Annotated in this window: 56 protein-coding genes (2 of these 56 cut by a window edge); 37 read left to right on the forward strand and 19 right to left on the reverse strand. The window is 59.2% G+C overall.

Annotated elements, in window-relative coordinates; translation table 11 throughout:
• On the forward strand, window positions 1-834 hold the final stretch of the coding sequence (gene selB, locus H4684_RS00270) for a selenocysteine-specific translation elongation factor (protein WP_192622472.1). It extends 1071 nt beyond the left edge of the window; the window shows 834 of its 1905 coding nt (coding positions 1072-1905); its start codon lies off the left edge, out of view; the stop codon is at window positions 832-834.
• A 469-nt stretch (window positions 835-1303) separates the two neighbouring features.
• Here the strand turns inward: selB and hrpB are convergent, their stop codons facing one another.
• Genes hrpB through H4684_RS00290 form a run of 4 tightly spaced genes read right to left on the reverse strand, consistent with a single transcriptional unit; the run spans window position 1304 to window position 6254 of the window.
• On the reverse strand, window positions 1304-3769 hold the full coding sequence (gene hrpB / locus H4684_RS00275) for an ATP-dependent helicase HrpB (protein ID WP_192622473.1): 2466 nt from the start codon (window positions 3767-3769) through the stop codon (window positions 1304-1306).
• Between the two features lie 34 nt (window positions 3770-3803).
• Window positions 3804-4292, reverse strand: coding sequence for a phosphatidylglycerophosphatase A family protein (locus H4684_RS00280; RefSeq protein WP_192622474.1), 489 nt, complete (start codon window positions 4290-4292; stop codon window positions 3804-3806).
• A complete protein-coding gene (locus H4684_RS00285; RefSeq protein ID WP_192622475.1) occupies window positions 4285-4896 on the reverse strand; it encodes a Maf family protein in 612 nt (203 codons plus the stop codon). The genes H4684_RS00280 and H4684_RS00285 overlap by 8 nt, the downstream gene beginning before the upstream one ends.
• Window positions 4893-6254 (reverse strand): dihydrolipoyl dehydrogenase family protein, encoded by a 1362-nt coding sequence (locus H4684_RS00290; RefSeq protein ID WP_192622476.1) that lies wholly within the window; start codon window positions 6252-6254, stop codon window positions 4893-4895. Before H4684_RS00290 ends, H4684_RS00285 begins: the two co-directional genes overlap by 4 nt.
• Before the next feature lie 236 nt (window positions 6255-6490).
• Here H4684_RS00290 and H4684_RS00295 point away from each other — a divergent pair, with 236 nt between their 5' ends.
• From H4684_RS00295 to H4684_RS00365, 15 genes are all read left to right on the forward strand, one after another.
• Window positions 6491-7267 (forward strand): hypothetical protein, encoded by a 777-nt coding sequence (locus tag H4684_RS00295; protein WP_192622477.1) that lies wholly within the window; start codon window positions 6491-6493, stop codon window positions 7265-7267.
• A 446-nt stretch (window positions 7268-7713) separates the two neighbouring features.
• Window positions 7714-8976, forward strand: a complete 1263-nt coding sequence (gene tmcD, locus H4684_RS00300) for an electron transfer complex subunit TmcD (RefSeq protein ID WP_092188366.1) — start codon at window positions 7714-7716, stop codon at window positions 8974-8976.
• Between the two features lie 11 nt (window positions 8977-8987).
• A complete protein-coding gene (tmcC, locus tag H4684_RS00305) occupies window positions 8988-9647 on the forward strand; it encodes a TmcC family electron transfer complex membrane anchor subunit (RefSeq protein WP_092188364.1) in 660 nt (219 codons plus the stop codon).
• 15 nt (window positions 9648-9662) lie between these two features.
• The gene (gene tmcB, locus H4684_RS00310) at window positions 9663-10979 is read left to right on the forward strand and encodes an electron transfer complex ferredoxin TmcB (RefSeq protein ID WP_092188362.1); all 1317 of its coding nucleotides are present in this window, start codon (window positions 9663-9665) and stop codon (window positions 10977-10979) included.
• Window positions 10980-10988: 9 nt separating this feature from the next.
• Window positions 10989-11378, forward strand: a complete 390-nt coding sequence (tmcA, locus tag H4684_RS00315) for an acidic tetraheme cytochrome c3 TmcA (protein WP_092188360.1) — start codon at window positions 10989-10991, stop codon at window positions 11376-11378.
• 457 nt (window positions 11379-11835) lie between these two features.
• Complete coding sequence (hmcA, locus tag H4684_RS00320; RefSeq protein ID WP_407644761.1) at window positions 11836-13380, forward strand: sulfate respiration complex hexadecaheme cytochrome HmcA; 1545 nt, start codon at window positions 11836-11838, stop codon at window positions 13378-13380.
• 34 nt (window positions 13381-13414) lie between these two features.
• Window positions 13415-14473, forward strand: coding sequence for a sulfate respiration complex iron-sulfur protein HmcB (gene hmcB, locus H4684_RS00325; protein ID WP_092188356.1), 1059 nt, complete (start codon window positions 13415-13417; stop codon window positions 14471-14473).
• A 12-nt stretch (window positions 14474-14485) separates the two neighbouring features.
• The gene (hmcC, locus tag H4684_RS00330) at window positions 14486-15655 is read left to right on the forward strand and encodes a sulfate respiration complex protein HmcC (RefSeq protein WP_092188354.1); all 1170 of its coding nucleotides are present in this window, start codon (window positions 14486-14488) and stop codon (window positions 15653-15655) included.
• A gap of 13 nt (window positions 15656-15668) precedes the next feature.
• Window positions 15669-15818 (forward strand): sulfate respiration complex protein HmcD, encoded by a 150-nt coding sequence (gene hmcD, locus H4684_RS00335; RefSeq protein WP_092188352.1) that lies wholly within the window; start codon window positions 15669-15671, stop codon window positions 15816-15818.
• A 35-nt stretch (window positions 15819-15853) separates the two neighbouring features.
• A complete protein-coding gene (gene hmcE, locus H4684_RS00340; protein ID WP_192622479.1) occupies window positions 15854-16528 on the forward strand; it encodes a sulfate respiration complex protein HmcE in 675 nt (224 codons plus the stop codon).
• A gap of 17 nt (window positions 16529-16545) precedes the next feature.
• Window positions 16546-17928: a sulfate respiration complex iron-sulfur protein HmcF gene (hmcF, locus tag H4684_RS00345; RefSeq protein ID WP_092188348.1), complete on the forward strand. Its 1383-nt coding sequence runs from the start codon at window positions 16546-16548 to the stop codon at window positions 17926-17928.
• 66 nt (window positions 17929-17994) lie between these two features.
• The gene (locus H4684_RS00350) at window positions 17995-18915 is read left to right on the forward strand and encodes a universal stress protein (RefSeq protein WP_092188346.1); all 921 of its coding nucleotides are present in this window, start codon (window positions 17995-17997) and stop codon (window positions 18913-18915) included.
• A 26-nt stretch (window positions 18916-18941) separates the two neighbouring features.
• A complete protein-coding gene (gene divK, locus H4684_RS00355) occupies window positions 18942-19295 on the forward strand; it encodes a DVU0259 family response regulator domain-containing protein (protein WP_092189498.1) in 354 nt (117 codons plus the stop codon).
• A 74-nt stretch (window positions 19296-19369) separates the two neighbouring features.
• Window positions 19370-20893, forward strand: a complete 1524-nt coding sequence (locus H4684_RS00360; RefSeq protein ID WP_092188344.1) for a hybrid sensor histidine kinase/response regulator — start codon at window positions 19370-19372, stop codon at window positions 20891-20893.
• A gap of 23 nt (window positions 20894-20916) precedes the next feature.
• Window positions 20917-21333, forward strand: a complete 417-nt coding sequence (locus tag H4684_RS00365) for an RrF2 family transcriptional regulator (protein WP_092188342.1) — start codon at window positions 20917-20919, stop codon at window positions 21331-21333.
• Between the two features lie 68 nt (window positions 21334-21401).
• Here H4684_RS00365 and H4684_RS00370 read toward each other — a convergent pair whose 3' ends face one another.
• The 3 genes from H4684_RS00370 to nth form a co-directional block, all read right to left on the reverse strand.
• Window positions 21402-21983: a nitroreductase family protein gene (locus H4684_RS00370; RefSeq protein WP_192622480.1), complete on the reverse strand. Its 582-nt coding sequence runs from the start codon at window positions 21981-21983 to the stop codon at window positions 21402-21404.
• A gap of 704 nt (window positions 21984-22687) precedes the next feature.
• Window positions 22688-23800 carry a tRNA guanosine(34) transglycosylase Tgt gene (gene tgt, locus H4684_RS00375; protein WP_092188339.1) on the reverse strand — a complete coding sequence of 371 codons (1113 nt, stop codon included), beginning with the start codon at window positions 23798-23800 and terminating at the stop codon, window positions 22688-22690.
• A 2-nt stretch (window positions 23801-23802) separates the two neighbouring features.
• On the reverse strand, window positions 23803-24483 hold the full coding sequence (nth, locus tag H4684_RS00380; RefSeq protein ID WP_092188338.1) for an endonuclease III: 681 nt from the start codon (window positions 24481-24483) through the stop codon (window positions 23803-23805).
• 92 nt (window positions 24484-24575) lie between these two features.
• Here nth and cutA point away from each other — a divergent pair, with 92 nt between their 5' ends.
• The 9 genes from cutA to pal all read left to right on the forward strand — a co-directional run bounded on the left by cutA (window position 24576) and on the right by pal (window position 31626).
• The gene (cutA, locus tag H4684_RS00385; protein WP_092188336.1) at window positions 24576-24905 is read left to right on the forward strand and encodes a divalent-cation tolerance protein CutA; all 330 of its coding nucleotides are present in this window, start codon (window positions 24576-24578) and stop codon (window positions 24903-24905) included.
• Between the two features lie 77 nt (window positions 24906-24982).
• On the forward strand, window positions 24983-26317 hold the full coding sequence (gene miaB, locus H4684_RS00390; protein ID WP_092188335.1) for a tRNA (N6-isopentenyl adenosine(37)-C2)-methylthiotransferase MiaB: 1335 nt from the start codon (window positions 24983-24985) through the stop codon (window positions 26315-26317).
• Entirely contained in the window at window positions 26311-26805 is a 495-nt protein-coding gene (locus H4684_RS00395) for a bifunctional nuclease family protein (protein ID WP_092188333.1), read from the forward strand. Before miaB ends, H4684_RS00395 begins: the two co-directional genes overlap by 7 nt.
• 7 nt (window positions 26806-26812) lie before the next feature.
• Window positions 26813-27466 carry a histidinol phosphate phosphatase domain-containing protein gene (locus tag H4684_RS00400; RefSeq protein ID WP_092188331.1) on the forward strand — a complete coding sequence of 218 codons (654 nt, stop codon included), beginning with the start codon at window positions 26813-26815 and terminating at the stop codon, window positions 27464-27466.
• 55 nt (window positions 27467-27521) lie between these two features.
• Window positions 27522-28313: a MotA/TolQ/ExbB proton channel family protein gene (locus tag H4684_RS00405; protein WP_092188330.1), complete on the forward strand. Its 792-nt coding sequence runs from the start codon at window positions 27522-27524 to the stop codon at window positions 28311-28313.
• Window positions 28314-28316: 3 nt separating this feature from the next.
• A complete protein-coding gene (locus tag H4684_RS00410; RefSeq protein WP_015772810.1) occupies window positions 28317-28727 on the forward strand; it encodes an ExbD/TolR family protein in 411 nt (136 codons plus the stop codon).
• A 14-nt stretch (window positions 28728-28741) separates the two neighbouring features.
• Window positions 28742-29713: a cell envelope integrity protein TolA gene (locus tag H4684_RS00415; protein WP_092188328.1), complete on the forward strand. Its 972-nt coding sequence runs from the start codon at window positions 28742-28744 to the stop codon at window positions 29711-29713.
• A 13-nt stretch (window positions 29714-29726) separates the two neighbouring features.
• Complete coding sequence (locus tag H4684_RS00420) at window positions 29727-31046, forward strand: PD40 domain-containing protein (protein WP_192622481.1); 1320 nt, start codon at window positions 29727-29729, stop codon at window positions 31044-31046.
• 40 nt (window positions 31047-31086) lie between these two features.
• Complete coding sequence (pal, locus tag H4684_RS00425; RefSeq protein ID WP_092188324.1) at window positions 31087-31626, forward strand: peptidoglycan-associated lipoprotein Pal; 540 nt, start codon at window positions 31087-31089, stop codon at window positions 31624-31626.
• 324 nt (window positions 31627-31950) lie between these two features.
• Here the strand turns inward: pal and mdoH are convergent, their stop codons facing one another.
• The 6 genes from mdoH to hcp all read right to left on the reverse strand — a co-directional run bounded on the left by mdoH (window position 31951) and on the right by hcp (window position 41469).
• Window positions 31951-34047: a glucans biosynthesis glucosyltransferase MdoH gene (mdoH, locus tag H4684_RS00430; RefSeq protein ID WP_192622482.1), complete on the reverse strand. Its 2097-nt coding sequence runs from the start codon at window positions 34045-34047 to the stop codon at window positions 31951-31953.
• Window positions 34048-34159: 112 nt separating this feature from the next.
• Entirely contained in the window at window positions 34160-34627 is a 468-nt protein-coding gene (locus H4684_RS00435) for a hypothetical protein (RefSeq protein WP_192622483.1), read from the reverse strand.
• Window positions 34628-34653: 26 nt separating this feature from the next.
• Window positions 34654-36216: a glucan biosynthesis protein gene (locus tag H4684_RS00440; RefSeq protein ID WP_092188318.1), complete on the reverse strand. Its 1563-nt coding sequence runs from the start codon at window positions 36214-36216 to the stop codon at window positions 34654-34656.
• A 253-nt stretch (window positions 36217-36469) separates the two neighbouring features.
• Entirely contained in the window at window positions 36470-38059 is a 1590-nt protein-coding gene (locus H4684_RS00445) for a sigma 54-interacting transcriptional regulator (protein WP_092188316.1), read from the reverse strand.
• A gap of 259 nt (window positions 38060-38318) precedes the next feature.
• Entirely contained in the window at window positions 38319-39692 is a 1374-nt protein-coding gene (locus tag H4684_RS00450; protein ID WP_092188314.1) for a YihY/virulence factor BrkB family protein, read from the reverse strand.
• A gap of 169 nt (window positions 39693-39861) precedes the next feature.
• Complete coding sequence (gene hcp / locus H4684_RS00455) at window positions 39862-41469, reverse strand: hydroxylamine reductase (RefSeq protein WP_192622484.1); 1608 nt, start codon at window positions 41467-41469, stop codon at window positions 39862-39864.
• A gap of 213 nt (window positions 41470-41682) precedes the next feature.
• On the opposite strand from hcp, the gene H4684_RS00460 reads away from it, so the two are divergent.
• The 3 genes from H4684_RS00460 to H4684_RS00470 all read left to right on the forward strand — a co-directional run bounded on the left by H4684_RS00460 (window position 41683) and on the right by H4684_RS00470 (window position 44575).
• Window positions 41683-42759 (forward strand): FAD-dependent oxidoreductase, encoded by a 1077-nt coding sequence (locus tag H4684_RS00460; protein ID WP_092188310.1) that lies wholly within the window; start codon window positions 41683-41685, stop codon window positions 42757-42759.
• A 1-nt stretch (window position 42760) separates the two neighbouring features.
• Entirely contained in the window at window positions 42761-43261 is a 501-nt protein-coding gene (locus H4684_RS00465) for a 4Fe-4S dicluster domain-containing protein (RefSeq protein WP_092188308.1), read from the forward strand.
• 444 nt (window positions 43262-43705) lie between these two features.
• Window positions 43706-44575 carry a 4Fe-4S binding protein gene (locus H4684_RS00470; RefSeq protein WP_225940169.1) on the forward strand — a complete coding sequence of 290 codons (870 nt, stop codon included), beginning with the start codon at window positions 43706-43708 and terminating at the stop codon, window positions 44573-44575.
• An 11-nt stretch (window positions 44576-44586) separates the two neighbouring features.
• Here H4684_RS00470 and rsgA read toward each other — a convergent pair whose 3' ends face one another.
• The 3 genes from rsgA to H4684_RS00485 form a co-directional block, all read right to left on the reverse strand.
• Window positions 44587-45636, reverse strand: coding sequence for a ribosome small subunit-dependent GTPase A (gene rsgA, locus H4684_RS00475; protein WP_192622486.1), 1050 nt, complete (start codon window positions 45634-45636; stop codon window positions 44587-44589).
• Window positions 45637-45644: 8 nt separating this feature from the next.
• Entirely contained in the window at window positions 45645-46355 is a 711-nt protein-coding gene (locus tag H4684_RS00480) for an SAM-dependent methyltransferase (protein ID WP_192622487.1), read from the reverse strand.
• A gap of 114 nt (window positions 46356-46469) precedes the next feature.
• Window positions 46470-46745 carry a CD3324 family protein gene (locus H4684_RS00485; RefSeq protein WP_092188306.1) on the reverse strand — a complete coding sequence of 92 codons (276 nt, stop codon included), beginning with the start codon at window positions 46743-46745 and terminating at the stop codon, window positions 46470-46472.
• A gap of 295 nt (window positions 46746-47040) precedes the next feature.
• Here H4684_RS00485 and H4684_RS00490 point away from each other — a divergent pair, with 295 nt between their 5' ends.
• Window positions 47041-47343 carry a helix-turn-helix transcriptional regulator gene (locus tag H4684_RS00490; protein ID WP_092188305.1) on the forward strand — a complete coding sequence of 101 codons (303 nt, stop codon included), beginning with the start codon at window positions 47041-47043 and terminating at the stop codon, window positions 47341-47343.
• Window positions 47340-48563, forward strand: a complete 1224-nt coding sequence (locus H4684_RS00495; RefSeq protein ID WP_192622488.1) for a type II toxin-antitoxin system HipA family toxin — start codon at window positions 47340-47342, stop codon at window positions 48561-48563. Before H4684_RS00490 ends, H4684_RS00495 begins: the two co-directional genes overlap by 4 nt.
• Window positions 48564-48699: 136 nt before the next feature.
• Here the strand turns inward: H4684_RS00495 and H4684_RS00500 are convergent, their stop codons facing one another.
• The 3 genes from H4684_RS00500 to H4684_RS00510 all read right to left on the reverse strand — a co-directional run bounded on the left by H4684_RS00500 (window position 48700) and on the right by H4684_RS00510 (window position 50816).
• Window positions 48700-49320, reverse strand: a complete 621-nt coding sequence (locus H4684_RS00500) for a DUF1294 domain-containing protein (RefSeq protein ID WP_092188301.1) — start codon at window positions 49318-49320, stop codon at window positions 48700-48702.
• A gap of 161 nt (window positions 49321-49481) precedes the next feature.
• Window positions 49482-50342: an SPFH domain-containing protein gene (locus tag H4684_RS00505; RefSeq protein WP_192622489.1), complete on the reverse strand. Its 861-nt coding sequence runs from the start codon at window positions 50340-50342 to the stop codon at window positions 49482-49484.
• Window positions 50343-50351: 9 nt separating this feature from the next.
• Window positions 50352-50816, reverse strand: coding sequence for an NfeD family protein (locus H4684_RS00510; RefSeq protein WP_192622490.1), 465 nt, complete (start codon window positions 50814-50816; stop codon window positions 50352-50354).
• A gap of 342 nt (window positions 50817-51158) precedes the next feature.
• Here H4684_RS00510 and H4684_RS00515 point away from each other — a divergent pair, with 342 nt between their 5' ends.
• From H4684_RS00515 to H4684_RS00545, 7 genes are all read left to right on the forward strand, one after another.
• The gene (locus H4684_RS00515; RefSeq protein WP_092188297.1) at window positions 51159-51941 is read left to right on the forward strand and encodes a C1 family peptidase; all 783 of its coding nucleotides are present in this window, start codon (window positions 51159-51161) and stop codon (window positions 51939-51941) included.
• Between the two features lie 28 nt (window positions 51942-51969).
• The gene (locus H4684_RS00520) at window positions 51970-52467 is read left to right on the forward strand and encodes a hypothetical protein (protein ID WP_092188295.1); all 498 of its coding nucleotides are present in this window, start codon (window positions 51970-51972) and stop codon (window positions 52465-52467) included.
• Window positions 52468-52798: 331 nt separating this feature from the next.
• Entirely contained in the window at window positions 52799-53566 is a 768-nt protein-coding gene (locus tag H4684_RS00525; protein WP_092188293.1) for an IclR family transcriptional regulator, read from the forward strand.
• Window positions 53567-53763: 197 nt separating this feature from the next.
• Window positions 53764-54903, forward strand: a complete 1140-nt coding sequence (locus H4684_RS00530; RefSeq protein WP_092188291.1) for an ABC transporter substrate-binding protein — start codon at window positions 53764-53766, stop codon at window positions 54901-54903.
• A gap of 75 nt (window positions 54904-54978) precedes the next feature.
• On the forward strand, window positions 54979-55872 hold the full coding sequence (locus H4684_RS00535) for a branched-chain amino acid ABC transporter permease (protein WP_092188289.1): 894 nt from the start codon (window positions 54979-54981) through the stop codon (window positions 55870-55872).
• A complete protein-coding gene (locus H4684_RS00540; RefSeq protein WP_092188287.1) occupies window positions 55872-56909 on the forward strand; it encodes a branched-chain amino acid ABC transporter permease in 1038 nt (345 codons plus the stop codon). The genes H4684_RS00535 and H4684_RS00540 overlap by 1 nt, the downstream gene beginning before the upstream one ends.
• On the forward strand, window positions 56906-56968 hold the 5' end (the start) of the coding sequence (locus tag H4684_RS00545) for an ABC transporter ATP-binding protein (protein WP_092188285.1). It continues 717 nt past the right edge of the window; only the first 63 of its 780 coding nucleotides appear in the window; it begins with the start codon at window positions 56906-56908; the stop codon falls past the right edge of the window. The genes H4684_RS00540 and H4684_RS00545 overlap by 4 nt, the downstream gene beginning before the upstream one ends.

Consider the following 56968-nt stretch of genomic DNA (forward strand, 5'->3'; position numbering starts at 1 on the left):
CGCAAGGTCCGCCGTCATTCCAAGGATATGGAAACCCTGTCCACCCTGGGTGCCGCCACGGGCGAGGAGCTTCTTCTGGCCCAGCTGCGGCTGGCCGGGCGCGGTGGGCTGACCGTGGCCGAGCTGCGCATCATGACCGACATGGAGTCCAAGCTCCTGGACAAGACCCTGCAGATTCTGGGCGGCAAACAGCTGGCCTTTCAGTTCGACCGCGACGACAAACGCTTCGTGGGTGCGGACGTGCTCGACGGTCTGGCCGGGGCCTGTCTCGAATACCTGGGCGAATACCATCGCCGCGAGCCCATGCGTCAGGGCTTGTCACGGGCCGAGCTGATTTCCGGATTCGGCCGGGGCATGCACCCGAAACTGGTGCATTTTCTGGTCGAGCGGCTGGTCAAATCAGGCCAGGTGCTGCTCGAAGCCGACATCCTGCGCCTGCCCGGACATGTGGTCTCCCTGGCCTCGGATCAGTCGGGCCTGCGTACGCTCATGGAGACGACCTATGTACAGGCGGGGCTCATGCCGCCGACCACCAAGGCTTTTCTGGAGGAGAACGGGCTGACCGCCAAGGATGTGGCGCAGATGTACCGGCTGCTCATGGAAGAGGGCGTGCTCATCAAGGTCAGCGAGGAGTTCTATTACGCCAAGACGGCCATGGACGATCTGATCGGCCGGGTCCGGGAGTTCTTTGCCTCGAATCAGGAAATGGGGCCCCAGGATTTCCGCGACATCACCGCCCTGACCCGCAAGTTTGCCATTCCGGTGCTCGAATACCTGGACAAGGAAAAGATCACCATGCGCATTGGGGACAAGAGGCAGATCAGGAAGAGGTAAGGGGCTTGATTACGGTTCGTTTTGTTTTGTCATTGAAAAAATCCTCGCTTCGGTGGGGATTTTTTTGTTGGTGGTGGCGGAGGGGACTTCTGGCTGGAGGGGCGTTCCAGCGTGGGCCGGGACGCTTGAGGTTAAGCGTAAGGAAAATTTGGAATTGCAAGGGGTGCCGGGGGCATGGCTTTTGTCCGCCGGAGGCATGGCTTTTGCGGGAGGCGCGTTCCGTCGCAGGCCGGGCAAGGTCTGCCGGGACTCCCTCGCGGGCTTCGTAATGCTTCCCGGCCTTGAGCTTCGGGCAGGGAACAGCGCGTTGTGCGTATCACGGCCGGGAAGCAAACGATGCCTGCGCTCGGTCAGACAGCCGACAGCCCTTGCCCGGCCCACGCCGGAACGCTTGAGCTGGTGCGGGAAAGTTGAAGCAGGATTGCAAGGGGTGCAGGGGGCGTGTCCCCTGCCCGCCGGAGGCATGGCTTTATCTTGGGGTCATGGCCTTCTTGGTTTTGGCGGTGGGCATGGCTGTGGCCGGGTCTTCGGGCCAGGGGTGTTTGGGGTAGCGGCCGCGCATCTCGGCGCGGACGAGGGGGTAGGCGCTTTTCCAGAACGAGGGCAAGTCGCGGGTGACTTGCAGGGGGCGGCCGGCGGGGGAGAGCAGGTGCAGGACCAGGGGGTGGCGTCCGTCTGCCAGGGTGGGTGTGGTGGCGCAGCCGAACATTTCCTGCAATTTGACAGGAAGGACGGGCCCGGACTCGGGGCTGTAGTCGATCTTGCGTTTCGCCCCTGTGGGCACGATCACGAATTCGGGCGCAAGCCGGTCCAGTTCCCTCAATTTTTCCCAGCCCAGCAGCGCTTTAAGCGCCTGCAGCAAATCGATTTTGCCGAGATCCATGCCGGATCGTGCCCCGGTTGCGAAGGGCCCGAGCCATTGATCGATGCTTTCAAGGAGCGTTTGGTCGGACATGTCGGGCCAGGACCCCTGATCCAGGCTGCACAGGAAACGAACCCGATCTCGCAGGTTTTGGCATTCGCCGGTCCAGGTCAGCCGCGAAAGATCCCGTTGTCCTTGGAGCAAGGCGCGGGTCATGGTTTCCGGGTCGGTGGCCAGATTTTCTTCTTTTACGCAGAGCGCATCGAGCATGATTTTGCGCAGGCAGACGATGCGGTCTCTGACCTGGTCCAGGTGGACTTCCTCAACGGCCCGCAACTGACCCCCAAAGTGTTTTTCCAATTCGCGCAGCGAAACCGGGGCAGACTGCCAGATTTTTGCTCCGGCCGCGTCTCCGTCCAGATCGGCGATGGCCAGAAATTCGTGTCCTGTCAGGGCGCTTGGTCCTGGCCACATTGCCTTGCGGCCGCTGGCCAGACGATAGGTTCCGTCCTGCTGGCGTCGGGCGATGCGGTCCGGGTAGGCCAGGGCGATGAGAATTCCGGCGGCCTCGGGGTCGGGTTGTTCCAGATTGACCGAGGCCAGTCGCGCGATCTGTTCCATGCTGGCGCGCAGGGTGTCTTTGCGTGAAAGGGGATTGGGATGAGTGCGCAGCGTATCGCGCAGATCCGAGGAACCGCGCATGCTCCGACCAGGTTCACCCAGGATTGCGGCCAGATAGGCGGCGGTTGGGGCGAGGCCGTGCTTTTTGGCCGTGAGCACCATATGGCCGAGGCGCGGATGCAGGGGCAGGAGCGCCATTTCACGGCCGTGGGGGGTGATGCGTCCCTTGTCGTCCACGGCCTCCAGGCTTTGCAGCAAATGCATGGCGCTCTTGTAATGCCCGGCCGGGGGCGGCGTCAGCCAGGACAGGGCGCCGGGGTCGGTGGCGCCCCATAGGGCCAGGTCGAGCGCCAGTGGGGCCAGATCGGCTTCCAGCATCTCCGGCGCGGGGAAGGGCTTGCGGCTGACCTCGTCGGCCTGGTCCCAGATGCGGAAACAGATGCCGGGTTCCGTGCGCCCGGCGCGGCCCCGGCGCTGGGTCAGGGTGGCCAGGGAGGCGGGTTCCGTGACCAGAACCGTCATGGAACTCTTGGGGTCGAAGCGCGGCAATCGGGCCAGCCCGCTGTCGACGACGATGCGCACTCCTTCGATGGTCAGCGATGTCTCGGCGATGGCCGTGGCCAGGACGATCTTGCGCGTACCGGGCATTGGGGGGGCGATGGCCTTGTCCTGCTCTATGGCGGTCAGGGCGCCAAGCAGGGGGTGGATTTCGACTCCGGCTCCGGGATTTTCGAGCAGTTCCGCGGTGCGCCTGATTTCGCGGGCTCCGGGCAGAAAGGCCAGGATGCTGCCCTGCTCCGTGGCCAGGGCATGGCGGATGGCTCGGGCCATGCGTTCTTCGAGAAAGCGCCCGGACAGGCGCAGGTAGCGGGTTTCCACTTCATGCGGCTGTCCCGGGCAGCTCAGGATTCTGCATGGCTCAAGGAGCTCGGCCACGGCAGCTGCGTCCAGGGTGGCGGACATGATCACCAGACGCAGGTCCGGGCGCAGGGCGTCTCGAATCTCAAGACACAGGGCCAGGCCCAGGTCGGCCTGCAGGCTGCGCTCGTGGTATTCGTCGAAAATTACGCAGCCGTAGCCGGAAAGCCCGGGATCGTGTTGCAGCATTCGGGTCAGGATGCCTTCGGTCACGACTTCGATCCGCGTGGCGCTTGAGACCCTGATATCGAGCCGGGTGCGGTAGCCCACGCGCTCACCGGCTTTTTCACCAAGGAGCCCGGCCATGTGGCGGGCAGCGGCGCGTGCAGCCAGGCGTCTGGGTTCGAGCATGAGGATTTTGTTTTTGCCCAGCCAGGCCGCATCGAGCAGGGCCAGGGGAATGCGCGTGGTTTTGCCGCTGCCTGGGGGTGCGTGGACCAGGCAGGCGGTTTTTGAGCTCAGGGTGCGCGTAAGCTCGGGCAGGAGCGCGTCAATCGGAAGACTGGGGGATAGAGTTGGAGGAAGAGTGGGCATGGGCGACGGATCGCGTTGGGAAGCGGACATGGCTTTAGAAGACGGCGCGGCATGCGAGCAGCGCCATCATCGCGTAGATTCCCGCCAGCCCGTCGTCGATCATGATGCCCCAGCCGCCGGGCAGCCAGCGCTCCGAGGCCCGCACCGGCCAAGGCTTGGTGATGTCAAAAAGGCGGAAGAACACAAAGGCCGGGATGATCCAGAGCGTGTCGGAGGCGAGCAGCGGCAGCAGCGTGACCCATTGCCCCCAGAGTTCGTCGATGACCACGCAGGATGGGTCCTTGCGGCACATGCTTTTTTCGGCCCGGCCGGCACACCAGCTGCCCAGAGGGAAGAGCAGAATAAGGACTGCGACGCGTCCCCACATCGGCAATGGCAGAAAGAGAAATGGCGCGAGGATCGCCGCGACCAGGGAGCCCCATGTGCCGGGAGCCTTGGGCATGCGCCCGGCCGCGCCGAGGGTGGCCAGGTTCAGCGGCAGCGTTTCGAGCCAGCTTGTCTTGCAGTTTGACGGGTCAGGCATTGGCCACTCCGATGGCTCCGATTTCGAGCAGACAATTGAGCACCGAACGCAGGGGCAGGCCGACGACATTGGTGTAGGACCCCTGTACCTCGTCGACCAGAAAAGCGCCGATGCCCTGGATTCCGTAAGCTCCGGCCTTGTCCATGGGTTCGCCCGTGTCGATGTAGGCCTGGAGCATGGCCCGCGAATTTTCCGCCATGTGGACCCGCGTGGTCACTGTTTGGCAAAGAGAGATTCCGTCGCCGTGGTGAAGCACGCAGAAGCCGGTCATGACCTGGTGCCAGCGCCCCGAGAGGGATGAAAGCATGGCCAGGGCATCGTCTATGTTTCGTGGCTTGCCAAGGATGCTTTCGCCCTCGACCACGATGGTGTCGGCGCTGATAATCACCTTGTCCGGGTGTCTGGCCGCGAGGTCCTGACCCTTGATGCGAGCCATGCGCGCCGCGTAGTCCGCCGGGGCCTCTCCCGGTTCGGGAGCCGGTTCCTTCAGGGTGCTGGGTACGACCTCGAATCCAAGGCCCTGTCCGGCCAGGAGCGCCTGCCGCCGGGGCGAGGCCGAGGCCAGGAGCAGGGGCCTGCGCGCGCGGAACGGGCCCTGGTTCATTTGTCCTCCGGGGGGGCGATGAGCGCGTCGCGCAGGGCCTCGTCCAGGGTGGGATGGGCGAAGATGTGTTCGTGCGCGGTGTGGGCTGTCCAGCGGTCGCGGACCATGATTTCCGCCAGGGTGACCAGGTGGGATGCGCCATGGCCGACGGCGGTCACGCCATGCACGACGCCGTCCACCCAGGCGACCTTGACCAGCCCCTGGGCCTGGCCGTGGGCCTGGGAAATCGGGTTGGCGCCGAGATTGGCGCGGGAAACGGTCACGGTCTTGCCCTGAGCCGTCAGTTCGGCTGCGGTGTGCCCGGCGCGCATGACCTCGATCGATCCATAGATGCAGCCGGGGATCGGGCCGGGCGCGTAGGGCGCGGCCGTTTCGCCCAGGGCGTGCAGGATAGCGTGGCGTCCCTGGTGCTCGGCGGCGTGGGCCAGCAGCGTGCGGCCGTTGACGTCTCCGATGGCGTAGATGTTTGGCGCGGCCCGGAGGAAGTCATCCGTGATGATCCAGCCAGCGCCGGTCAGGGCGACGCCTGCGTTTTCAAGGCCAAGGCCGGGAGTGTTCGGTTTGCGTCCGACGGCGACCAGCGCCTTTTCGACACGGATTTCAGCGCCGTCTTCCAGTCGCACCAGAACCGATTCGTCCTCGCTGGCCAGTCCGGCCACGCGCTTGCCCGTGACGATGTTCCATTTTTTGCGCTTGAGCATGCCGTGGAGGGTCTGGGCGATTTCCTCGTCTTCGGCGGGGGCGATGCGGGGCGCGGCTTCGATGACATGAATTGTCGCCCCCAGGCGGTGCCAGAAATCGGCCATTTCAAGGCCGATGGCCCCGGCTCCGATGATCGCGAGGCTTTCGGGCGCTTCGTCGAGATCAAGAAGGTCGGTGGAGTCGAGGATCCGTTTGTGATCCGGCTCAAGCCCTGCAAACCAGTTCGTGGAGGATCCGGTAGCGATGACCAGAGTCTCGAAAGTCAGGGTTTGTCCGGCCTCGTCGTCGATGCGCACCGTGTTTTTATCCAAAAGGGCAGCTTGACCCTGGACCAGGGCGATTCCATGTTTATCAAGACAGCAGGCCATGGCCTTGTGGGTGGCCGCGACAAATGCGTTCTTTCGTTTCTTGAGCGCGCCCATGTCCATCTGCACGGAGCCGCTGCACAGGCGCAAGCGCGACTGGGAGTGCAGCCCTTCCAGATGAGCGGTGGCTCCAAGGTAGAGCTTGGTGGGGATGCACCCCCAGTTGAGGCACGTCCCGCCGAGGTTTTGTTTCTCGATGAGAGCGACCGTTTTTCCTCTTTGACTGGCGAGCAGAGCTGCGGCATAACCGCCCGGACCTGCTCCTATGACAATGATGTCAAAATGGCTCATGTGGGTTCCCGTGTGGCTTAATTGATGGGCGTTCAAGCTGAAACGCGAAATCCTAATCGGAAGCAGGGCGGAACTCAACCCTTGGCGTAGCCTGTGCGCTCAGGCCAAATCGGAGCTGGACAGGTGTCCGGCCTTTTTGTTTGGCGGGGCGGCTTGGCGGGGATTCCAATACCAAAATACTCGGATTTACAAGTCGATTGCCTCTACGCCATGGCGCAGGGGGATATGGAGATACGATGCAGGAGAATTTGAAGAGTCGGAGCGGGGGAAAACGAAAGGGAGTCGCCTCGCTTTTTGACGATTACGAGATCAAGGACCTTTTTCGCAGATACATCCAGCTCTTGATAGTGGTCGAGGTGCTTATCTTTCTGGTCTGCTGGGTTTACCAGCTGGGCATTGACGAGGTCGCGGTGACAGGCAAGCCCGTGGATGTCCCTTTCCCCTGGAAGGCCTATTTCCTGGTCTCCTTTTCGGCCCCGGTTGCAGTGACGTTTCTGGTCGGCATAGTGGTCGTAGCCTTCAATTCTTTTCTTTACGGGCAGAAAAAAGGCCCTGTTTTCAAGGAAACTTCCACCGAAGGAGCCGCAAGCAAACTGGTCAAGGCGGCAAATTTCTGTTTTCAGCTCCCGTTTTTGCTGACGCTTCTGCTGCTCGGCGTATTCATGGGGATCGTCTACAATCTGGGGGCGATCATGGAATATCTTGGCCGGTTCGGCGAGGCCGCGGCCAAAGTCATTCTGATCGGGCTGGGCTGTGTTCTGGTGGCCGGGACCATATTCGGGATCGTGCGCATGGTTCTCAACTACAAATTGCGCAAAAAGAACATGGAGTACGATTACAAACGGGAGGTCATGGATCGGCTGGGCATCGCGATTCTTGACGAGCGCACCATGATCGACAGGCAGGGCCAGGTGGTCGGGCCCCGAAATATCGAGATATCCGCCACTGAACAGGATGTGTTGCCGCCCGCGACGACGGAACCCGCGGTGTCCGAAAAACCGGATTGTCGCTGAAAAGCCTTTGACCGCCGCCCAAGAGGAAGTATTTCCTTGCATAACAACCCGGTATATCCGGGTTTTTTTTGCGCCCAGAGGATTGGGTGCCGGATTGTTTGCGATGGACGGCGAAATCGTTTCGGTCGCAATGATCATCTTTTGAGGATCGACTTGCGGAGGCGTAGAGCACGCCTGGATGTAAAGTAATGAATGTTTACCAACTCTTGCAATATTGTGTATGAAAACAGTCCGAAATATTTTGTCGACTTATTGGGTCTGAAATCAAAATGATATTTACACAGTGTCATTTCTAGGCTAGCCGGTTTGCAAGAAAATTTAGCTAGTAAAGTGAGTCTTTGGCATGAGTTAGCAGGGTCAGAAATTTGGACTGCTCGCCTGAATTCATACCGGCATCATGTTCAAGATTGGCTTTTGGCGTAACCTAGTTGGTAAGGAGGGCGTGTATGAGTGAGTATTCTGCCTGGGATTGGGGCATAGGCTCCAGAACCGTGGCCGACCTATCCGAGTGTGATTGCGACGTTGAATGGCGCGAGGAAAATCAGGTCAGTCCCGATGGCGAAAAGGTGGCGGCCGTGGTCAAGACCGGTGAGATGGAATTCAGCGTCTGTGTCAACGGCACATGCTGGGAGCCCAGATATGAGCGCATCTGGTATTTGCGCTATTCTCCCGACGGGCGCCTGGCCGGATTGGCCTGCGACGGCGACTGGACCATGTGCGTGGACGGCGAGCCTTGGGAAGATACCTACAGTTTTCTGTTCAACACGCTTTTTTCGAAGGATGGCTCGGTCATCGCCTGTAGCGTAGCCGATTCCATGACCTACGGAATGGTGGTCGAAGGCGTGGTCTGGGAAACGCTCTTTCCAAACGCCAACAATTTCATTCTCAGCTCCGACGGCAAGCGCAGCGCTGCCGTGGTTCAGACCGTGCCTTTGGGGCAGGCCGAAGTGTTCAAGTTCAAGGAAGGCGCATACTCCGTCGCGGTAGACGGTACGCCTTGGGACGTGAACTTCGTGAACGTCTGGACTCCACGATTCAATGCCGACAACTCCTCGGTCGCGGCCCAGATTCGACACACGCTCTTCGATTACACCATTGCCATTGACGGCAAGCCCTGGACTGAGAATTTCAACCAGGTCTGGGAGCCGCTCTTCCATCCGACCAAGAACTCGGTGGTCGCGCCGGTGCGTCTGTCCGGCAAGTGGGGCATGGCCCTGGACGGCAAGATCATCTGGCAGCCTACCTTCTTCCAGGTATGGCAGCAGCAGTTCAGTCCTTCCGGAGACAAGCTCGCCGCCATAGTCTGCCCCAACTACGGGCGCTGGACTCTGGCAGTGGACGGCAATCCCTGGAACACGACTTTTGGCGACATGGTCATGGACATGACCTTCAGCCCCGACGGCAAGCGTCTGGCCGCTCTTGGCAAGCAGGATGGCAAGTGGACCGTATTCTCTGACGACAGGGCTTGGAACAGCCATTACGACATGTGCTATGCTCCGGTCTTCTCTCCGGACAGCAAGCATGTTGCCGCAAGAGTGGAAAAGAACGGCCGTTTCACCATTGCGGTGGATGGCAAGGAATATGGCCAGGGTTTCGATCAATGCTTTGACCCGACGTTCAGTCCTGATGGAAGCCGAATTCTCATTCGCGCCATCGTGGACGGAAAGTACCAAAGAATTGTCGAGTCCGTAGCAAAAATCATCGGATAAGGAGGCTAGACATGCAGGATGTCTATTTATTGGTATCTGGCCCCCTGGCTTGGGCTGCCTGGACTATTTTTGTTCTTGGATCAATATACAAAATATGGTCGACACTGAATACCGCTAAAAAGAAAGATCAGGTTTTGCTTAATTATGTTTCATTCAAATATGGAATGAGATCCATCATCAACTGGTCGATTCCGTTCAATACGGTCAACATGAGGTTGAACCCCATTTTTACCGGTGTCGCGTTTTTCTTCCACATCGCTTTTTTTGTGCTGCTCATTTTTGTTTCCGCACATCAAATCATGATCGAGGAAGGATTCGGTATCGGCTGGTTCACCATTCCTGATTTCGTGGCCGACATTATGGCCTTTGCGGTCATTGGCGCGTGCATCTTCTTTGCCGTGCGTCGGGTCATTCGTCCTGAAGTGAGCTATGTCACCGACTGGACGGATTTCGGCCTGCTCGCCCTTGTGGCGGCGCCCTTTGTGACGGGAGTTCTGGCCTACCATCAGCTTGGCGATTACATGCTCATGGTCGTGCTGCATATGGTCTCGGCAGAGCTTTTGCTCGTGGCCATTCCCTTCACGCGTCTCAGTCATATGCTGCTGGCTCCCTTGACCAGGGCATATATCGGGTCTGAATTCGGCATGGTGCGCCACGTCAAGGATTGGTAAAAAGAGGAGAACGCTATGAAAGAACGCGTCTGGATAAAAGACGAAGGTGTTGAACGGGGAGCGGAAAAGCTGACCCCGGAAAGGATCGAGAAGACGATCAATGCAGTTTTCGACAATGAGGCCGGTGCCCGTCTCAAGGCATACGTCGAGACCTGCGCCCACTGCGGCCTGTGTTCTGATGCCTGTCATTTCTTTTTGTCCCGGGATCGCGATCCGCGGTTTTCCCCTGTGGGCAAGGTCAAACAGACCATCTGGGAAATGCTTGACAAGAAAGGCAAGGTTTCGGCCGAGTTCATGAAACAGGCCATTCAGGTTGCGCAGACGGAATGCAACATGTGCCGCAGGTGCGTTCAGTATTGTCCGTTTGGTATCGATATCGCGTACATGATGTCGTTGGTGCGCCGGATTGGTCACAAACTGGAGATCACGCCCCTCTATATTCAGGATACGGCTCATTCACATGCCGCCACCATGAATCAGATGTGGGTCAAGGATGACGAATGGATAGACGCCCTGATCTGGCAGGAAGACGAGTTGCGCGAGGAGCTGCCCACTGCGCGCATTCCGCTGGAAAAGGAAGGCGCGGAGATCATGTATTCCGTGATCGGACCGGAACCCAAGTTTCGTACCCAGCTCATTTACCAGGCCGCAGCCATCATGAATGAAGCCGGCTGCGACTGGACCATGCCGGCGACTCCCGGCTGGGACAACTCCGACATGGCCATGTACACCGGCGACTCGGAAATGATGGGCCGCCTCAAGAGAATGCATTTCGACACCGCGGCCAGACTGCGCGTGAAGAAAATCGTCATGGGTGAATGCGGCCACGCCTTCCGCTCCGTGTACGATACCGGCAACCGCGTGCTGGGCTGGCAGATGCCGCCCATACAGGTTGTTCACGCTCTTGAATTTTACTGGGACCTCTTGAACGAAGGCAAAATCAAGGTCGCCAAGAAATTCGAGGAGCCGGTCACCTTTCATGACCCCTGCAACGTGGTGCGCGGGCGCGGGTTGCACGAAAAGGCGCGGGAAGTGGTGCGGGCTTTCTGTCCCAATTTCATCGAAATGACCCCCAACAAAGAGCACAACTATTGCTGCGCCGCAGGCGGCGGAGTCATCAACTGCGGCCCGCCGTTCAAAAACGCTCGCGTGGAGAGCAACAGGGTCAAGGCTGAGCAGTTGCAGGCCACCGGAGTCAAGGTCTGCATAGCTCCATGCCATAACTGTCATGGTGGTCTTGAAGATATTATCCACAAGTACAAACTTGGCATCGAGCTCAAGTTCCTTGGGGAAATTATCTATGATTGCATGGAAAAACCAAATGCTGTCTAGGGGTGAGCAATGAGACATATACTATACAGATACTTCATTTTCTGCTCTGTCGTGCTCTGCGTCACGTTTTGCAGTATTTCGGCTTTTTCCCAGGACGACACCTACTTGAAGGTTGATGCCTTTGAAAAATTGGAACGCCCGATCAGTGCGTTTGATCATGATGATCACAACGACAAGGCTGCCTTGGAAGATTGCTCAGTTTGCCATCATGTCTACGAGGATGGAAAATTGGTCGAAGGCGAAAGCTCCGAGGATCAGGCTTGCGCCGACTGCCATACGCTCAAGGCGCAAGGCAGCCAGCCTGGGCTCATGATGGCTTATCACAGGCAGTGCAAGAGCTGTCACATCGAGTCCAAGAAAGGTCCCGTCGCTTGTGGCGAATGTCATGTAAAAAAATAATCGGCTCCTGTTTCCCGACTTTGCAACCGGCTCTCGTTTGAGGGCCGGTTTTTTTATTAGTAAATTTCGTTTTGGGACCATCCCTCCGCACGGCATTGACGATTTTTTTCACTCTTTGTAGCTACAAAGTTCAGATAAGAAAATTCATAAATACGGTGAGTTGTTGTTGCTTTTGATTGCTAAGGAACGCCACTTGGCAGTGGAAGTCAGCAATCTCAAGTGATTGTGAAAAAATGGATTAGCTATTGACGAGGTTGTCGTAATTCTATACCTCCTAGGTCGGAATAAATCATACCCAAATGGTCTGCTTAGTCTCGAGACCTTTTTCGCGGACCTCATGCGTCAAATGCACCGGGTTTGATTTTTTCTTTTCAAGGAAGGTGCTGGGGGGCGCAGCCTCCGGGCTTGGGAGGTTTCCGGAATTTTCCGGAGCGGATTTCAACAAAGGAATTTTCACATGGAGAAGGGAAGACCAATGCTGCGATGGGTTGGAATCCTGTGCGTAAGCATGGCTGTGGCTGGATTCGGTCTGAACGCTCTTGGGGGAAAACAGGCATCGATCGAAACGAAGACGATGGGCGCGGATCTGATTTCCATCGACACGCTCAAGAAATTCGGTGATCTCGATTATCCTGTGGTCCAGTTCGAGCACGACAAGCACACCAAGGCTGTGGAGGGCAAGTGCGAATCATGCCACACTGTGACCGGCAATACGGTCACGGCCAAGTTCAAGCGTCAGGAAGATACGAATGCCGCGGAAATCAAGGCCATTTATCACGACAACTGTATCAAGTGTCACACGGATACGACCAAGGCCGGCAAGAAAAGCGGTCCCGGCAGCGAACAGTGCCGGACCTGTCACGCTGGGCCCACGGAGTCGTCACGGACTTTGATCTCGTTTGATAAATCCCTTCATTACCGTCACTCGTCCTCGAAGATGGTTCTTCCTGCCCCGGGGCAGAAGGAGAACTGCTCCAAGTGCCACTCCCAGGACAAGCCCGAAGAGCGCAATCTCGCCTTTGCCGAGAACAAGGATCAGGCACATGAAAAATGCATGTCCTGCCATATGGAAATCGGCAAGGCCAAGCAGCCTACCGGTCCCGTGGAGTGCGCCGGCTGTCACGACGCCGGTGTTCGCGCCGGATTCAAGAAGGTCGCGGATGTGCCAAGGCTTGAAGCCGGACAGACCGATTATGCGCTGCTCATGGCCGCCACGGCCAAGGCCGGAACCGAGCCCAAACTGGTCAGTGCCGTAGCTTTCAATCACAAGCTGCACGAAGAAAAGAACGAGAATTGCTCGGTCTGCCATCACAACGCTTCTTCCAAGGGCGTGATCCCCTGTTCGCAGTGCCACACTTCGCTGGGCAAGGAAGAGGGCGGATTCGTAACTACCGAGCAGGCCATGCACCGCGTGACCGCCCAGGCCAGTTGCGTGGGATGTCATGCCAAGTCTCAGGCCAAACCTGAGTGCGCCGGATGCCATACGTTCATGGGCAGAACCGGTCAGGGCACCGATGCCAGTTGCGCCAAGTGTCATGTCGACATCACGCCCGGGGCCGAACTGGTCAATGACAAGAACGCCCGGAACAACACCGCCGCGATGTTGATGAACACCCGCGTCAAGACCGATCCTGAAATCAAGGTCAACGAGATTCCCGAGATCGTCGAGATCGGCGTCCTGGCAAACGAGTACGAGGTCAGCAAGTTCCCGCATCGCAAGATCGTGCAGAAGATCATGGATGGCATGAAGGACGACGCCATGGCTGCGTATTTCCACTCCAGTCCCAACGCTGTCTGTTCCGGCTGTCATCACAACAGCCCCGCTTCGGCCAATCCTCCCAAGTGCGTCAGTTGCCATGGCAAGGTCGCGAGTGCCCAGGGTGGAGCCAAGCCTGATCTGAAGACCGCCTATCACCAGCAATGCATTGGTTGTCATAGCGAAATGGGCATCCAGAAGCCGGCGGCCACTGCCTGCGCGGAATGTCATGCCGTAAAGCAATAACCTGCCCGGAAGGTCGCAATAACGAGGAGCTACTATGAAACGCAGAAAATTCATTGGCATGCTGGCTGGCGCAGGAGCCTGTTTGGCGGCGTCTTCGGCCACAGCCGGTGGAACACACCATTTTAAGGGATATCCCGAAAGTTTCGGGGTCCTGTTCGACAGCACCAAGTGCATCGGCTGCAGAAAATGCGAAGCCGCATGCAACAAGGTCAACGAATTGCCCGCACAGCCGGTCCCCTTCGATGACCTGACAGTATTGGACAAGAGACGGCGTACGCATCACGACACCTTCACCGTGGTCAACAAGTACGAAATCGGCAACAAGCCGGTATATCGCAAGCAGCAGTGCAATCATTGTCTTGAGCCTGCCTGCGCTTCGGCCTGTTTTGTCGGCGCCTTCGTCAAGGACAAGACCGGCGCGGTCAGTTATGACGCCTCCAAGTGCGTGGGCTGTCGTTACTGCATGATCGCCTGTCCTTTTGAAGTTCCGACTTACGAATATCATGATCCCATCACGCCCCGGGTACGTAAGTGCACCATGTGCCAGCCGCGGATCGAAGAGGGCAAGCTCCCGGGATGTGTCGAAGACTGCCCCAAAGGCGCCCTGGTCTTCGGCCGTCGTGAGGATCTGCTGAACATTGCCCGGGAACGCATCCGCAAGCACCCGAACAATTACGTCGATCACATCTACGGTGAACGCGAAATGGGCGGAACGAGCTGGATGTACATTTCCGGCGTGCCGTTCGAAAAAATCGGCATGCGCGAGGATCTGGGCATCACTCCTGCTCCGGAACTCACTTCCGGCGCACTGTCCATTGTTCCGGCCATCGTCGGTCTGTGGCCCGTGTTTCTGACTGGAGCCTACGCCTTGACCAAGCGCCGGGACAAGATTGCCGAGGAAGAGCAGCACCATGCCGTGGCGGAAGCCGTGGCCGAGGCGCAGGCCGAAGCGGCGAAGAAGGCGAAAGCGGCCATGGACAAGGCGGAACGCGAAAAGCAGTCCGCCATTGATCGTGAAGTGAAAAAAGCGCTCAAGGAAGCGGAAGAGGCACGGCTCAAGGCCGAAACTCCCGCTGATCCGAGCGAGCAATAAGGAGGAGTGTTGATGTCTCACCACACCACACCAAACAAGACATTCTGGACTCCGGCGAATATACTGACCGCCGTCATCCTGGCCGTCGGCCTGGCTCTGACAGTGAAGAGATTCACCATGGGCATCGGGTCGGTGACCAACCTGACCGACGACAATCCCTGGGGCATCTGGATCGGATTCGACCTGCTCTGCGGCGTGGCCCTGGCCGCCGGCGGATACACGACCTCCGCCGCCGTGTATCTCTTCGGCATGAAGAAATACCATTCCGCGGTGCGCCCGGCCATCACCACCGCATTTCTGGGCTACGCATTCGTCGTCTTCGCCCTGCTCTACGACCTGGGCCGCTATTACCGGCTGCCCTATCCGCTGACCATCTATCCCGGTCCCACTTCCTTCCTTTTCGAGGTAGGTCTGTGTGTGGCCCTGTATCTTACTGTCCTGGCCATCGAATTCTCGCCCGCGCTGTGGGAAACCCTGCGCTGGAAGAAGCTCCGGTTCTGGGCGCATAGCCTGACCCTGGTGCTGACCATCTTCGGCGTTGTCCTGTCCACCCTGCACCAGTCTTCGCTGGGCGGACTGTACCTGCTCGCACCTTCCAAGCTGCACCCGCTGTGGTATTCGCCCTATCTGACGCTCTTCTTCTTCCTGTCGAGCATCCCGGCCGGCCTTTCCATGGTCATTTTCGAAGGTGGGCTGTCGCACAAGTTCCTGCATCACAAGATGGACGAGACTCACATCAAGGAAGCCCCTGGCGTGACTCTGGGTTTTGCCAAGGCCGCAGCCGTGGTCCTCTTCGCCTACTTCAACCTGAAGTGGATCGGCGTGGCACTGGACAACAACTGGCACCATCTCGCAACGGGCTGGGGCACCTGGTTCCTGGTCGAAATGTTCGGTTTCGTACTCGTTCCCTGCATGATGTACGCGGTCGCGGCGCGTGAAAAGAACCAGAAGCTGGCCTTCTATGCGTCCATCGTCACCGTGCTGGGCATTGTGCTCAACAGGCTCAATATCTCGCTGGTGGCCTTCAACTGGCAGCTTCCGTCCGAGTTACGTTATGTCCCTTCCTGGGAAGAGATCATGATCACCGTATTCATCGTCACCCTTGAAATCACCGTGTTGCGGATCTGCCTGAACAAGCTGCCGATCCTGCATGAACACCCTGAATTCAAGGGCGCGCACTAAAGGAGGCGGAAAAATGGAATTCATGACGCTTCATGACTTCATGTTCTGGACCAAAGGCATGGCCTATGTGGGTATGGGCGTTGGTCTGGTGGCATTCGTGGCCTTCTGGCTGTTCGTGTCCGAGAGGGACGTGGACAAGTTCGCTGACACGGAAGAAGAATAGGCTCGGGCCTTATCCGACCAATGAAGGAGTAATCTATGTATGAGATATTGACTGGTCCGCTGCTCTGGATTGCCTTTGCGGTATTCTTTGTCGGCTTGGCCGCCCGGGTGGTGATGTATTTCATGGGTCTCGACTGGAGACTGGACCGTGTGGCCTACAAACCGCACATGGGCTACGGCCTCAAGGGCGCTTTCCGGTCCGTTTATCGCTGGCTGTTGCCTTTCGGGACGTACAGCTGGAGAGCCAAGCCCATCTTTACGATCATGTTCTTCGTCTTTCACATCGGCCTTGTCATCGTGCCCCTGTTCCTGGAAGGACACGCGGTCATGATCAGAAACGGCCTTGGGATCGATTGGCCGGCAATGCCGCAACTGCTCGCGGATGTTCTGGCCATTGCGGCCTTTCTGGCCGGCCTTGGTATCGCCGTGCGCCGTCTGCTTCTGCCGGAAGTGCGCATCCTGACCGACATCAAGGATATCATGCTGCTGGTGCTGATTCTGACCCTGCTGGGCTCCGGCATCATCGCCACCTACCATACCGCAAACTATTCGTTCTGGATCACCCTGCACGTGCTCTGCGGCGTGATTGTGCTGCTGGCCGCTCCCTTCACCAAGCTGTCTCACATTGCGCTCATTTTCTGTACGCGCATTCAGATCGGCATGGATTTCGGGATCAAGCGCGGCGGAATGAAGTCCAATTTTGACTGGTAAGCCAAGAGGAATACGATATGCCCGAAGGTACAATTTGTAATAAGAGACCCGTTGCCACCCGAGAGGACCTCGACGCCCTCTTGGCGGACAGCAACGGCAAGAAATACTATGCGGAAATGGAACAGTTGGATGTGGATGCCGAGAAGCTTTGGGCGACCATCCAGAAGACCATGAAGTCACGAACCAAAACCTGGCTGGATATCTGCGCCCATTGCGGGCTCTGTGCCGACAGCTGCTTTCTGTACAGCGTGAACGGGCGTGACCCCAAGCAGGTCCCCTCGTACAAGATTCAGTCCACCCTTGGCGAAATCGTCAAGAAGAAGGGCAACGTGACCAACGAATTCATGCGCATGTGCATGGATACGGCCTGGTCCAAGTGCACCTGCTGCAACCGTTGCGGATCCTTTTGCCCCTACGGCATCGACATGGGCGTCATGTTCGGCTACCTGCGCGGACTGCTGCACTCCCAGGGTTTCGTGCCGTGGGAACTCAAGATCGGTTCCGGCATGCATCGCCTCTTCCGCGCCCAGATGGACGTCACCGTCGAGGAGTTCGTGGATACCTGCGAATGGATGGTGGACGAAGCGCTGGAGGAATGGCCTTGTCTGGAGATTCCGGTGGACAAGGAAGATGCCGACATCGTCTACATGATCAACGCCCGCGAGGCCAAGCATTACCCTGAAGACATAGTCGAGGCGGCCATCCTGTTTCACGTGGCCGGTGAGAATTGGACCATGCCCTCCGAGGGCTGGGAGATGACCAGCCTCTCCATGTTCGCCGGTGACTGGGAAGCCTGCAAGATGCAGGTTGAAACCGTTTACGGCGCCATGGAGCGCCTGCGTCCCAAACGCATGGTCGCGACCGAATGCGGTCACGCCTATCGTGCCACGGTCATCGAAGGTCCGTACTGGGCCGGACGGCCGGATGGGCAACCGCCCGTGGAGTGCCTGCACTACGTCGAGTGGGTGGCCGAAGCTCTCGAAACAGGCAAGCTCAAGATCGATCCGGCCAAGAGGATAAAAGAGCCCGTCACGCTGCAGGATTCCTGCAACTATGTGCGTAATGCGGGACTGCGTGACTGCGGTCGAATCATCATGAAGCATATCGCGGAAGACTTCCGCGAGATGTCCCCCAACAAGGAGCACAACTATTGTTGTGGCGGTGGTGGCGGGTTCAATGGTATCGGACGCTATCGGAAACAGCGCAACGTCGCGCTGAAGATGAAGCGTGAGCAGATTCTGGCCACGGGAGCGAAGTTCGTTATCGCCCCCTGCCACAACTGTTGGGATGCCATCCGAGATCTGGAAGAGGAGTTCGAGATCGGCATTCGCTGGAGCTTCCTGAAGCCGCTTCTGATCAAGATGCTGGTTGTTCCGGAGCATCTCTTGCCGCAGGAATAAGTCTGTCCAGACAACGGCATGCCGCCATGAAAGGCGGCATGCCGCAAACAGAACGGGAGTTGACATATGTTTACAAAGATTCTGTTCGCCACCTCCGGCTCTCCCTGTTGTGATGCCGCAGCGCGTGTCGCGTTCGATTTGGCAGCGCGTTATAATGCCAAGCTTTTTGTCCATCATGTGCTGGGCGTGCCCAGTCGTGGCTTCAGTCAGGTCGTTGTCGACGTGCGAACCGGCGAAAAGGTGGAGTTGGACGAGGATTATACATTGTGGGTCAAGGATGAACTGGCCAATACCTATGACCGTCAAATGAAGAGCGGGGTCGATTGCGAGATCGAAACCGCCGTAGGCATTCCGCATCGCGAGGTGCTGCGCAAGGCTCGTCAGGAAGACGTGGATCTGATCGTCATGGGTGCGAGCACCACCGGGTGCGAAGCCGATGCCGATGCCTATCAGCGTCACTTCGCCGGCTCCACCCTGCAGCGTGTGGCCAAGGCCTCCAAGGCTCCGGTCCTGGTAGTCAACCGTCCCGTGGCCTCTTTTTGGGGTGGTTTCACCAATATCGTCTTTGGCGCGGACTTTTCCAAGGCGTCCGAGCATGCTTTCAAGTTCGCTCTCAACACGGCCAAGGAACTGGATGCCAAGCTGCACGTTTTCCATGCCATCGACATCGGTTCCACACACAGTCTCATTTCCCAGAAGCAGCTTGATGACCAGATGATCGAGGCCAGGGACCGGATGCGTCGCAAGTATCTCATCCAGACCGGAGATTTCAAGAATGTAACGGCCGACATCTGGGAAGGCATCCCGTATGTCGAAATCGTCAAGTATGCCAGAGAGAAGCAGGCCGACCTGATCGTCATGGCGCATCATTCCAAGGATGTCGGCGACGAGGATTCCGCGTTTGGACATACCCTGGAGCAGGTGTTGCTGCGCGCCACCTGTCCCGTTGCTTCGGTCAATCGTCCGGATAAAATTCAAACTGTGTAACGTGTAATCATGATTGGGGGTGTATGATGGGCAAGAAGATTCTGATCATTGATGACGATCCCAACATCGTCACGTATCTGGAAGACATTTTTCAGGACGCAGGCTACGCCACCTGCAAGGCTGCCGACGGAGCCGATGCCTTGGCCGTGGTCAAGGCTGAGAAGCCCGATTTGATCACTTTGGATCTTGAGATGCCAAAGGAATGGGGTCCGCGTTTTTACCGTGAATTGAGTCAGGACGAGGAATGCAGCAACATCCCCGTGATCGTCATCAGCGGTCTTTCCGGGAACAAATACGCAATTCAGAAGGCCGTGGCTTCCTTTACCAAGCCTTTCGATCGCGAAGATCTCCTGAAGGTCATCAAGGAAACGATTGGTTAGCCGCAACTCAAACTTGAAAAACCCTTGCCCGGGAGCCTAGGTGAAACGTGCAAGGGTTTTTTGTGGCAAAACATATGCATGACATCGTAATTTCCGAATCCATCGTGATCATAACCCAGGATCCTGAACACGGCAGGGTCCTGGCGCATATCTTGAGCGAATACGGCTATCAGTCATCCAACTGCGATTATGACGACGCTCTTGTCACCGTGGGCCTGGTTCGACCGCGTCTGGCGGTTATGGGGATCTGCGACTGCCGGCTCGGGCAGGAACTGCTGAGGCGGCTTCGCGCCGGTTATCCTGAAGTGCGCATCATCGTCCTGGTTCCCGAAGGCGAATACGAGTTGGGCCTGGATTTTCTGGCCGATGGAGCTTCGGATTTCCTCTACAAACCGGTGTCGGAGAGGGCCCTGCGCGTCAGCCTGGACCGGGCTCTGACTTTTCTGGACCTTCAGCAGGAAAACGGGATCCTGAAGGAAAAGGGCAAGATCCTCGAATCAAGTCATCAGCTTTGTCGTCAGCTTTTCGATGAAGTCCCCTGTTACATCTCGGTCCAGAACAGGGACCGCCGCATAGTGAGGGCCAACAGGCAATTCAAGCTTGATTTCGGATCCTGCCTTGGCGAGCGCTGCTATGAGATCTACAAGCATCGCACCCATCCCTGCCCGCAGTGCCCCGTGGAGGAAACCTTTCGTGACGGCATGGTGCATCAGACCGAAGAAGTCGTCACCACGCGTGGCGGTCAGCAGAAGGTAGTGCTGACCCTGACCGCACCCTTGCGCGACGAGAAGGGTGAGATTCATGAAGTCATGGAACTTGCCACGGACATTACGCAGATCCGCGAACTGCAGGACCGCCTGACTTCACTCGGACTTTTCATCGGTTCCATCTCGCATGGCGTGCGCGGCATGCTGACTGCTCTCGACGGCGGGCTGTACCGGCTGGAAAAGGGTATCCAGAACCAGGACCTGGAGCTCGTGACCAACGGCGCCGAGCGTGTCAAGCTGATGATCTCCCGGATTCGCAATTCCGTTCTGGAGATGCTTTATTATTCCAAGGACAGGGATCTCAACATCCAGCTCATTGACGTTCAGAGCTTCGGCGACGGGGTGGCCAATTTCGTCGAACCCAAGGCCACCAAGCACGATGTCCGTTTTCAAAAGGAATTTCACGGCCAGCTGGGGCGTTTTGAAATTGATCCGGAAGTCATCTCCGCCGGTCTGGTCAACATTCTCGAGAATGCGGTGGACGCGTGCATCGAGGATGAAGGCAAGGATCGGCACATTGTCTCCTTCCTGATCGAGGGCGGCAAGGACAGCGTTTCGTTCGTCATTAGAGACAACGGCCCGGGAATGGATCGTTCCACGCAGGAAAAAATGTTTTCCTTGTTTTTCTCTTCCAAGGGTAGCAAGGGGACGGGGCTTGGGCTTTATATAGCAAATGATGTCGTTCATCAGCATGGCGGACAGATCCACGTCGATTCGACGCCGGGTGAGGGAACCGAATTCCGGGTGGTTTTGCCCAGAAAGCATGTACGAGCGGAAAATCGGGTGAATGGTGGCCAGAATGAGTCCGGAAAATCCGGAGGCGACGGCTAGATCTTGAAAATTTGGAGGACCGCATGCGCTTGACCACGCGAAGCCGGTATGGAACTCGACTGCTGCTCGATATTGCCTTGAATCAGGACAAGGGTTGGGTCAACACGACAGACATCGCCAGGCGGCAGAATATTTCTCAGAAATATATTGAAAAATTGATCACGGGGCTTCGACGTGGGGGGCTCATCGAGAGCAAACGCGGTCCTTTTGGCGGGCACAAGCTGGCCAAGCCCGCCATGGACGTCACGGTCGGCGACGTGGTCCGCGCCCTGGAAGAGAAAGTGGCCCTGACCCAGTGCGCCGAGGGGGAGCCAATTTGCGGGGAATGTTCCCTGGCGGGCGAATGCGTGACGCAGTTCGTCTGGATAGAAGCCAGCAACGTGCTCATGCAGACCCTTGATTCCTATCGACTTGGAGAGCTGATTTCCCGCAAGGGGTAGGATGCGTCGTTGAGCGGAGTTCATGGCCGCAAGCCTTTCCATTTCGGAGGGCTTGCGGCTTTTTTTTGTCATTTTTCTGTTTTTTGCAGGACAAGCTCGTCGCGACTGCGTTTGGGAACGTAATGCACCCCTGCTTCGTCCCGGTAATACTTGACCGACCCGTCCGCGGGCATGTCCACGATGCGCACGTCTTCGGCGGGTTTTCCAAGGGCCAGCACCAGACTGATTTCAAGCTCCGGCGGCAGGGATAAATGCGCGCGCAGCCTGTCGCGGTCGATTGCCCCGATCATGCATCCGCCAAATCCCTTTTCCACAGCGCCCAGCATCATGGTCTGGGCCATGATGCCCAGGTCGAATTTGGCGAAATCCCAGTCCTTGGCCGTGTTGAGCATGACGATATAGGCCGAGGGACGCTCCGTCGGCGCGGGGCCGTCCCAATCCTTCAGGTAGGCGGCCCATTTCAGACAGTCGAAGATGGCTTCGTTGTCCTGAGGCGAGTTGCACAAAATGAAGCGCAGGGGCTGCTTGTTGGCTGCGGAAGGGCATATCCCGGCCAGGTCGACGAGTTCCTCCAGGGTGGCCATGGGGATGGCAACGGAGTTGTCGAATCTGCGGTAGCTGCGACTTTTGAGGGTCAGATCCTTGAGCATGTGGGCCTCCTTGTTGGAATGTAATGAAAGAATAGGTTCTGTTGATCGCAGAGCGGCGGGTCGGTCCGGGGGCATGGCCGGGCCGGAACTCCCTCGCCGGGCTCGTAGAGCCGCATCATTGCGTGCATGAATCTTCTACGGCGCTTCGGGCGGGGGAGCAATGATGCGGCAAACGATGCCTGGCTCGGTCAGACAGCCGACCCGGCCATGCCCCCGGACCGACCCGCCTTGAGCTTCGCACGGCGAATTACTTTTCGCCAGTTGCCCAAAAACGCATCATTGCGTGCATGAACACGCTGCGGCGCTTCGGGCGGGGGAGCAATGATGCGGCAAACGATGCCTGGCTCGGTCAGACAGCCGACCCGGCCATGCCCCCGGACCGATCCGCCTTGAGCTTCGTGCGATGAATTGCTTTTCGCCTGTTGCCCAAAAACGCATCGTTGCGTGAAGGAGCATGATACGGTGCTTCGGGCAGGGGAGCAATGATGCGGTAAACGATGCCTGGCTCGGTCAGGCAGCCGCCCCGGTCATGCCCCCGGACCGACCCGCCTTGGATTTTGTCCGGAGGGGCATGTATTTCCGCTGCGTTTGTACCCACCGCAAAAATGTTGCGATGGAACCTGAACGTCATTCCCGCGTAGGCGGGAATCCATTTTTTAAGTGCGGATTCCCATCTCCTGGAAGCGGACTATTAGCCGTGACGCCTACGTGTCGTAGATATTCTCGAAGCGCGCCTTGTAGGCCTGAAATGTGCCTTCCTCGATGGCCTTTCTGGCATCCGTGACCACGGTCAGGAAAAATGCCAGGTTGTGGATGGTGTTGAGGCGATATGACAAAATTTCCTGGGCCTGATAAAGGTGACGCAGATAGGCCTTGCTGAAGTTTCGGCAGGTGTAGCAGGAGCATTCGGGGTCAAGGGGGCTGTCGTCTTCGGTGTACTGGGCCCGCTTGATGTTGACCTTGCCCTGGGATGTGAACAGGGTTCCGTTGCGTGCGTTGCGGGTGGGCATGACGCAATCGAACATGTCGATGCCGGCGTCGATGCCGCGCACTATGTCCAGCGGAGTGCCCACGCCCATCAGGTAGCGGGGCTTGTCTGCCGGCAGGAGCGGGGCGCTGTGGTAGAGAATGTCCATCATCTCGGCCTTGGATTCCCCTACGCTCAGGCCTCCCAGCGCGTAGCCGTCGAAGGGGATGTCCAGGAGCTGACGGATGCTCTCTTCCCGCAGGTCCTTGAAGAATCCGCCCTGACCGATGCCGAAGAGAAGCTGGTCCCCGCTGCCCTGCGGATAGGCGGCGCGGCAGCGCGCGGCCCAGCGGGTGGTCAGGCCCAATGATTTCTTGGTGTATTCGTGATCCGCGCCGTAGGGCACGCATTCATCGAGCACCATCATGATGTCCGAACCCAGGTTTTTCTGGATGGAGACGACCTTCTCGGGAGTGAATACGTGCTTGGAACCGTCGATGTGCGAGGAGAAGGTCACCCCGTCCTCGCTCAGCTTGCGTAGCCCCGAGAGGCTGAAGACCTGGAATCCGCCGGAGTCGGTCAGGATGGGGCGGTCCCAGTTCATGAATTTGTGCAGTCCGCCCCGGCGGGCGATCATCTCGTCATTGGGCCGCAGGTACAGATGATAGGTGTTGCCGAGGATGATGCGCGCGCCGAGGTCTTTCAAATCCTGGGGGCAGACCGCCTTGACCGTGCCCTGGGTGCCCACGGGCATGAAGATGGGAGTGGGAATGACGCCGTGGGCGGTGTGCAGTTCCCCTGCGCGGGCCTTGCCGTCCGTATTGTGTATGCTGAATTTTCCGATGTGCATGTTCACGCTTTGTGTTTCGTTGTGGGTGAAGCGGAGCGGGAGGTGACTCCGGTCCGCGGGCAAAGGTCGGCGAGTTCGCAGGCTTCGCAGTTTGGCTTGCGGGCGGTGCAGACCTCCCGGCCGAACAGGACGAGATAATGGTTTACCGCGCCCCAGCTGTCCTGCGGGAAAAGTTTGAGCAGGTCCTGTTCGACCTTGTCCGGGTTGGTTTGCCGGGTCAACCCGAGGCGAAAGCTGATCCGTTTGACATGGGTGTCCACGGCGATGCCCGCGTGCACGCCGAAGGCGTTGGACAGGACGACGTTGGCCGTCTTGCGGGCGACACCGGCCAGGGTCAGCATCTCTTCCATGGTGCGCGGCACCTGGCCGCCGAATTCCGTCACGATGCGCACTGCCGAGGCGTGCAGGTTCTTGGCCTTGTTGCGGAAAAAGCCGGTGGAGCGGATGACTCCCTCGATCTGCGCGGGGTCGGCCTTGGCCATCTGTTCCACGGTTTTCCAGGTGGCAAAGAGACCGGGCGTGACCATGTTGACCCGCGCGTCCGTGCACTGGGCCGACAGGATCGTGGCCACGAGCAGCTCCCACGGGGTGGACCAGGAAAGCTCGGTCCGGGGCGCGGGATAGCGCCGGGCCAGCCGCTCGCGAACGGCTCGGGCGCGTGCGGTGATGGATGAAACTCTCATGCGATGCTCCCAGATGCGGACGGGTCTGAAGACGCCGAGCCTTGCCTGACAGTTTTTTTTCGCAACCTCAAGTTTTTTGCATGGAGGCAAGAATGGAACAGATTCTGGTTTACATGACCTTCCCGGAGGAGAAGACGGCCACGCGGATAGGGCGCGCCCTGCTCGAACAGCGTCTGGTCGCCTGCGTGAACATCCTGCCGCGGGTGGAATCCATGTACTGGTGGGAAGACGAAATTCAACACGAGACCGAGGTGGCTGCGCTGGCCAAAACCGACTCGGCCCTGTTCGAACCGCTCAAGGCTTGCGTTCTGGGCCTGCATCCTTATGAAGTACCTTGTATCGTGGCAGTGGCCCTGGACCAAGGACACACGCCCTTTTTGCAATGGATCGACGAGCAGACCCGTGACCGTTCGCAGAAATGACCCCAAAATCAGTTGACTGGGTCAAAAAAACGTTCATAGCAATGCGCAACGCATAATTGAGGAGGCTACCCTTTTTCGTGAGGTTTCACATACTGACTTTCGGTTGCCAGATGAATGTGGCTGATGCCGACTGGTTGACCCAATCCCTGGTCTCCAGAGGCTGGACAGAGGCGTCTGAAGCAGACGCTCAAATTTTCGTGGTCACCACGTGCAGCGTGCGGGAAAAGCCCGAGCAGAAAGTGTACTCCCTGCTCGGCCGCCTGAAGAGCTACACTGATCGGAACCCGGAGGCTTTCGTGGCCGTTGGCGGCTGCGTGGCCCAGCAGATCGGCGAGGAATTCTGGAATCGCTTTCCATTCGTCCGTCTGGTTTTCGGAACCGACGGAACCGCCATGGTGCCCCAGGCCCTGGAGCGTCTGGTCGCGGACCCGGCACTGCGCATAAGCCTGCTGGATTTCCTGGACCATTACCCCGAACGCGAACAGCCCGAAGGCGGCACGGTACAGGCTCAGGCCTTCGTGAACATCATGCAGGGGTGCGACAATTTCTGCACCTACTGCATCGTGCCCTTCACCAGAGGACGGCAGAAGTCGCGCGGCTCGGACGCCGTCGTGGCCGAATGCGAAGCCCTGGTGCGGCGTGGCGCCCGCGAGCTGACCCTGTTGGGGCAGAACGTGAACAGCTACGGCCAGGACAAGCATGGCGATGGAACATCCTTTGCGTCCCTGCTGGAGCGGATTTCCGCCATTCCGGGTCTCATGCGTCTGAAATTCACGACATCGCACCCCAAGGACATCGCCCCCGAGGTCGTAACCGCTTTCGGCAAGCTGCCCAATCTTTGCCCCCAGCTGCATCTGCCCGTGCAGTCGGGGTCCGATGCGGTTCTGAAGGCCATGGGGCGCAAATACACCAAGGCGCGCTATCTGGACACGATCCGGGAGCTGCGCCGGGTTTGCCCGCAGATTACCCTGACCACCGACATCATTGTCGGATTCCCGGGGGAGACTCTTCAGGATTTTGAAGATACCCTGGAACTCATGCGCGAAGTGCGGTATGAGTCGAGCTTCTCCTTCAAATACTCGGACCGGCCCGGGGTGCGGGCCGAGAAGATGGACTTCAAGGTTCCCGAAGAGGAGAAGTCGCGACGCCTGGCGGTATTGCAGGAAATGCAGGACCGGATCACCGTCGAGGAGTTGGCCGCGCAGGTGGGGGCGGAAGCCGAGGTGTTGGTCGAAGGGCCGAGCAAGATGCAGGACAGTGAACATATTTTTTGGAGAGGCCGTGACGGGGGCGGACGGATTGTCAATTTCTCATCGCCCATACCTTGCCTGACAGGCAGAATGGTTCGCGTGCGCATCGTGGACGCGAAGAAACACTCCCTCGTGGGAGAGATTCGAGGTGAACCGTGGTAGACATGATAGTTTTCGGACTGGCATTGGACGAGGATTCGCAGATGCCGATCCTCATTTTAAAGGATACTTCGGAAGATATCATTTTTCCCATCTGGATCGGCGCCATGGAGGCCATGTCCATTTCCATGGCCCTGAACAAGGTCGCCGTGCCGCGGCCCATGACGCATGATCTGATCCTGGGCATACTGGAAAAGATGGAAACGCGGCTGGTCGCGGTGGAGATCATCTCCATCCACGAAGGTACGTATTACGCCGAGCTTGTGCTGCAAGGCGAGACCGGCGAACGTCGCGTCGATTGCCGCCCCTCGGACTCCATCGCATTGGCACTAAGAGCCCAGGTGCCCATCCGTGTCTCGGAGGAAGTCATCGCTCTGAACAAGACCCTGCAGAAAGGCGCTTTTCAGGAGGTTGTCACGGGCGAGGACAGCGACAAGTGGACGGATATCCTTTCCAAGTACAGCCTGGACGATCTCAAATACAAGATGTGATGCGCCCGTGATCGATCTGCACACCCATTCGAGCTTCAGCGACGGGGAGCTGGTCCCGGCCGAGCTGGCTCGCCGGGCCAAGGTGGCCGGGTATCGGGCGCTGGCCATCACCGATCACGCCGACGCCTCCAACATGGACTTCGTGCTGCCGCGCGTGGCCGCCATGGCGAAGGAGTATTCCATCTACATGGATATCGTCATCGTGGCCGGGGTCGAGCTGACGCACGTACCGCCCGCTCTCATGGAGCAGGAGGTGCGGCGCGCCCGCGCCCTGGGCGCGGGAATTGTCGTGGTTCATGGAGAGACCATCGTCGAGCCGGTGGAGACTGGCACGAATCTCGCGGCCATCGAGGCCGGGGTTGACGTGCTGGCCCATCCCGGACTGATTACGGCGGAAGAGGTCCGGCTCGCGGCGGAAAAGGGCGTGCTGCTCGAAATCACGACCCGGGCCGGACACGGATACACCAACGGACATGTCCTGGCCCTGGCCCGTGCGCATGGCGCCAGGATGGTGGTCAACAACGACGCCCACGCTCCACGCGATCTGGTCTGCGCGGAGCTGCGCCGCAAGATCGCCCTTGGGTGCGGCATGACCCCCGAAGAGTATCGGCAGGCGGACGGGGATGCCTGGGCTCTTGTGTCCCGGAGTCTTTACCTGTAGTGAACCAAGAATTTGTTGTGCCCTGTTAAATCTCGTAGTGTAAAAGGTGACAGATATGGACGCAGTAGCTCAGACGGGCGTTGTTGAGCAGATGAATGTTACGCAGCCGATTGATTCCATTCAATCCCTGGGAGCCGCCACTCAGCTTGGCGGCATGTCGCAGATGGGTTTCTGGGACATGATTTCCAATGCGACCGTGGTTGTGCAGGGCGTCATGGGCCTACTGGCCATCATGTCGCTCATCAGTTGGTCGATCATTTTCTTCAAGATAATTCAGATCAATGTCGGACGGCGCAAGGCCCTGCGCGAGCGTGCGCTATTCCAGAACGCCACCAACCTGGCCGACGGTGTGCAGACCCTGCGTGAGCAGGGCAACTCGGCCCTGTATCCCATCGCCAAGCGGGGGCTGCAGGAATTTCGTCGTCTGGAGCAATCCGTGATTCATCCCAACCTGAAGTTCCGCGTCGCCGGCGACAATTTGCGCCGGGTGCTCGAACAGGGGGTGAGCGAGGGGCTTGGGGAGATGTCCCGGTCCTTGTCGTTTTTGGCGACATGCGCCAATGCGGCCCCGTTCATCGGGCTTTTCGGCACAGTCTGGGGCATCATGAACTCATTTCACGCCATCGGCCAGATGAAGACGGCGGCGCTGGCCGCAGTCGCGCCCGGCATCTCCGAGGCTCTGGTGGCCACCGCCATCGGTCTGGCCGTGGCCATTCCGGCGACCATCGCCTACAATACCTTTCTGGGCATGATCACCACCGTGCATACGGAGATGGAGTGCTTCGCCAGCGAATTTCTGAATCGCGCCCAGCTTGAACTCCCATGGATGAACAAGCGGAGTGAATAAATCATGCAGGTAAATTCGGGAAAAGGCTTTTTGGCGGAGATCAACGTCACGCCCTTTGTGGACGTCATGCTGGTGCTGCTCATCATTTTCATGGTGACGGCGCCCATGCTGACACAGGGCGTCGAAGTCGACCTGCCTGAGACAAAAGCGGTCGAGACCCTGCCCGAGGACAGCGACACCGTGGTGTTGCACGTGCTCAAGGACGGGACCATCAAGCTCGACAAGTATGAGGTCAAGGTCGACGAACTCGGTAATTATCTCAAGAGAATGGAATTTGAGAAAGGAAAACTGCTCTATCTGCAGGCCGACAAGGATGTCGCATACGGCGTGGTCGTCAAGGTGATGGCGGAAGTCAGGGCTGCAGGCGTGCAAAAGCTTGGAGTCGTCGCGGAACCTGAGGAAGAGAACCCCTAGGATAAGGCGTTTAAGTGTTTAATTCGCTGCGTCATTTGAGTTGGGTTTTCTCCATTGTGCTGCATTTGATCGTGCTGCTCGGCGGAGCCTATGTGTCCACGGACACCCACATAAAACTTAATCTGAACAAAAGAATGTACGAGGTCGACCTGGTCGGTCCTCCGAACAAGGGCAAGCCCGGCGCCAAGAGCGCGCCAAAAAAGGCTGACGAGAAGGAAGCGAGCCCTCAAAAGCCCGTTCCCAAGGATGCCAAGGCGGTCAAGGCTCCGGATGAGCCGAAAAAACCGGACAAGAAGGCTGCGCCAAGCGAAACGGCCAAGGCGATTCCCTCGGACACGGTGAACGCCACCAAGGTGGCCGAGGCCAAGCCCGAGGAACCGAAAAAGCCTGAGCCCAAGAAGGAAGCTCCCAAGAAGGAAGAGCCCAAAAAGGAAGAACCCAAGAAGACCGCCAAGGAAGAGCCGAAAAGCGAACCCAAGGTCGAAAAGAAGCCTACCAAGGAAGAAATTCTGGCGCAGGCTCTGGGCGATGCGACCAAGGTCGCCAAGTCTTCTTCCTCAAGCGGCACGGAAGGTGCGGCCAAGGGTAACAAGAGTGGTTCCAAGGACGCCTTGGCGGACGCCCTGGCCGATCTTGGACGGGAAGTCTCGGGGCGCGGCACGCGCGGGGACGGAACGGCCGAGGATGGGGACGGCGAAGGGGTTTCCTCCGGCAGCCTGGATCAATTCTACGCCACGCAGGTCGTGCGGGCCATCCGCCAGAATTGGAGATTCCCCAGGTTGTCGAATGTCGTCCTGGCCACGACGGTGGAACTCAAAGTGAACAAGGGCGGAGAAATTCTTGGAGCGCGCATGTTGAACGGATCCGGACGATCCGATTTTGACGCGTCGGTAATGCGCGCCATCGAGGACACCAAGAAGTTGCCTCCATTGCCGGAAACTCTGGATGCGACTTTGGTCATAACTTTTTATAATACGGAAAATTGAGCAGGAGACTGCCTTGATCAAAAAAATCCTTCTCATTCTGCTAGCGCTGTTCGTTTTCTCCGGTCCCGTGCTGGCCGCCGGAGTGCTGAACATCGACATCTATGGACCGGGTCAGTCCCGGGTGAATCTTTTCGTGGCCGAGGCCCTGTCCAAGGACGGGTCTGGGCCGGTGGGAGGCATTCCCGAAAACGCTCCGGCGGAATTGCAGCAGCGCATCCATGCCAACTGCGCCTTCCTGCCTTTTTTTAACATGCTTTCCGGCAAGGATATCGTCGGCGGTCCCAATCCGGGCGGCTATGTCGCGCAGAGCATTGACTTCAACAAGTTTCAGCTCTCGCGTACGGACGTGCTGGTCACTGCTGCCTGGGCCCCGCGTCCCGGCGGAGTCGGAGAAGTGGAGCTGCGTGCCTACGAGGTCTACACCGGCCGCCTGATCGTGGGCAAAGGTTACGGCGTGGCCAACAAGCAGCAGATTCCCGAGGTGGCCGCCCGCTTTTGCGCGGACCTCATGGAAGCGCTGACCGGGCAGGGGGATTTTTTCCGCTCGAACATCGCCTTCATCAAGAAGGAAGGGCAGCGCAAACAGGTCTACATGGCCACGGCCCAGGGCCTCAATCTGCAAAAAATCACCAACCTCGATGGCATTGCCGTCAGTCCCGCCTGGTCTCACGACGGGCAAAAGCTGGTCTTTGTCTTTCTGGACAAGAAATATCACAATCTGTGCGTCTGGGATCGGCAGACCAGATCCCTGGAGAAGAAGAGACTTCCCGGAAACACGCTGATAGCGCCGGCCTTCACCAAGGCCGGAAACGTGGCGATCAGTCTTGATATGCGCGGTAACCCGGATATTTATGAACTCAATTCCGAGTACAAGGTCGTGCGCGCCCTGGAAGAAAACTGGGGCATAGACATCGGGCCGGATTTTGATCGGTCCGGAGAAAAAATGGTTTTTGTTTCCAATAGGTTGGGGAATCCACATGTGTTCTTGAAAAATCTGGTGAATGGTACTAGCAAGCGCATCTCCCTGACCGGAAAATACAACACCGGCCCAAGCATCAGTCCCGATGGTTCCCAGGTTGTTTTTGCCCAGATGGTGAACGGTAAACATAAGTTATTTTTGGTGGATTTGGCTTCCGGGCGCGAGCGCCAGTTGACATTTGGCCCCGGTAGTGATGAAGATCCCACTTGGTCTCCCGATGGTTATTTCATAGCTTTTGCTTCAACCAGATCCGGTCCGAGCAAGATCTATCTGACCACCAAGCATGGAGACGAACCGATCTTGATTCCAACCGGACCTGGGGAAGCAACTTCTCCGGCCTGGGGGAAATTATAATGGCAGAGGCGTGTTTTTTTTTTCGTTAATGGAGGAAGTTATGAAGAAGTTAGGCGTTTTTGGATTGATCGTTTTGGTTTTTTGTTTGGCCATGGCTGGCGGTTGCTCCAAAAAAGTGAGCTCCACCCCTGCCGGCGCGACCGCTGCTGGTGCTGGAGACGGTTCCGGTGCTCAGGGTGGCTTGACGGCGGAGCAGCTCGAAGCGCAGCGCCTTGCTGAACTGCAGCGTCAGGCTATCGAAAAGATCGGTGCAGACAAGATTTATTTTGCTTTTGATTCCAATGAGTTGACTCAGGAATCCCGCCAGGTTTTGACGGAGAAGGCCGAGCTGTTGAAGGCCAATCCGGCATTGTCCCTGCTGATCGAAGGACATTGCGACGAACGCGGAACCAACGAGTACAACTTGGCTCTTGGCGAACGCAGAGCCCGTGCTGCCTATGAGTTTCTCGTTCTTTTGGGAATTGATTCGTCCAAGCTGCAGATCATCAGCTACGGCGAAGAATACCCCGCTGTTCAGGGTTCCAACGAGGAAGCCTGGTCCAAGAACAGACGCGATGAATTCAAGGCCAGCGCCAACTAGTTAAAAAAGATTCCAAAAGGAGGGAGCAATCCCATCCTTTTTTCAAGCCCCGCTCACGCGGGGCTTTTTTTGGGCCTTATGACGACCAGGGCAGGAAGGGGTGCAAGACTGAAGAACTTGCCAGGCGCAGAGTAGGCGCCATGGAAAAAGAATAGGCCCTATAGGACTTATGGGACCTATGAAATAACAGAAGTTGCCAGGTGCAGAGTAGGTGCCATGGAAAAAGAATAGGTCCTATAGGACTTATGGGGCCTATAGGACCTATGAAATAACGTGGTCAGCTGAAGAGTTGTTTTGTGGCTTCTGTGTTTTCTTGCCTTCGAATCAATCCAGCCTGACTTTCCAGCGTCTTTCCAGCTCGTCCTGAGGCAGTTCCCAGATGTGTTCGTGGAGCCTTTTCATGCGTCGCGCGTCGTACAGCAGTTCCTTCTTTTCCTTTTTGCAAAGGGCCTGAGGGCCGTTGTCCATGGCTTTTTCAAGGATGGCGTCGCGGCGCGCCTCTATCTCGGGTGCCAGGGCGCGGGGGCCGCGCAGCAGGGTGCGGTGCAGGGTGTTGACGCCCGGGATCACGGCCGCTCTCAGGAAACCTTCCTCGGCTGGAATGCCGAAGCCGGATCTGTCTTCGGCGATGCTCTGCATGTAGCGTTCAATGTCCTCGTACTCGCGCGGGAGACGGACTTCTTCCGGCGTCTTGAAGATCCGCATGGCGCGGAAAAAACGGCCCAGTTCGGCGCGGCTGGTGAGCATGGACACCGGTATGGAGAGCAAGAGGGAGAAGACCAGGGGCGAGCTCCACCAGAAAAAGACCCGGTTGATCTGAAACATGGTCGCACCCCAGACGAGGCCCAGCAGCGTGCCGCCGCCGTGGAAGCGCAGTGCGTCCCAGAAGCGCGTGCCTTCGTCGTCGCGCTGCTGTGTGCCCCAGCCTATGCCCATGCCCATGAGGGTCAAAAAGACGTACTTGCTGTGAAAGAGCATGCGCACCGGAGCGAGCAGCGTGGACAGCACCACCTCCGTCAGGATGCTGCCGCACAGGGCGAAGAATCCTCCGAACTGTTTACGGCGACCCTTGATCAGGGCCAGGAGCAGGGCGCAGACCTTGGGCAGGAAAAGGATGACGCCTGTCGCGGCCAGCAGGGTCAGGGCCGGCATAGGGTCCCAGACAGGCCAGACGGGAAAGAGGGACTTGGCCGGGGTGAAATAGTCGGGCTGGATCAGGGCCTCGGAGATTGCTTCGGCAGTGGCCAGTGCCAGAAACAGGAACCAGAGCAGGGCCGAGCCGTAGGCCATGACACCGTTCAGAAACAGGGCGCGATGGCCGGGAAAGATGCCGCGGGTGAAGACCAGTCGCAGATGCTGCAGGTTGCCCTGGCACCAGCGGCGGTCGCGTTTGAGCTCGGTCAGCAGGTTGGGTGGGACTTCCTCGTAGCTGCCTTCCAGATCGTAGGCCAGCCAGACGGAGTATCCCGCGCGGCGCATGAGGGCTGATTCCACGAAGTCATGGGACAGGATGTCGCCGCCGAGCGGCGGCTTGCCCGGCAAGCGCGAAAGGGCGCAATGCTTGATGAATGGCTTGACCCTGATGATGGCGTTGTGGCCCCAGAACTGTGCGTCTCCCAGGAACCAGTGGTGCAGTCCTGCCGCGTACATGGGGCCGTAGGCCCGGTTGGCGAACTGCTGGGCGCGGGCGATGAGGGTCTCGCGCCCCGTGCAGGCCGGAGCGGTCTGCAGGATACCGACGTTCCGCCTGCGTTCCATGATGCGCACCATGCGGATGAGCGTTTCCCCGGACATGACGGAGTCGGCGTCAAAGACGATCATGTAGGTGTAATGGGCCCCGTGGCGACGGCAGAAATCGGCGACGTTGCCGCTTTTGCGCTTCAGGTTGATGCGGCGGCGACGGTAGAAGATGTGCCCATGCGCACCGAGATCTTCGCACAGCCTGTTCCAGGCCGCCTCTTCCTGCACCCAGCGGTCGGGATCGTTTGAGTCGCTCAGGATGTGAATGTCGAACCTGTCCGCCGCGCCGAGTCTGACCAGGGATCGCCAGACGGCCTGGATGCCGGCCATGATCCGTTCCGGATCTTCGTTGCAGACTGGGAAGAGGATGGCGATTTTGACGTGCGCGCGGATGGGCGCGTCGAGTTCCCCGCGTGAGCGCGTCACGGCGAAGCGGTCGTCTTTCTTGAGCAGGGTCCAGAATCCGGCCAGGGCGGTCCAGAATCCGAGCGAGATCCAGATGAAGAGCACGCAGTAGACAAAAATGATGCTCGCTTCGAGGTAGGTGGTGCCGCGATGCGGGAGCAGCGATCCCATGACGCTTGCGGCAACCAGGGCCGGAGTCAGGACCAGGATGAGGAGTAGGAGTCTGCGGCGGCTGGCGATCTTGCGCCAGGGTTCGTTCAAGAATTCTCGTTTCATGAATTTCCTTGATGAGGCGGCCGGGCCATGGGGAGAAGCATGGACGGCAATATGAAAGTCCGGGCAATCCGCCAGACTGGTATTTTAAAGGTCCTGTATGTCTGTCCCGGCGTTACGGCAGACTTGCGTCGAGAACATGGAGTCCCGCGAGCAGGAGCGCGTACATCAGGATATCGATCAGGCGCGAGTTGAAAAAGTACGCGGTCATGTTCCAAAGAGGCCGGCCAAGGCGCAGGAACACTCGCACCCACGGCCGTCTGTCCATCTCTTCGGGTTTCATGTGCATGCGTAGCACAGGAGGCCCGGGCACCACGAAGAGTGGGACCGGCTGCTCGGCAAGGAGCTCCCGCAGGATGGTCATGGCTCTGGCTTCGGCCTGCGACGGATTGTTGCCGGGATCTTCGGCCAGTGTTGTCAGCGTATTCAGGGCCAGCTCGTGACGGCTTCTCTCCGGCAGCGGCAGGTGCCTCAGATAGGCCGCGACCCGTCTTCCGGCTGCTTCCAGCCGGGTCTCGAGAATCGTGGCCGCCGTCTCCACTGGCGGGCTGTAGAGGCCTGCAATGCAGTCATCGTGCGGCAAAGGGGGCTCCGGGTGTTTGTTTTTCATCAGAGCTTTATGGCGTAGGTCCATGTTTCGGTTAGCGGAGTTACGCCGTGTTGCAGGATTGCCCGCATTTCGATGCTTGGCCTCTTGTCCGGCAGAACCATGGAGAGGGCCGAGGTCGAGTCGGGTTCGATTTCAAATACCAGACGCCAGCTGTCGGTGACAGGATTTTTGTAAACGCGTTTTTCCAGGAGCTTGCCGCCCATGCCGACCCAGACATTGGCGTCAAGGGCCGCGTCATCCGGGAGGTCCTCAAGCTTGCCTCCCTGGAACTCAAGCACGAACAGTCTGGAATTGGGCTTTTTGCCCTTTCCGGTGCGCGTGAAAATGACCTGACCCTCCGGAGATGCCACGCGTTTGGGCGGCGCCCAGCGCATCCTGTAATCAAAGGCGATGGCCTGTCCCGGCTGCGGATTTGTTTCCGGCGTCCAGAAGGTGACGATGTTGTCATGAATCTCTTCCGGAGAAGGAATCTGCACCAGATGCAGCTTTCCAGGCCCCCAGTCACCCTTGGGTTCGATCCAGGCACTGGGCCTGGCCTCGTACTTGGCTTCGAGGTCGAGGTAGTTTGCGTACTCCGTGTCGCGCTGCATGAGTCCCATGCCGCGGATGTTGGGCGCGCTGAAGACATTGACGGACAGGGACTTGGGATTTTGCAGCGGCCGCCAGATCCATTCCCCGTTTTCAAGGGCTGCCATGAGGCCGTCGGAGTCATGCACTTCGGGCCTGAAGTCGTCGCTCACGCGAGGATTGGAGTTTTCTCCGAAGATGAACATGCTGGTCAGGGGTGCGATACCCAGCTTTGTCACGGGTTCACGCAGGAAAAGTATGGACTCGACGTCGAGCACGGTTTCCGCTCCCGTCGTGGTCTCGAAACGATAGGCGCCGGTTACGCTGCGTGAATCCAGCAGGGCATAGATGACGAGGGACTTGTCTTTCTTGCCCGGCTTCACGATCCAGAATTCCTTGAAAAAAGGGAATTCCTCGCCCGAGGGCTCCGCCGTGTCGATGGCCAGGCCACGGGCGGACAGACCATAGTTCTGTCCCTTGCCAACGGCCCTGAAATAGCTGGCCCCGAGAAAGACCAGGAATTCATCCAGATAGTTCTTGGTGTTGATGGCCGTGTGGACGCGAAATCCCGCGTAGCCCATTTCCGCCGGAATTTGGGCGGCGAAAACGTTTTTCCCGTAATCGAAGGCTTCGGTGTCGAAGGCCAGACGGGTGGGAACATTCTTTTCCACCACGTTGATGGCCACCGTCCGGTCGTAAAACAGGCCCGGGTGAAAGAATTGCAGTTCAAAGGGCAACTTCTCTTTTCGCCACAGACTTTTCTCCGGGACAAAGCGGATGTCCCGCCATTGGTCGTACGAGATGGTTTTTAAAACCTGGGGCACCTGGCCCGCGTTGTCTTCGTAAGGTTTGCCCGCGAGCTCTTGCGCCATGGCCGCGACATCCTGCAGGCCGAAGCCGGGGGCTTGGGGCTGGGTTTGGGCCTGGGCCTGGACGGTGGAAAAGAAGAGGAAGAGTCCGGCCACAAGGCCGCACAATCCGTTATGTCTGAACATGCTTGGTTCTCCTGCTGGGAAATGTTGCCCACGATTGGATGGGGCAATTTCGGTATTTCCACTTGTGCTTTTCGCTGGCGCTCGTCAAGAGCTAAGAAATGTCTCGGCAGCCCTTGGTAACCGGGGCTTGCGCCATTCGTTTCGTGGGCTCTGCGCCAAGAAGCGCGGCAATGAACCAGAAGGGAGGAAGGCGGGAGGAGTGGCCCGGCCGGAAACGTGTCGGAGGGATTGCTTCCGGCCGGGCCGAGGGGTCTTATGATTGCTGTCTGCGGTGCTCGACTCGCCCCTTGGCGATGAGCTCCTCAAGGTTGAATTTTCGCACCCGGTATCCCATCTGGCGGGGTGTCAGGTTCAGTTCCCGCGCCGCCTTGTACTGAATCCAGGCGTTTCGTTTGAGGGCCGCCAGAACTTCCCTGCGTTCGGTTTCCTTGAGTGGCTGGCAAAGATTTTCCTGCTCCGGGGGAGTGAACGGTTGGGGAGCCTGCCTTGCAGATCCGGGGCGGTGTGTTTCATGCGTGAGGAAGCTGCGTACCAGCTCGGATTCCACCGGCTTGTCGTCGGTCAGGATGACCAGGCGTTCCACCAGATTTTCGAGTTCGCGTACGTTGCCGGGCCAGTCATAGGCCAAAAGCAGGTCCAAGGCGCCCGTGGTCAGGGTTAGGCCGCGCCCGTATTCGCGCTCCATTTCCTTTTGGAAGTGATTCAGCAGGCGCGGGATGTCTTCCTTGCGCTCTCGCACCGCCGGGACATGCACCGGAAAGACATTCAATCGGTAGTAGAGGTCTTCCCGGAAGAGGCCCTGGCCGACGAGAAGCTCTAGTTCACGGTTGGTGGCGCTGATGATGCGTACATCTACCTTGCGCGTCTTGTTGCTGCCGATGCGTTCGAATTCGCGCTCCTGAAGCACGCGCAGCAGTTTCGATTGCAGCGTGAGGGGCAGTTCCCCGATTTCATCCAGAAATATCGTGCCCAGGTGCGCATCTTCGAAGCGGCCCGGTTTGGTGCTGTTGGCCCCGGTGAACGCTCCTCTCTCATAGCCGAAGAGTTCCGCTTCCAGCAGGTTTTCGGGGATGGCGGCGCAGTTGACCTTGATGAATGGGTGTGTCTTGCGGTCGGACAGTTCATGGATGATGCGTCCGATGAGGGTCTTGCCCGTCCCCGATTCCCCGAGGAGCAGCACCGTGGCCTTGGTGATGGCGACCTTGGCCACGTATTGCTCCACCTCAAGCATGGCCTGGCTCTTGCCCACGATGTAGGGGCCGTGATTCTCCCTGGCGATCTGGTACTTGAGCGAGGTGTTTTCCTGCTTGAGCGCGGCCTCCCGCTTTTTTACTTTTTCGTTAAGACTCAGAAACTGTGAAATGAGGGTGGCCACCACGGTCAGGAATTCCGTGTCGGCATCGAGTTGCTCCTGGCCCGTGAAAACACGGTCCACGTTCATGACCCCGATGGGGCTGCCGTGCAGCAGGATGGGCACGCCCACGAACGAGATGCGTTCGTGGCTGATGCGGCGCGTGCCCGTCTTGTCCAGAAAGAGGGGTTCAAGGGAAATGTCCGGAACCACGTAGGGCCTTGCCGTGCGAAAGATGATCCCCGTGATTCCTTCGTCCATGCGATATACGCCGCGTTGCTTCTCAAGGTCCGAAAGGCCGTACGACGTGGATATGGCCAGGCGGCCCGAGAGCGGGTCGTACAGGGTGACGGTGGCCCTGCGCATGCTCATGGTGTCGGAGAGGATCTTCAGGATTGATTCCAGAGCGCTCTCCAGGTCCAGGGCCTGATCGATGACCTTGCTGATGGCCAGCAGGACGCGCAATTCGGTGGAACAGGTTGAGGTGCTCATGGCGGGTATGAAGCAACAAGGATGCCGCTTCAATCCAAGATTGCAAGGAAAATGTCCGATTGCGGACGATCTGGATTTCATAGGTATTAAAATTCAATAAATCAGCAGGTTGGATTCTTTTTTTTAAGACAGGGAGAAAGCAGGAATTCTTCGGCGTGGATTTTTACTGCGAAACATCGGAAGGGATTGTTTACATTAATGTAACAACTGTTTGCAAAGGTGTCCGGGCATCAATCTTTTTTATACAAAATTGGTTATTTTATGAAGGGTCGGTGGAAGGGTTCTTTGTGCACTTTGCCGAGTCTATGTCACGCAGCAGTGTATCGGCCATGCCGGGATCCTTTCGGGATTGGAACGCGTCCAGGCAGGCGGAAAGGTTGGCCAGGTTTGGGTGCTGTTCGGTGAAGCGCGGATTTTCATCGATGGAATCGATGGCGGCGACGACATTTTGCACGCTGATGTGGGCGCTGTCGCGGGCTGGCAGGAGCAGGGCGGTACCTTGATCTTCGTCCTGAACGCGGCTCAAGAGGCGCGCCCGGATCAGCATGTCGACCATTTCCCGGGTTTCGCGCGGGGAGATGGCGAGCCTCTGGGCGATCTCCTCTTCGGTCATGGCGGGCTCATCGCGGTGAAAGCGTTGCACCACGGCGTGGCAGATTCCAAGCGCCAGGAGCCTGGTCTGGGAAGCGCTCCGGGGATGAAGGCCCGATTTGGGATCGGCCACTTTCGATTGAGGAAAGGCATGGGCGATCTCGGCTCCGAAGAGCACGATGCTCCAGCTCAGCTGCAACCAGATCAAAAAGAGGGGCAGGGCTGCAAAGCTGCCGTAGATGGCGTTGTAGCTGGTCACGTAGATCTGGAATTTTACATAGCCTATCTGCAGGAATTGGTAGGCCGATCCAGCCAGGATGGCGGCCAGGAAGGCGCTTCCGATGTGGACGCGGGTGTTGGGCATGATCAGGTAGACCACGCAGAACAGCAGCCAGAGCAGGACGTAGGGAGCAAGGCTGAGACCCAGGGAGATGGCCGGGGTTGCGACTTCTTCCAGCCCGACCTGGGAAGTGAGGGCGGACACCTGAGAGACGATGAAGACGGTGACGCTGCCCGACATGATGAGCAGCACCGGCGCGATGATCATGATGGAGAGGTAGTCGGTGAACTTGCGCACGATGGAGCGTGAGGACACGGACCAGATCTGGTTGAAGTTGTCCTCGATCTTGCCCAGGACCTTGATCACGGACCAGAAGAGCACGATGACGCCGATCCCGGCGATGAGCCCTCCCTTGGTGTTGTCGAGCATGTTGCGGGCGAATTCGATGACCTGCTGGATCACTTCCTGCTGGGCCGCGAAATGCGTGAGTAGCTCTTTTTCAAGCAACTGCTCGAACCCGAAGCCCTTGGCCACGCCAAAAGCCATGGCCGCCAGGGGAACCAGGGAGAGGAGGGTGTAGAAGGTCAGCGCCGAGGCATGCGAGGAGCCCTGGCGGCGGTTGAAGTTGACTACCGCAAGGGCGATGGTTCTGCCGAGGCGGACCAGAAACCAGGAGATGGCGGAGCCTTCGCTTCGGGCATGCCTGTAGGGCTGAGTCAGGAACTGGATCAGTCGATCCATGAGTGTGCCGCTTTCTTCCATGCTGAAATCCGTGGTGGTTGAGCTTGTCCGGGATTTTTTTCAATCCAGTGGCCATGTTCGGGGCAAGGTGTCAACCGGGTGGCGGAAAAAAATGGCGGCTAAAGAGGGGATGCGGACAAAAAAGGACAAGGCCCCGCGCGATGCGGGGCCTTGCCGATGAGGAAGAGGATCAGCCGAGGATGGCTTTCAGGTCTTCGTCCGGAGTGGTCAGCGGCTTGATGTCGAAGTTGTCGACCAGCACGCCAAGGACCGTCGGGGTGATGAAGGCCGGAAGCGTGGGCCCGAGGCGGATGCCCTTGATGCCGAGGGACAGAAGGGTCAGCAGGATGGCCACGGCCTTCTGCTCGTACCAGGACAGGACCATGGACAGGGGCAGGTCGTTCACGCCGCAGTCGAAAGCGCCGGCCAGGGCCGAGGCGATCTGGATGGCCGAGTAGGCGTCATTGCACTGGCCGATGTCCAGAAGGCGAGGGATGCCGCCGATGTCGCCGAGCTTCTTGTCGAAGAAGCGGAACTTGCCGCAGGCCAGGGTCAGTACGATGCAGTCGGTGGGGACCTTTTCCACGAACTCGGTGTAGTAGTTGCGGCCGGGCTTGGCGCCGTCACAACCGGCGACCAGGAAGAAGTGGCGGATGTCGCCGCTCTTGACCGCCGCGATGACCTTGTCGGCCACGCCGAGCACTGCATTGCGAGCAAAGCCGGTCAGCACGCTGCCCTTGTCTTCGTCGGCCGCGAAGCCGGGCATTTCAAGAGCCTTCTCGATGACCTTGGAGAAATCCTTGCCGACGTGGGTCACGCCGGGCCAGCCGACCAGGCCGGTGGTGAAGATGTTGCCCTTGTAGGATTCGACCGGCTTCTGGATGCAGTTGGTGGTCATCAGGATCGCGCCGGGGAATTCGGAGAACTCTTTTTGCTGGTTCTGCCAGGCCGTGCCGTAGTGGCCATGGAAATGCGGGTGCTTTTTGAGCTCCGGGTATCCGTGGCAGGGCAGCATTTCGCCGTGGGTGTAAATGTTGATGCCCTTGCCGGCGGTCTGCTCCAGCAGCATGCCGAGATCTTTGAGGTCATGGCCGGAGACCAGGATGGCCTTGCCTTGCCTGGCTCCAAGCGGGACTTCGGTCGGGACGGGGTGGCCGTAGGAGCCGGTGTTGGCGGTGTCGAGGAGTTCCATGGCCTTCAGGTTGATCTGGCCGCATTCCAGGCACAGCCCGACCAGTTCGTCCACGCCCAGGCTTTCCAGGCTCTTGACCAGGGCGCGCTGCACGAATTCGTACACGCTCTCGTCTTCCTGTCCGAGAATGGCGGCATGGTCCGCGTAGGCGGCCACGCCTTTGAGGCCGTAGATGAGGATCTGCTTGAGGGAGCGCAGGTCTTCGTGCGCTTCCAGCGCTTCGGAGATGCCATGCTGTTCACCCTGGGCGACCAGGCCTTCCAGGGTCGCGGCCGGGGTGAAGGTGGCGGCGGGGCTGTCCACGGTCACGCCGGTCTTGGCCTTGATGGCTTCACGGTGGGCGACGGTGTCGTTGATGAGGGTCTGGAAGCGGGCCGGGTCGAAGTCCACGTTGGTCAGGGTCGAGAAGACGCCTTCGTTGATGAAGCGGTTCACGGCCGCGTCGGACACGCCCTTGGCCCGGGCCTGCTCGGTGATCTGGGAGAGTCCCTGCAGCGCGTAAATGAGAAGATCCTGCAGGGCCGCGACGTCGGGCTGCTTGCCGCAAACGCCGACCTTGGTGCATCCGGTTCCTTTTGCGGTCTGTTCACACTGGTTGCAAAACATGAGGGGTAGCCTCCATTTGTTGGGTGTTGTTGTCGTTTCCGTTGAGAAGGGGTTTACGGGGAAGCGGGCGCGCGAGCTTTGACTCATGTCAAAAAACGCGACTTTTTCCGGGCGTCACGACCGCCGTCTTTGTGAAGGATTGCTCTATCTTGACAAAGGCGTCACGCCGGAGGAGACGATGCGAATACGGTCATAAACGATAATGGAGTGCCCATGGACCCGATGAATTTCAATTTTCTGTGTTCCGAACCGGCCGCTCCCGTTGGCCGCAGCGTCGGAATCATCGGCGCGGGCCCCTCCGGTCTGGCCGCCACGGGCTACCTGTCCTGCCTGGGCTACCAGGTCGAGGTTTACGACAAGCTGCCCAAGCCCGGCGGGCTCATGCTGTTCGGCATCCCAGGTCACCGCATCCCCAAGGAGCGCATTGATCTTGGCGCGCGCAACCTTGAGAGAAAGGCCGGCGTCATTTTCCATACCCACACCAAGATCTGCTGCAGCGGACCTCTGCATGACGAGGAGGGGGATCATTTCTGCCGCGAGATTCTGGGTTTCGGGGACATGGTCAAAAAGCACGACGCCATCATGATCTGTACCGGCTCCTGGCGTTCGCGCAAACTGGGCATCCCCGGCGAGACTTTGCCCGGAGTTTTTTCGGGCCTTGAATTTCTGTTTCCCATCCGCGCCGTCAAATACAGCGCGCCCAATGTGAAGCTGCCTGACGTGGCGGGCAAGACCGTGGCCGTCATCGGCGCCGGGCATTCGGCTGTGGATGTGGCGCACAGCGCGGTTCATCTTGGCGCTGCCAAGGTGTATCACATCTACCGGCGCACGAGTCGTGAAGCGCCGTGCGGAGCTTTCGAGATCGAGCAGCTGCGCCAGATGGGCGTGGAGTGGCTGGATCGCACCACGCCGCTTCGGGTCCTGGGCGGAGGCAAGGTCGAGGGTTTGGAGATTTCCCGTCCCGGCCAGAACGAGGCCGAGGTCTCGGTCCTGCCCGTGGATCTGGTGGTCGCCGCCATCGGCGAGACGGCCACGCCGCCCTTTGCCAAGGAGCTGGGCCTTGAGAACGTGCGCAAGGGCGAGGTGCGCTGGCTGCACATGACCGCCATCGAGAACGTGTTTGTGGCTGGCGACGCCCTGAGCGGCCCGAGCAAGATCGGCAAGGCGGTTTACAGCGGCCTGCGCGCGGCCCGCTCTTTGGCCAACTGGCTGGACCTCAAGGCCCAGGACAGGCTCGACGCCTACGACTACAACGACCTCGTGACCAACGAAGCGGGATTCAGGAGCTGACATGAGCGGGCAGAAGACACTTTATATCGACTACAGCCTGTGCATCGGCTGCGAAACCTGCGAGTATGTGTGCCGCTTCACCAACGACACCTCGCGCATTCACATGACCCGGACCATCGACGGGGTCATGGTGCCACTGTATTGCCAGCATTGCGAAAACCCCAAGTGCGCCAATGCCTGTCCGCGTGGGGCGCTGAAGAGAGACAAGGACGGCGCGATCATCCTGCAATCCATGCTTTGCCGGGGCTGTCAGACCAAGAACTGCATCCTGGCCTGTCCGCACAGCGCCATGTTCGAGACCGATCGCGGGGTCATGGTCGCCAAGTGCGACATGTGCGCCCAGCGACGCCAGGTCGGCATGGGCCCGGCCTGCGTGGAAATGTGCCCGTGCGCGGCCATCCGCTACGTGGACCGCGACGAGATTCCGGCCCTGGAGACGGAGAAGTCCAGGCAGGCCCATCAGAAGGTGCTCGAACACCTGAAATTGCCGGGAAAGGATTGAAACAGGTTCCCTGTTAGGCGCGGGGCCGTAAAGAGACAGAGGCTGGAAGAGATTCCGGCCTTTGCCATTTTCAGGATGGTGCCCTTAGGACGTCACACAAGCGTGTCGCAAACGCGGATTGCCTTCAGCAATCCCAACCGTGCTCCCGGCTTCGTCGTTCTGAACGCGGCATTCATCTTGCTTCAGATCGCCGTCAATCAACCCACGCCCCGATTTTCGGGACTTTGTTGCACATTCCGTTCTGCACAAGCGAGCTAGTGCAATGCACTTGCGCGTGCGGTCTGTTCGGGGTTCAGGACCGAGCCGCAACACGTCATGATTTTTACGAGGTATCCCGTGCGTTTCTCCCTGCCGTCACCTGCGTTGTTCCAACGCCTGATCCAATCGGCATTTCTGATTCTTTGCCTGTACACAGGTTGGAAATTTCATCACTTCGTGCTGTGGATGACAGGACAGAGTGCAATCCAGGTGTCCAGGCCTCCGTCTGTCGAAGCCTTCTTGCCCATCGCGGCGCTGATGGGGCTGCGCCGTTTGGTTGAAAGCGGGGTGTGGGACGTGGTCCATCCGGCGGGACTGGCCATTTTTCTTGCGGTCCTGGGCATGGCCCTGCTCGTGCGCAAGGGGTTCTGCGGCTACGTCTGCCCGGTGGGACTTGTGTCCGGACTGCTCAACCGCCTGGGCAGGGCGCTGAAACTGTCCAGAGTGCCCGGCCGGTGGATCGACATCCTGCTGTCCGTGCCCAAATATGTGCTGCTGGCTTTTTTTCTGTACACGGTTTTCGTGGGCATGGATTTGCGGGCCGTGGAGCAATTCGCATCGAGCCCGTACAACTTTGTGGCCGATGCACGCATGCTGGGCTTTTTTCTGGAGCCGTCCGCGCTGACCCTCATGATTCTGGCCGGACTGGCCGCGTTTGGAGTATTTCTGCGCAGCGCGTGGTGCCGCTATCTCTGCCCCTATGGCGCGTTGCTCGGCCTGTTGAGCTGGGCCGGTCCCGTGCGCGTCCGCCGGGACAAGGACGCCTGTGTCCAGTGTGGCCGGTGCAGCGCCTCATGCCCCGGCGGCATTGCGGTGCATCTGAAGGAGGATGTGCGCAGTCCGGAATGCGTGGGCTGCATGCGCTGCCAATCCGTCTGCCCGGTGCCTGGATGCGTGACCCTGCGAGCCGGGGGCAGGGAAGTGCCGTTTTGGAGCATTGGGCTTGGATGCGTGCTCCTGCTGCTTGCGGCCTGGCTTCTGGCCGACGCCCAGGGCTTGTGGCATCAGAATTTGCCCGAAGACATGCTGCGCATGCTGTATCGCCAGGCCCACTGAAAAAATGCCGTTTAGCCCTTCATTCCTTTTTTCACCGATTTGACGAGTTTTCCAAAGGACTTGTCTTTCTTTCGCTTGTCCAGCGACGACATCTCAAAGTATTCCGCTTCCTTTTTGAGCTTGAGGTAATTGGCATAGCGCTCTTCCTGCAAGTCTCCGCGCTGAATGGCGGCGCGGACGGCGCAGCCGGGCTCGTGCCGGTGCGTGCAGTCGGCGAAGCGGCAGGACGCGGCCAGTTCGCCCAGTTCCCCGAAGCCCGCGTCAACGGTGTCCCCGTGTCCGAGGACGCCAAGTTCGCGCATGCCGGGCGTGTCGATCAGCATGGCACCGCTGTCGAGCAGGATGAGCTGGCGGCGGGTGGTGGTATGGACGCCCTCACCCGAGTCGCTGACGGTCCGGGTATCGAAGGCGTCCCGGCCCAGGAGGCGGTTGACGATCGTCGTCTTGCCGACGCCGGAGGAGCCGAGCAGGCAGCAGGTTTTTCCCGGCTCCATGGCCGCGCGTAGATCCTCGTACCCGGCGCCGGTCACGCTGCTGACTTCCATGACCCGGGCCGAGGTCACGGCGGCCACGAGGGCGCGCTTGCGCTGCAGTTCCTCCGGGCCGGGCAGGTCCGTCTTGGTCAGCAGGACGACCGGTTCGACCCCGCCGTCGGCGGCCATGACCAGGTAGCGTTCCAGGCGGTTGGGGTTGAAGTCGAAATGGCAGGCCTGGATGATGAAGGCCGTGTCCACGTTGGCCGCGATCATCTGCTCCGCGGCGTCCTCGCCCGCGGCCCTGCGCCGCAGGAAGGTCCTGCGCGGCAGGACCTGGTGGATGATGGCCGCCCGGCCGTGGTCGTAACACTGCACCGCCACCCAGTCCCCGACGCAGGGCAGGTCCGCCGCCCGTTCGGTATGGAACGAGAGCTTTCCGCTCAGCTCCGCCGGTATCTCGTCCGACGCGTGGCGGACGCGGCAGGAGCCACGGTCAACGGCGCAGACGCGGGCGAGGGTGAAGCCGTCCACGTCGCTGGCCCGGGCCGTGAACCAGGGGTCGAAACCGAGTTGGTTCAGGTTCATGGCCGGTCTCACCAGGCTAATTTTTCGCCGATAAGCCCATGGGTGGCGAAATACCTGCCGCCCTCCATGTCCATCATGACCACGTCGGTCTTGGCGTGTTCATTGTCGCTCTCCAGCCATTCGGCCCAGGCCTGGCCGTGGCATTGCATGTCGAAGGCGTGCCTCACGGTCAGGCCCGTGCATTGCAGCCACAGCTCCCTCCACCACGACAGGGTGCAGAAGTTCATGCCGTCCACCCAATAGGGGCGCAGATCGTCCGGGATGCGCTCGAAGGGCCGCCGCAGGCCGGGGATGGCGACCACGAGGCATCCACCGGGCCTGAGCATCGGGAGCAGGTGCGTGCTCAGATAGGCCGAGTCCGCGGCGAAGTAGTGCCAGGCGTCGATGCTGACCACGGCGTCGAAGGACTCCGGCTCGAAGGGCAGGGCGCGGGCCTCACAGTGCACGGCCGTGACGCGGTCCGCCAGATCCGCTTCGGCGAAGCGCCGGGCGTTGTCCTCGGCCGGAATCCACAGGTCGGCGGCGGTCACCGTGCAGCCGTAGCCCTTGGCCAGGGCCATGGAGGTCAGCCCCATGCCGCAGCCCAGGTCGAGCACGCGGGCCCCGGGCGGAAGGTCGGCGCGGGCGAGGAGTTCGTCCAGGATGCGCAGGCAGTTCGGCCCCATCATGGTTTGGAGCTGGTATTCGCGAGTGAAAAGAGTTGTCGAGTCAAGTGTCATGTCTGTTTCTCCGTGTTTGTTTCGTGAGCAAGTACACGGGTTCGGGGCGTCCGTCCCGCCCCGGGACGTCTGTGAAACGAAAAAGCGCCATGGGACTGGCCCATGGCGCTGTGTTCACCTTCCGGCGGTTCGTGCGCGGAGTATTTTTGAGATGGTCTTGGGTGAGAGGTAGAACTGCTTGGCCAGTTCCCGCACGCCCATGCCCCGGTCGTGCCGGGCGCGGATCTCGCGGTTTCTGGCCCTGATGTTCGCGCGCGTCTGCGTGCGCTCCCCCCAGGCCTGCCTGCGGTCATCCCGGCGCGGGATGTACACGCACTGGCCATCGATATACTTCTGCACTGCCTCCAGAACGGTTTTCGGCAAGACTTCCGTGGCGTTGGTGTAGCCCATGATGCTCCTCCTCGTGATGAATCAATTGAGGATGGGGCAGGGGCCACGGACCCGGCTAGATCACCGGGCGTCGCCCCTGCGGAGCGTGCCGACAAAATCCATAACTGCGCTGAACATCCAGACTCCGGGGTTGAGGGTTTGCGTGGTGGCCTCGTGTTTCAGGCCGGTATTCGCATAGCGCAGGGAGGGGCGGATTGTCACCTCTTGGCGGCTGGGTTCAAGGGGCTGATGGACAAGAGGTAAAATATGGCCTATTAAGAGCAAAAAACGCCACAAAGGGGTGTTATTTTATCCAATGAGCGTATTCTCCCTGCATACTCCCGAAGACGTTGCCCGCCAGATGGCGGAACGGCTCAAGGCCCTGCGGCTACGCCGCAACTGGAAACGCGCCACTCTGGCCGAGCGGTCCGGCGTGAGCGAGGCGTCCGTGAAGCGGTTCGAGCGGACCGGACAGATTTCCCTGGAAAACCTGCTGAAACTGGCCTTCGCCCTGGACAGGCTGGATGAGCTGGCCACCCTTTTTACCCCTGCTCCGGCCACATCCATGAAGGAATTGGAAGCCCTGCGGGACAACGCACCCAAGCGGGGTCGCTTATGAACAAGCTACGGGTCCTGTTGCAGTACACTCCTGAGGAACGGCGTCTGGTGGGGCAGTTGGCCGAAAGCCAAGGCGGCATCTTTTTTGAGTACGATCCGGAATTTTTGCGCAGCCCGCTATGGCTTTCGCCATTCAAGTTGCCGCCAGCGCCAGGACTGCATGAACACGCGGACCGTGCTTTTGGCCCTTTGTTTGGCCTGTTCGATGACTCCCTGCCCGATGGATGGGGCCTTCTGCTCATGGATCGCGCCTTCCGCCGGGCCGGACGCAATCCCCACGAGGTCGGCATTCTGGAGCGTCTGGCCTACCTGGGCTCCGAAACCATGGGTGCGCTGGTCTACGAACCGGCCATGCCGCGCGAGGACGACCTGAACGGAAGCTTCGATCTGGGCCGCCTGGCCCGGGAGGCGGCCCAGGTTCTGGATGGGGATGTGCGTACCGCTTTGCCCCTGCTGCAACGGGCCGGAGGAAGCCCGGGCGGAGCGCGTCCCAAGGTGCTGGTCGGCGTGCAGGGGGATCGGCTGATCTCGGGGCACGGGGAACTGCCGGAGGGATTCTCGCCCTGGATCATCAAATTTCCGGCTCGGCAGGATGACCGGGACGCCGGGCCCATCGAGTTCGCTTATGCTCGCATGGCCGCCGCCGCAGGACTCGTCATGACGGAATCGCGTCTTTTCGAGGCCGGAGGTGACCGCTTTTTTGGCGTGCGGCGCTTTGACCGTCATGACAACCGCCGGGTGCACACGCACACCCTGGGCAATCTGATCCATTCCAACTTCCGCGTTCCCAGTTGCGATTACGCCGATTTCCTAAAGGTCGTCCGCATCCTGACCAAAAAACAACCGGATCTCCGTCAGGCTTTTAAGCTCATGGTTTTCAACGTCCTGACCCACAACCGCGACGATCACGTCAAAAACGTTTCCTTCTGCCTGGACGAGTCCGGAGACTGGCGATTGGCTCCCGCCTATGACCTGACGTTTGCTCCGGGCCCAGGAGGAGAGCACTCCATGACGGTGCAAGGGTACGGCAAGGCGCCGGGGCGACGCGAACTCTGGGCCGTAGGCCGGGGTGAAGGCCTGAAGGACAAGGACATGGCAGGCATGTATGACGAGGTCCGGGCCGCAGTGCAGCAATGGCCTGCCTTGGCGGACGAAGCCGGGGTGACGAGGGGAAACGTGAAGATGCTGCGGGACGTGTTCGCTCGTACGTTGTCGTTGTAGTGGCGCAACGCATGCTTGACGCCCCATGTCGAGCCGGTCTGATCCGAATCGGCCGGACATGGTCTCACGCGGACTGGTGTCTGCAATCTGATTCGGTTCCGGAGAGCCGGACCAGACTCGCCGAGGCGAACCGAAATCAATGGATCACTCGGATGACCCTGTACAGCCAGATCGTGCCGTCCGGCGTGGACAGCCAGTACAGCGCCCCGCAGTTGGCGCAGACGGTGGCCCAGAACATGACGCGGAATGATGTCTTGCGGGATTTGTGGCGCAGGAACGCCTGGGCCAGGGCCGCTCCGGGCCAGCCGCCGAGCAGGGCCGCCAGATGCAGGGTGCTTTCCTGGGTGCGCCATGCCCCGCGTTCGGCGGCGTGCTTGTCTTTGGCGTAGAGCAGCGCGGCCAGCAGGCTCATGCCAGCGTACCACAAGCCAAGCTCCAGCGGGGCGGCCCGGTACGTGCGCAGATAGTACAGGACGTAGCCGATGCAGGCGCACATCAACACGGCCTGGGCCTGCTGCCGGATTTCCCGGCCGTTGTTTCTGTGGCCGCTGACCGGCGTGACACCCACGGCGCACGGCCGGCCCTGCGCATCGCGGGAGGGCATGAAGCGCACGGCGAGCCCGTTCACGGGACGCTTGCAGGTTCTGTCGTAGTCTCTGATGTGGAAGAACAGGGATTTCCCGCCGTGTTCCGGAGCGATGAATCCGTAGCCTTTCTCTTCGTGCCAATCGGAAATGGTTCCTGTGTGAGTGAGCATGTCTGAAATGATGGTATGCGTTCAGCGATCTGAACGTGTTGTCGGGATGAACGTTTCTGCCGCGCCAGATGCGAGTGCCGATTGCTTGCCAATGTTCTCAAGATGCGCGGTCGGAGGGTTCCGACCGCGCATCTTGGGGTTGGGGCAAGGGACGGCGTCGGCTATTTGCCCAGCGTGCCCATGATGCCGCGCACGGCCGCGGGCAGGTCGGCGGGGAGGACGACGACCTTGGAGTTGTTGTTCTCGGCCATCTTGCGCATGGCGTCCACGTAGCGCTGGCCCAGCAGGAAGACCAGCGGCAGTTCGCCGCCCTTGGTCGCTTCGGCGACCTTGGCAATGGCCTCCCGGTCCGCTTCGGCCAGCACGACCTTGGCTTCGGCGTCGCGGCGGGATGCTTCCAGGCGGCCGTCGGCCTGCAGGATGGCCGCCGATTTGTCGCCCTCGGCCCTGGTCACGGTGGCGCGTCTGGCGCGCTCGGCGGCAGCCTGTTCTTCCATGGCGTGCTGCATGGTGTCCGACGGATTGATATCCTGAATTTCCACGGTCTTGAGCATGATGCCCCAGTCCGAGATGTCATCGGAGATGGTTTCCTTGAGTCTGGCCTTGATCCTGTCCCGAGAGGACAGGGCATCGTCAAGGTCCATCTCGCCGACGATGGATCTGAGCGAGGTCTGGACCAGGGTCTGGATGGCCATGCGGTAGTCTTCGACGCCGTACACGGCCTTTTCCGGGGACACGATGTTTATGTAGGCCACGGCGTTGGTGATGATGACCGCGTTGTCGCGGGTGATGACTTCCTGGGAGGGGATGTCCATGACGATGTCCTTGGTGGTCACCTTGTAGGCCACGGTGTCCATGTAGGGAATGATGATGTTCAGGCCCGGGGCCAGCGTGCAGTGGTACTTGCCCAGGCGCTGGATCACGAACTTGAAGCCCTGGGGCACGATGCGCACCCCCATGCTGATGGTGATGATGACCAAGAGAAGCAGGAATGCGACGACGATAAGTCCTGGATTGAACATGATGATCTCCTAGAGGGATTGTTTGTTGGTTTTTGGGGCGACCACGAGCGTGTTGCCCGATACGTCGCGGATCTGGACCCGGTCTCCCAACTGCACGGGTTCGTCACAGATGAAGGACCACTCGTCGTCTCCGAGCAGGGGTTTGGAGAAGCGTACGACGCCGCGCCGGTCGCCCTCGGGGGTGCGGATGACCAGGCCGGTTTCGCCGAGGAGCGCCTCACGGGACATGCCGGCGCGGGTCTTGTCCACCATGCGCGGTTTCATGACCAGAAACCAGAACGCGGTCAAAAGTGCGGAGAATATGGTCCACAGCAACAGCTGCAAGGTCAGGCTCAGGGCCGGGACAAGCCAGATCAGACCGCCCACTGCCAGTGCGCCCAGCCCGAACCAGAAAATGGTGAAGCTTGGGATGAACAGTTCAGAGATGATCAGGATCATCCCGAATACAAGCCAGTGCCAATATTGAAGTTCCATGAGTGCTCCCGAAAAAAAGTGATTCGTTTTGGCGCTGCCCATTGCTAGCAGGGTCCTGGCCGTAAGGCCAGCGCCGGGTTCAGGCGGAAGGCGGCGCGATACGGCGGTGCGGCGGATTTTGTCGCAATTCGATTCCCCGCGCGCCTGTACCGGGAGCCGGAGTGGCTGTCCGCTGGTTGGGGCGGGTCCATCGCTGACCTGTGAAATCAGTATTTTTCGGTGAGCATTGTCCCTGAAAATACCTATCCTCCGTAAGATCATTATAAACTTCTTAGTGTATTTAATGATCTGGTTCCTTCTCATATACTGAAAGTTAAAATCAGGTTCGAGGAGGAAGGAGTGATGACAGATTTCACGACGCGTATTCTCAATTGCATTCCATCCAGGAATACCGAGGCCGACTGGACCTTTGAAGACGCCGAGGACGCGGCCCTGCTCGATACGGCTCCCACGGTTCCGAAAGCGAAGGATCTGCGGGAGCCGTGGTGGGAAGTTGATGATCAGGGAGAGACGGGCTCCTGCGTGGGATGGGCCACGGCCAATTCGGTGCTGCGCTGGCACTATGTGAAGTCGGGCCTGCTGCCTGCGTTCGAAAGGCTGTCGGCAAGGTATGTCTGGATGGCTTCCAAGGAGACGGACATGTTCACGTCATATCCCACGACCTTCATCGAGAACGCCGGGAGCAGCATCAAGGTGGCTCTTGATATCGCCAGGAAATTCGGCGTGGTGCCGGAGTCCGTGTTGCCGTTCCGGCACGGCAGCCTGTATTCCGGGAGGCCGAATTCCTTTTACGCCCTGGCCGCCCGGTTCAAGATCTCCGGGTATTTTTCCCTGGGCGTGGATTTGTCCCAGTGGCGTGAGTGGCTGGCCTTCAACGGTCCCATTCTCACGCGTCTTGACGTCGATGACACATGGTATCAGGCCTCGGCCAGCGCAGGTGTTCTTGAAACCTACAAAAAGGAGAGCGCCAGAGGGGGGCATGCGGTGGCCGTGGTTGGGTACGACAGTGACGGTTTCATTGTGCGCAATAGCTGGGGGGAGAAGTGGGGTGACGCCGGGTTCGCCCATGCGCGCGATTCCTACGTCGTGGCCGCGTTCACCGAAGCCTATGGCGTGGTGATGTGATGCACGTTTTGGTCAGGAGGCAAAGAACATGATCCCGGGTCCCGACGCCGCGTATGATCGCCTGCTGGATGTCCTGGGGGCCCTGCTCCTGCTGGTCGTGTTGGCCATGCTGCTGGAGCGGGCTCTGGCCCTTGTCTTCGAGTATCACTGGTTTCGAAGGCTATCCGACAGGGTGCCCGGGCTCAAGACTCCCATCGCGCTGCTGGTGTCCTGGTTCACCTGTCGGCACATCCGGTTCGACATCCTGGCACGGCTGTTTTCCCCCGCGCCGGACGCTTCCTCCTCGACCGAAATCGGGGTGCTGATCACTTCGGCCGTGGTGGCGGGGGGCAGCGCCGCGGCCATTACCCTGTTTCAAGGGGTGCTGCATTTCGGCCGGGACGCACGTCTGGGCCTGATGGAGGCCCACAGGGCCGCCATAGAGGCGAAGACGGCGGAGGCCAGACTGCGTACGAACAGGGCCGAAGCGGCCAGTTTCAGGGAATCGACGACCGGCTTCCGGGCCCAAGGCGCGGACGATGCCTGAAATCTGACGCCCGCAAGACATCGCGTCACGCCGCAACAATTGTGTTCCCAACATCCTGACGATCCCGCTTCGAGGAGCCGCCCCCTGAAGAGATTGCCCCATCCATTTTGCCCGGATCGCTTATTCCAAGATATTCCAGCCGATTCCGATTCCCCATGGCGCTTGTTTGTGAAATGGCGCTCAAGTCGGTCTTCGCCATATTGACAATCGATGGTCTTTTCGCATAGCCGTTTCGCAGCTTCACGAATAGGTTCTCTCAGCGGAACGAGTTGTTCATTATTTCGACATTCCCAATCGTTCAGCGAATTTTCATCGTCAACCGGAATCATCCATGGCAGGCAAGGACAACAGTTCCGAAACATTGGCCAAAGGCCTCTGGATTCTTGATATTTTCGGCGATGACGACGTCGGTTACACTCTCGCCCAGATTTCCCGCCGCACAGGCATCAACAAGACCTCCATATACAGATACGTGAACACCTTTTGCGACCTCGGCTTCCTGAAGCGCGACGATCGTACCGGCCTGTACAGGCTGGGGGTGCGCATGTTGGCCCTGGCCCACGCCATGCTTGAAAAAAGCGAGCTGGAGCGCGCCGTCAAGACTCAGGTCGACGCAGCCCATGAGCGCCACGGAGTGCATGTCGACGTCGGCCTTTTGTCCGGGGACTCCATCTACCTGATTTACCGCCGTGAATCCCAGGACACCAAGGCATTCCGTTCGTTCAGCTATGGCTCCGAGCCTTATTACCTGGCCGCCGGCAAGGCGGCCATGGCCTTCATGACCGACGAAGAGCTTGAAGCCTTTGTCTCGCGACTGGATCTGACCCCCAAAACCGACAAGACAATCACTTCAGCGCCGGAACTGCTGGCGGATCTGCGTCAGTCCGTCGAGCGCGGCTATACCCGCAACCGCGAAGAGTTCGTGCCCGGACTCATCGCCATCGGCGCGCCGCTGTACAGCCTGCGCACGGGCAAGGTCGTTGGCGGGGTGAGCTTTGATTCCTCCACGGACCGCTTCTCCATGGAGGAGTTTGAAAGCCGTTTCGCCGGGTATCTGGTGGAACTGGCCAAGAAAATTTCCGCGGTGGTGTCCTGGTAAATCCGGGAACATCGCTGCCCCGGAGCCCGCATGGGCTCCACCCTGGACGAGGAGAAAGGGAAGCCGGAAGCGTTGGGTTTCCGGGTTCATGGCAGGCTTCGACGAGTTTTCGCGAAGCCAAACGGCAGCCGGTGATGAGTGGCGCATCGCGTGACGTCATCTATCGGAATTCAACGTTCACCTTGGAGGAGTTTTTGATGAAACGACTAGGAGTCCTGTGCATGGTTTTGGCCATGGTTTGCGGCTTCGCCGGCATGTCCGTGGCAGCCGACGACACTGTGAAAATTGGCGTGTTTCTGCCCCTGACCGGCCAGAATGCTTTTGGCGGCCAGTTGGAATTGGAAGGCGTGCAGATGGCCCACAAGGAAATGGGCGAGATTCTCGGCAAGAAGGTCGAGCTGTTCGTGGTTGACAACAAGTCCGATAAGGTCGAGTCCGCCAACGCAGTCAAGCGCCTGATCGAAAAGGAAAAAGTCCAGGCCATCATCGGCACCTACGGTTCTTCCCTGGCCATGGCTGGTGGTGAAGTTTCCGAAAAGGCCGGTATCCCCCAGGTCGGCACCAGCTGCACCAACCCGCTGGTCACCCAGGGCAAGAAGTACATCTTCCGCGTGTGCTTCATCGATCCCTTCCAGGGCGCCGGCGCAGCCACCTATGCCTACCGCGATCTGGGCCTGAAAAAGGCCGCCCTGCTGATCGACGTGGCCAACGACTATTCCGTGGGTCTGGCCAGCTTCTTCAAGAAGTCTTTCACCAAGCTCGGCGGCGAAGTCGTCGCAACCCTGAACTACCAGTCCGGCGACCAGGATTTCACTGCTCAGTTGCAGGAAATCATGAGCAAGCAGCCTGACGTGCTCTTCATTCCTTCCTACTTTTCCGAAGGCGCCATCATCATGAAGCAGGTCCAGGAACTGGGCGGAACCTTCAGGATCATGGGCGGCGACGCCATGGACAACCCGGAGATCACCGCCATCGGCGGCTCTGCCGTGGAAGGTTTCATGCACACCACCTTCCCTTACGATCCTTCCATGCCCGATATGAACCCCGTGGCCCGCAAGTTCACCGACGAGTGGATCAAGATCAATCCCGACAAGGATCCCAACGTCAACGCCGCCTTGGGCTATGACGCTTACATGATCATCATGGACGCCATCACCCGCGCCGGTTCCGCCGAACCCCAGGCCATCACCGACGCCCTGGCCGCTACCAAGGGCTTTGTCGGCGTGACGGGCACCACGACCATCAACGAGACCCACGACGCTGAAAAGCCCGTTGGCCTGGTCATGATCAAGGACGGCAAGAAGACGTACGTCGGTGCCATCACTCCCGAACTCTAATTCTCTGAATGAGCGCTTTTTTGGCGTGAGCGGCAGGGGGAAACCCCTGCCGCCGTATTCAGACAAGGATCGTCCATGAATCTGGCAACATTCATCCAGCACTTCCTGAACAGCCTGACCCTGGGCAGCCTCTATGCGCTTATCGCCATCGGCTACACCATGGTCTACGGCATTTTGCGTTTGATCAACTTCGCGCACAGCGAAATTTTCATGCTCGGCGCCTACTTCGTTTTCTGGGGCATCACCCTTTTTCACATGCCCTGGGCCGTGGCCATGGTCGCGTCCATCATTTTTGTCGCGGGGATAGGCATCCTGGTCGATCGTATCGCCTACCGCCCCCTGCGCGACGCGCCCCGCATTTCGGCTCTGATCAGCGCCATCGGCGTTTCCTTTTTCCTGCAGAACGTGGCCATCGTCTTCTTTCAGGCCATCCCGCGCCAGGTGTACCGCCCTCTGTGGCTGGAAACGCCCATGCTCTGGGGTGACGTGCGCGTCCTGCCTTTGACCCTTTTCGTACCGGTGCTGTCGTTCTTTTTGATGATGGGTCTGGTCTACATCGTCTATCACACCAAGGCAGGCCTTGGCATGCGGGCCATCAGCAAGGATATCGAGACCAGTTATCTCATGGGCGTGCCCGTGAACAAGGTCATCGCATTGACATTCGGCATCGGGTCGGCCCTGGCCGCGGCCAGCGGCATCATGTGGGCCCTGCGCTATCCCCAGCTTCAGCCCATCATGGGCACGATCCCCGGCTTCAAGGCCTTTATCGCGGCTGTTTTCGGCGGCATCGGTTCCATCCAGGGCGCCGTCATCGGCGGTCTGGCCCTGGGTTTCATTGAAATCATGACCGTGGCATTTTTTCCGGATCTGGCAGGATACCGCGATGCATTCGCTTTCATCCTGTTGATCGGCATCCTGCTGGTCAAACCGACCGGTATCATGGGCGTCAAGACGGAGGACAAGGTCTGATGAACCGCAGTACAACCATTTTTCTCAACTTCGTTCTGGTGGCCTGTCTGGGCCTATTTCTGTGGTGGGCCGAGGGCAACCTCGACGGCTACAAGATTCAGATCCTGAATCTCATCGCCGTGAACATCATCCTGGCACTGTCGCTCAACCTCATCTACGGCTTTACCGGCATGTTCAGCCTGGGACACGCGGGCTTCATGGCCATCGGCGCCTATGTCTGCTCCATCCTGATCATGACCCCCGACCAGAAGATCACGCTCTTCATCCTGGAGGAAGCGTATCCATGGGTGCAGAATTCCCATGCGCCATTTTTGGTGGCCGTGATCGCGGGCGGTCTGGTGGCTGCCCTCTTCGGGCTCGTCATCGGCACGCCCCTGCTGCGCCTGGGTGACGACTATCTGGGCATCGCCACTCTCGGCTTCGCGGAGATCGTGCGCGTCATCGCCAACAACATCCCCCGCGTGACCAACGGCGCCCTCGGCTTCAAGGGTATCCCGGATCATGCGAACCTGTGGTGGAACTATGGCTGGTGCCTGCTGACCCTGTATTTCGTGATCCGGATTCTCGGCAGCAACACGGGCAATGTCTTCAAGGCCATTCGCGACGACGAGACCGCGGCCAAGGCCATGGGCGTCGATGTCTTTCGCGTCAAGCTCCTGTCCTTTATCTTCGGCGCTTTCTTCGCCGGTGTCGGCGGGGCGCTTCTGGGCAGCCTGCTGACCACCATCGATCCCAAGATGTTTCTTTTCACCCTGACCTTCAACGTGCTCATGATCGTTGTCACCGGCGGACTCGGCTCCATCACCGGTTCCATCATCGCCGGAGTGGGCATCACCGTGGTGCTCGAATGGCTCAGGTTCGTGGAAAATCCCATCACCATCGGCGATTGGAGCATGGACGGCATTCCGGGCATGCGCATGGTGGTCTTTTCCCTGGTGCTCATCTTGGTCATCCTCTTCAGGCGCGAGGGCATCATGGGCATGCGTGAAATCACCTGGGACGGCGTGGCCAGGTTCATGAAGCGAGGTAAGGCATGAGCATGATTCTTGAGACAAAAAATCTGACCATGCGCTTCGGAGGCCTGGTCGCCGTCTCC

It is taken from the genome of Desulfomicrobium macestii (assembly GCF_014873765.1).
Taxonomy (GTDB): domain Bacteria; phylum Desulfobacterota; class Desulfovibrionia; order Desulfovibrionales; family Desulfomicrobiaceae; genus Desulfomicrobium; species Desulfomicrobium macestii.

Coding starts and splice junctions, on each gene's coding strand:
- H4684_RS00495 (WP_192622488.1), top strand. CDS start 47,340: ATGAACAAGCTACGGGTCCTGTTGCAGTACACTCCTGAGGAACGGCGT.
- H4684_RS00500 (WP_092188301.1), bottom strand. CDS start 49,320: ATGCTCACTCACACAGGAACCATTTCCGATTGGCACGAAGAGAAAGGC.
- H4684_RS00365 (WP_092188342.1), top strand. CDS start 20,917: ATGCGCTTGACCACGCGAAGCCGGTATGGAACTCGACTGCTGCTCGAT.
- H4684_RS00440 (WP_092188318.1), bottom strand. CDS start 36,216: ATGTTCAGACATAACGGATTGTGCGGCCTTGTGGCCGGACTCTTCCTC.
- H4684_RS00410 (WP_015772810.1), top strand. CDS start 28,317: ATGCAGGTAAATTCGGGAAAAGGCTTTTTGGCGGAGATCAACGTCACG.
- H4684_RS00465 (WP_092188308.1), top strand. CDS start 42,761: ATGAGCGGGCAGAAGACACTTTATATCGACTACAGCCTGTGCATCGGC.
- hmcA (WP_407644761.1), top strand. CDS start 11,836: ATGGAGAAGGGAAGACCAATGCTGCGATGGGTTGGAATCCTGTGCGTA.
- hmcE (WP_192622479.1), top strand. CDS start 15,854: ATGTATGAGATATTGACTGGTCCGCTGCTCTGGATTGCCTTTGCGGTA.
- hmcC (WP_092188354.1), top strand. CDS start 14,486: ATGTCTCACCACACCACACCAAACAAGACATTCTGGACTCCGGCGAAT.
- H4684_RS00510 (WP_192622490.1), bottom strand. CDS start 50,816: ATGGAACTTCAATATTGGCACTGGCTTGTATTCGGGATGATCCTGATC.
- H4684_RS00350 (WP_092188346.1), top strand. CDS start 17,995: ATGTTTACAAAGATTCTGTTCGCCACCTCCGGCTCTCCCTGTTGTGAT.
- nth (WP_092188338.1), bottom strand. CDS start 24,483: ATGAGAGTTTCATCCATCACCGCACGCGCCCGAGCCGTTCGCGAGCGG.
- tmcB (WP_092188362.1), top strand. CDS start 9,663: ATGAAAGAACGCGTCTGGATAAAAGACGAAGGTGTTGAACGGGGAGCG.
- H4684_RS00480 (WP_192622487.1), bottom strand. CDS start 46,355: ATGACACTTGACTCGACAACTCTTTTCACTCGCGAATACCAGCTCCAA.
- H4684_RS00460 (WP_092188310.1), top strand. CDS start 41,683: ATGGACCCGATGAATTTCAATTTTCTGTGTTCCGAACCGGCCGCTCCC.
- H4684_RS00370 (WP_192622480.1), bottom strand. CDS start 21,983: ATGCTCAAGGATCTGACCCTCAAAAGTCGCAGCTACCGCAGATTCGAC.
- H4684_RS00530 (WP_092188291.1), top strand. CDS start 53,764: ATGAAACGACTAGGAGTCCTGTGCATGGTTTTGGCCATGGTTTGCGGC.
- H4684_RS00405 (WP_092188330.1), top strand. CDS start 27,522: ATGGACGCAGTAGCTCAGACGGGCGTTGTTGAGCAGATGAATGTTACG.
- divK (WP_092189498.1), top strand. CDS start 18,942: ATGGGCAAGAAGATTCTGATCATTGATGACGATCCCAACATCGTCACG.
- H4684_RS00505 (WP_192622489.1), bottom strand. CDS start 50,342: ATGTTCAATCCAGGACTTATCGTCGTCGCATTCCTGCTTCTCTTGGTC.
- mdoH (WP_192622482.1), bottom strand. CDS start 34,047: ATGAAACGAGAATTCTTGAACGAACCCTGGCGCAAGATCGCCAGCCGC.
- tmcC (WP_092188364.1), top strand. CDS start 8,988: ATGCAGGATGTCTATTTATTGGTATCTGGCCCCCTGGCTTGGGCTGCC.
- H4684_RS00525 (WP_092188293.1), top strand. CDS start 52,799: ATGGCAGGCAAGGACAACAGTTCCGAAACATTGGCCAAAGGCCTCTGG.
- H4684_RS00360 (WP_092188344.1), top strand. CDS start 19,370: ATGCATGACATCGTAATTTCCGAATCCATCGTGATCATAACCCAGGAT.
- H4684_RS00490 (WP_092188305.1), top strand. CDS start 47,041: ATGAGCGTATTCTCCCTGCATACTCCCGAAGACGTTGCCCGCCAGATG.
- H4684_RS00540 (WP_092188287.1), top strand. CDS start 55,872: ATGAACCGCAGTACAACCATTTTTCTCAACTTCGTTCTGGTGGCCTGT.
- H4684_RS00280 (WP_192622474.1), bottom strand. CDS start 4,292: ATGCCTGACCCGTCAAACTGCAAGACAAGCTGGCTCGAAACGCTGCCG.
- tmcD (WP_092188366.1), top strand. CDS start 7,714: ATGAGTGAGTATTCTGCCTGGGATTGGGGCATAGGCTCCAGAACCGTG.
- H4684_RS00450 (WP_092188314.1), bottom strand. CDS start 39,692: ATGGAAGAAAGCGGCACACTCATGGATCGACTGATCCAGTTCCTGACT.
- H4684_RS00445 (WP_092188316.1), bottom strand. CDS start 38,059: ATGAGCACCTCAACCTGTTCCACCGAATTGCGCGTCCTGCTGGCCATC.
- tmcA (WP_092188360.1), top strand. CDS start 10,989: ATGAGACATATACTATACAGATACTTCATTTTCTGCTCTGTCGTGCTC.
- hrpB (WP_192622473.1), bottom strand. CDS start 3,769: ATGCCCACTCTTCCTCCAACTCTATCCCCCAGTCTTCCGATTGACGCG.
- cutA (WP_092188336.1), top strand. CDS start 24,576: ATGGAACAGATTCTGGTTTACATGACCTTCCCGGAGGAGAAGACGGCC.
- H4684_RS00290 (WP_192622476.1), bottom strand. CDS start 6,254: ATGAGCCATTTTGACATCATTGTCATAGGAGCAGGTCCGGGCGGTTAT.
- tgt (WP_092188339.1), bottom strand. CDS start 23,800: ATGCACATCGGAAAATTCAGCATACACAATACGGACGGCAAGGCCCGC.
- H4684_RS00470 (WP_225940169.1), top strand. CDS start 43,706: ATGACAGGACAGAGTGCAATCCAGGTGTCCAGGCCTCCGTCTGTCGAA.
- pal (WP_092188324.1), top strand. CDS start 31,087: ATGAAGAAGTTAGGCGTTTTTGGATTGATCGTTTTGGTTTTTTGTTTG.
- H4684_RS00285 (WP_192622475.1), bottom strand. CDS start 4,896: ATGAACCAGGGCCCGTTCCGCGCGCGCAGGCCCCTGCTCCTGGCCTCG.
- H4684_RS00535 (WP_092188289.1), top strand. CDS start 54,979: ATGAATCTGGCAACATTCATCCAGCACTTCCTGAACAGCCTGACCCTG.
- H4684_RS00485 (WP_092188306.1), bottom strand. CDS start 46,745: ATGGGCTACACCAACGCCACGGAAGTCTTGCCGAAAACCGTTCTGGAG.
- rsgA (WP_192622486.1), bottom strand. CDS start 45,636: ATGAACCTGAACCAACTCGGTTTCGACCCCTGGTTCACGGCCCGGGCC.
- hmcD (WP_092188352.1), top strand. CDS start 15,669: ATGGAATTCATGACGCTTCATGACTTCATGTTCTGGACCAAAGGCATG.
- H4684_RS00295 (WP_192622477.1), top strand. CDS start 6,491: ATGCAGGAGAATTTGAAGAGTCGGAGCGGGGGAAAACGAAAGGGAGTC.
- H4684_RS00515 (WP_092188297.1), top strand. CDS start 51,159: ATGACAGATTTCACGACGCGTATTCTCAATTGCATTCCATCCAGGAAT.
- hmcF (WP_092188348.1), top strand. CDS start 16,546: ATGCCCGAAGGTACAATTTGTAATAAGAGACCCGTTGCCACCCGAGAG.
- hmcB (WP_092188356.1), top strand. CDS start 13,415: ATGAAACGCAGAAAATTCATTGGCATGCTGGCTGGCGCAGGAGCCTGT.
- H4684_RS00520 (WP_092188295.1), top strand. CDS start 51,970: ATGATCCCGGGTCCCGACGCCGCGTATGATCGCCTGCTGGATGTCCTG.
- hcp (WP_192622484.1), bottom strand. CDS start 41,469: ATGTTTTGCAACCAGTGTGAACAGACCGCAAAAGGAACCGGATGCACC.